Origin of the sequence: Belnapia sp. F-4-1 (genome assembly GCF_000802185.1) — a bacterium.
Taxonomy (GTDB): domain Bacteria; phylum Pseudomonadota; class Alphaproteobacteria; order Acetobacterales; family Acetobacteraceae; genus Belnapia.
In genome coordinates this window covers 3,930,359-3,987,127 of record NZ_KN676113.1, presented here as the reverse complement: position 1 = coordinate 3,987,127, position 56,769 = coordinate 3,930,359, and the positions used below count along the sequence as shown (strand labels likewise).

General features: G+C 70.6%; 49 protein-coding genes (1 of these 49 running past the window's edge). 34 read left to right on the top strand and 15 right to left on the bottom strand.

What is annotated here, in order from left to right; genetic code table 11:
- The 8 genes from LH62_RS31205 to LH62_RS18765 all read left to right on the top strand — a co-directional run.
- The coding region annotated (locus LH62_RS31205) for a hypothetical protein (RefSeq protein WP_201445542.1) crosses the window boundary (this coding region is incomplete at its 5' end): on the top strand, positions 1-59 show 59 of its 351 nt. Its footprint begins 292 nt before the window's first position.
- Entirely contained in the window at positions 59-496 is a 438-nt protein-coding gene (locus LH62_RS18795; protein WP_043363608.1) for a periplasmic heavy metal sensor, read from the top strand. The genes LH62_RS31205 and LH62_RS18795, both read left to right, overlap by 1 nt.
- 2 nt (positions 497-498) lie before the next feature.
- Positions 499-1,935: an efflux transporter outer membrane subunit gene (locus tag LH62_RS18790; protein ID WP_052214683.1), complete on the top strand. Its 1,437-nt coding sequence runs from the start codon at positions 499-501 to the stop codon at positions 1,933-1,935.
- A 90-nt stretch (positions 1,936-2,025) separates the two neighbouring features.
- A complete protein-coding gene (locus tag LH62_RS18785; protein WP_052214682.1) occupies positions 2,026-3,315 on the top strand; it encodes an efflux RND transporter periplasmic adaptor subunit in 1,290 nt (429 codons plus the stop codon).
- A 3-nt stretch (positions 3,316-3,318) separates the two neighbouring features.
- Entirely contained in the window at positions 3,319-6,471 is a 3,153-nt protein-coding gene (locus tag LH62_RS18780; RefSeq protein WP_043363606.1) for an efflux RND transporter permease subunit, read from the top strand.
- 2 nt (positions 6,472-6,473) lie between these two features.
- Positions 6,474-9,569, top strand: coding sequence for an efflux RND transporter permease subunit (locus LH62_RS18775; protein WP_043363605.1), 3,096 nt, complete (start codon positions 6,474-6,476; stop codon positions 9,567-9,569).
- Between the two features lie 55 nt (positions 9,570-9,624).
- Positions 9,625-10,212: a GTP cyclohydrolase I FolE gene (folE, locus tag LH62_RS18770; RefSeq protein ID WP_043363604.1), complete on the top strand. Its 588-nt coding sequence runs from the start codon at positions 9,625-9,627 to the stop codon at positions 10,210-10,212.
- A 63-nt stretch (positions 10,213-10,275) separates the two neighbouring features.
- Entirely contained in the window at positions 10,276-11,250 is a 975-nt protein-coding gene (locus LH62_RS18765; protein ID WP_052214681.1) for a sensor histidine kinase, read from the top strand.
- Here LH62_RS18765 and LH62_RS18760 read toward each other — a convergent pair.
- Both LH62_RS18760 and LH62_RS18755 read right to left on the bottom strand, forming a co-directional pair.
- A complete protein-coding gene (locus tag LH62_RS18760) occupies positions 11,235-11,996 on the bottom strand; it encodes a DUF169 domain-containing protein (RefSeq protein ID WP_201445541.1) in 762 nt (253 codons plus the stop codon). The two genes, LH62_RS18765 and LH62_RS18760, sit on opposite strands and share 16 nt — an antisense overlap.
- A gap of 126 nt (positions 11,997-12,122) precedes the next feature.
- On the bottom strand, positions 12,123-14,207 hold the full coding sequence (locus LH62_RS18755; protein ID WP_052214680.1) for a TonB-dependent receptor: 2,085 nt from the start codon (positions 14,205-14,207) through the stop codon (positions 12,123-12,125).
- A gap of 136 nt (positions 14,208-14,343) precedes the next feature.
- Between LH62_RS18755 and LH62_RS18750 the strand changes: the two genes are divergently transcribed.
- Positions 14,344-15,582, top strand: a complete 1,239-nt coding sequence (locus tag LH62_RS18750) for an amidohydrolase family protein (protein WP_043363602.1) — start codon at positions 14,344-14,346, stop codon at positions 15,580-15,582.
- On the opposite strand, the gene LH62_RS18745 is transcribed toward LH62_RS18750, so the two are convergent.
- Both LH62_RS18745 and LH62_RS18740 read right to left on the bottom strand, forming a co-directional pair.
- A complete protein-coding gene (locus LH62_RS18745; protein ID WP_043363601.1) occupies positions 15,579-16,814 on the bottom strand; it encodes a hypothetical protein in 1,236 nt (411 codons plus the stop codon). The genes LH62_RS18750 and LH62_RS18745 overlap by 4 nt on opposite strands.
- Positions 16,815-16,860: 46 nt before the next feature.
- The gene (locus LH62_RS18740; RefSeq protein WP_043363600.1) at positions 16,861-17,490 is read right to left on the bottom strand and encodes a glutathione S-transferase family protein; all 630 of its coding nucleotides are present in this window, start codon (positions 17,488-17,490) and stop codon (positions 16,861-16,863) included.
- Positions 17,491-17,693: 203 nt separating this feature from the next.
- Here LH62_RS18740 and LH62_RS18735 point away from each other — a divergent pair, with 203 nt between their 5' ends.
- Entirely contained in the window at positions 17,694-17,981 is a 288-nt protein-coding gene (locus LH62_RS18735; protein WP_052214679.1) for an NINE protein, read from the top strand.
- Between the two features lie 67 nt (positions 17,982-18,048).
- On the opposite strand, the gene gatB is transcribed toward LH62_RS18735, so the two are convergent.
- The 4 genes from gatB to gatC are packed head-to-tail and all read right to left on the bottom strand — an operon-like array spanning position 18,049 to position 21,634.
- Positions 18,049-19,497: an Asp-tRNA(Asn)/Glu-tRNA(Gln) amidotransferase subunit GatB gene (gene gatB / locus LH62_RS18730; protein WP_043363599.1), complete on the bottom strand. Its 1,449-nt coding sequence runs from the start codon at positions 19,495-19,497 to the stop codon at positions 18,049-18,051.
- Positions 19,494-19,856: a hypothetical protein gene (locus LH62_RS18725; protein WP_052214678.1), complete on the bottom strand. Its 363-nt coding sequence runs from the start codon at positions 19,854-19,856 to the stop codon at positions 19,494-19,496. Before LH62_RS18725 ends, gatB begins: the two co-directional genes overlap by 4 nt.
- Before the next feature lies 1 nt (position 19,857).
- Positions 19,858-21,345 carry an Asp-tRNA(Asn)/Glu-tRNA(Gln) amidotransferase subunit GatA gene (gatA, locus tag LH62_RS18720; RefSeq protein ID WP_043363598.1) on the bottom strand — a complete coding sequence of 496 codons (1,488 nt, stop codon included), beginning with the start codon at positions 21,343-21,345 and terminating at the stop codon, positions 19,858-19,860.
- A 1-nt stretch (position 21,346) separates the two neighbouring features.
- Positions 21,347-21,634 (bottom strand): Asp-tRNA(Asn)/Glu-tRNA(Gln) amidotransferase subunit GatC, encoded by a 288-nt coding sequence (gene gatC, locus LH62_RS18715; RefSeq protein WP_043363597.1) that lies wholly within the window; start codon positions 21,632-21,634, stop codon positions 21,347-21,349.
- Between the two features lie 44 nt (positions 21,635-21,678).
- On the opposite strand from gatC, the gene ruvX reads away from it, so the two are divergent.
- The 12 genes from ruvX (at position 21,679) to LH62_RS18655 (ending at position 36,328) form a co-directional block, all read left to right on the top strand.
- Positions 21,679-22,161, top strand: a complete 483-nt coding sequence (gene ruvX / locus LH62_RS18710) for a Holliday junction resolvase RuvX (RefSeq protein ID WP_043363596.1) — start codon at positions 21,679-21,681, stop codon at positions 22,159-22,161.
- 16 nt (positions 22,162-22,177) lie between these two features.
- On the top strand, positions 22,178-23,128 hold the full coding sequence (locus LH62_RS18705) for an aspartate carbamoyltransferase catalytic subunit (RefSeq protein ID WP_043363595.1): 951 nt from the start codon (positions 22,178-22,180) through the stop codon (positions 23,126-23,128).
- On the top strand, positions 23,121-24,398 hold the full coding sequence (locus LH62_RS18700) for a dihydroorotase family protein (RefSeq protein WP_043363594.1): 1,278 nt from the start codon (positions 23,121-23,123) through the stop codon (positions 24,396-24,398). The genes LH62_RS18705 and LH62_RS18700 overlap by 8 nt, the downstream gene beginning before the upstream one ends.
- Positions 24,395-24,976, top strand: a complete 582-nt coding sequence (plsY, locus tag LH62_RS18695) for a glycerol-3-phosphate 1-O-acyltransferase PlsY (protein ID WP_043363593.1) — start codon at positions 24,395-24,397, stop codon at positions 24,974-24,976. Before LH62_RS18700 ends, plsY begins: the two co-directional genes overlap by 4 nt.
- Positions 24,977-25,043: 67 nt before the next feature.
- A complete protein-coding gene (gene dprA / locus LH62_RS18690; RefSeq protein ID WP_043366145.1) occupies positions 25,044-26,129 on the top strand; it encodes a DNA-processing protein DprA in 1,086 nt (361 codons plus the stop codon).
- Positions 26,130-26,191: 62 nt separating this feature from the next.
- A complete protein-coding gene (gene topA / locus LH62_RS18685) occupies positions 26,192-28,966 on the top strand; it encodes a type I DNA topoisomerase (protein WP_043363592.1) in 2,775 nt (924 codons plus the stop codon).
- Complete coding sequence (locus LH62_RS18680) at positions 28,966-31,083, top strand: VacB/RNase II family 3'-5' exoribonuclease (protein WP_201445540.1); 2,118 nt, start codon at positions 28,966-28,968, stop codon at positions 31,081-31,083. The genes topA and LH62_RS18680 overlap by 1 nt, the downstream gene beginning before the upstream one ends.
- Positions 31,084-31,151: 68 nt before the next feature.
- On the top strand, positions 31,152-32,597 hold the full coding sequence (locus LH62_RS18675; RefSeq protein ID WP_052214677.1) for a S41 family peptidase: 1,446 nt from the start codon (positions 31,152-31,154) through the stop codon (positions 32,595-32,597).
- Positions 32,598-32,655: 58 nt separating this feature from the next.
- The gene (locus tag LH62_RS28555) at positions 32,656-33,195 is read left to right on the top strand and encodes a thermonuclease family protein (protein ID WP_144404535.1); all 540 of its coding nucleotides are present in this window, start codon (positions 32,656-32,658) and stop codon (positions 33,193-33,195) included.
- Between the two features lie 139 nt (positions 33,196-33,334).
- Entirely contained in the window at positions 33,335-34,654 is a 1,320-nt protein-coding gene (gltA, locus tag LH62_RS18665; protein WP_043363590.1) for a citrate synthase, read from the top strand.
- A gap of 280 nt (positions 34,655-34,934) precedes the next feature.
- Positions 34,935-35,612, top strand: a complete 678-nt coding sequence (locus LH62_RS18660) for a hypothetical protein (RefSeq protein WP_236552577.1) — start codon at positions 34,935-34,937, stop codon at positions 35,610-35,612.
- Positions 35,613-35,629: 17 nt separating this feature from the next.
- Entirely contained in the window at positions 35,630-36,328 is a 699-nt protein-coding gene (locus tag LH62_RS18655) for an aspartate/glutamate racemase family protein (protein WP_052214674.1), read from the top strand.
- Positions 36,329-36,331: 3 nt separating this feature from the next.
- On the opposite strand, the gene LH62_RS18650 is transcribed toward LH62_RS18655, so the two are convergent.
- On the bottom strand, positions 36,332-36,580 hold the full coding sequence (locus LH62_RS18650) for a hypothetical protein (protein WP_369796789.1): 249 nt from the start codon (positions 36,578-36,580) through the stop codon (positions 36,332-36,334).
- 228 nt (positions 36,581-36,808) lie between these two features.
- On the bottom strand, positions 36,809-37,885 hold the full coding sequence (locus LH62_RS18645) for a tartrate dehydrogenase (RefSeq protein WP_043363585.1): 1,077 nt from the start codon (positions 37,883-37,885) through the stop codon (positions 36,809-36,811).
- A gap of 96 nt (positions 37,886-37,981) precedes the next feature.
- On the opposite strand from LH62_RS18645, the gene LH62_RS18640 reads away from it, so the two are divergent.
- Complete coding sequence (locus LH62_RS18640) at positions 37,982-38,965, top strand: phosphoribosylaminoimidazolesuccinocarboxamide synthase (RefSeq protein WP_043363583.1); 984 nt, start codon at positions 37,982-37,984, stop codon at positions 38,963-38,965.
- On the opposite strand, the gene LH62_RS18635 is transcribed toward LH62_RS18640, so the two are convergent.
- On the bottom strand, positions 38,874-39,830 hold the full coding sequence (locus LH62_RS18635; RefSeq protein ID WP_236552576.1) for a sulfite oxidase heme-binding subunit YedZ: 957 nt from the start codon (positions 39,828-39,830) through the stop codon (positions 38,874-38,876). The two genes, LH62_RS18640 and LH62_RS18635, sit on opposite strands and share 92 nt — an antisense overlap.
- A 5-nt stretch (positions 39,831-39,835) precedes the next feature.
- Complete coding sequence (locus tag LH62_RS18630; RefSeq protein ID WP_043363580.1) at positions 39,836-40,789, bottom strand: mitochondrial fission ELM1 family protein; 954 nt, start codon at positions 40,787-40,789, stop codon at positions 39,836-39,838.
- Between the two features lie 60 nt (positions 40,790-40,849).
- Here LH62_RS18630 and LH62_RS18625 point away from each other — a divergent pair, with 60 nt between their 5' ends.
- The 9 genes from LH62_RS18625 (at position 40,850) to LH62_RS18585 (ending at position 49,693) form a co-directional block, all read left to right on the top strand.
- Entirely contained in the window at positions 40,850-41,566 is a 717-nt protein-coding gene (locus LH62_RS18625; protein ID WP_043363578.1) for an orotate phosphoribosyltransferase, read from the top strand.
- Between the two features lie 11 nt (positions 41,567-41,577).
- On the top strand, positions 41,578-43,242 hold the full coding sequence (locus LH62_RS18620; RefSeq protein ID WP_043366137.1) for a peptide ABC transporter substrate-binding protein: 1,665 nt from the start codon (positions 41,578-41,580) through the stop codon (positions 43,240-43,242).
- 86 nt (positions 43,243-43,328) lie between these two features.
- Positions 43,329-45,461 carry a TonB-dependent siderophore receptor gene (locus LH62_RS18615; RefSeq protein WP_082012653.1) on the top strand — a complete coding sequence of 711 codons (2,133 nt, stop codon included), beginning with the start codon at positions 43,329-43,331 and terminating at the stop codon, positions 45,459-45,461.
- A 2-nt stretch (positions 45,462-45,463) separates the two neighbouring features.
- On the top strand, positions 45,464-46,147 hold the full coding sequence (locus LH62_RS18610) for a Fe2+-dependent dioxygenase (RefSeq protein ID WP_043363576.1): 684 nt from the start codon (positions 45,464-45,466) through the stop codon (positions 46,145-46,147).
- The gene (locus LH62_RS18605; protein WP_043363575.1) at positions 46,144-47,259 is read left to right on the top strand and encodes a PepSY domain-containing protein; all 1,116 of its coding nucleotides are present in this window, start codon (positions 46,144-46,146) and stop codon (positions 47,257-47,259) included. Before LH62_RS18610 ends, LH62_RS18605 begins: the two co-directional genes overlap by 4 nt.
- Entirely contained in the window at positions 47,256-47,957 is a 702-nt protein-coding gene (locus LH62_RS18600) for a MotA/TolQ/ExbB proton channel family protein (protein ID WP_052214672.1), read from the top strand. Before LH62_RS18605 ends, LH62_RS18600 begins: the two co-directional genes overlap by 4 nt.
- Positions 47,954-48,415, top strand: a complete 462-nt coding sequence (locus LH62_RS18595; RefSeq protein WP_043363572.1) for a biopolymer transporter ExbD — start codon at positions 47,954-47,956, stop codon at positions 48,413-48,415. The genes LH62_RS18600 and LH62_RS18595 overlap by 4 nt, the downstream gene beginning before the upstream one ends.
- Positions 48,416-48,419: 4 nt before the next feature.
- Positions 48,420-49,220: an energy transducer TonB gene (locus LH62_RS18590; protein WP_052214671.1), complete on the top strand. Its 801-nt coding sequence runs from the start codon at positions 48,420-48,422 to the stop codon at positions 49,218-49,220.
- Between the two features lie 152 nt (positions 49,221-49,372).
- Complete coding sequence (locus tag LH62_RS18585; protein ID WP_144404533.1) at positions 49,373-49,693, top strand: hypothetical protein; 321 nt, start codon at positions 49,373-49,375, stop codon at positions 49,691-49,693.
- Here the strand turns inward: LH62_RS18585 and LH62_RS18580 are convergent, their stop codons facing one another.
- The 3 genes from LH62_RS18580 to LH62_RS18570 all read right to left on the bottom strand — a co-directional run bounded on the left by LH62_RS18580 (position 49,694) and on the right by LH62_RS18570 (position 54,160).
- Complete coding sequence (locus tag LH62_RS18580) at positions 49,694-51,214, bottom strand: PhoX family phosphatase (protein ID WP_052214670.1); 1,521 nt, start codon at positions 51,212-51,214, stop codon at positions 49,694-49,696.
- On the bottom strand, positions 51,211-53,520 hold the full coding sequence (locus LH62_RS18575) for a molybdopterin-dependent oxidoreductase (protein WP_043363570.1): 2,310 nt from the start codon (positions 53,518-53,520) through the stop codon (positions 51,211-51,213). Before LH62_RS18575 ends, LH62_RS18580 begins: the two co-directional genes overlap by 4 nt.
- A gap of 64 nt (positions 53,521-53,584) precedes the next feature.
- On the bottom strand, positions 53,585-54,160 hold the full coding sequence (locus LH62_RS18570; RefSeq protein ID WP_043363569.1) for a cation transporter: 576 nt from the start codon (positions 54,158-54,160) through the stop codon (positions 53,585-53,587).
- Positions 54,161-54,234: 74 nt separating this feature from the next.
- Here LH62_RS18570 and LH62_RS18565 point away from each other — a divergent pair, with 74 nt between their 5' ends.
- Positions 54,235-55,629, top strand: coding sequence for an aspartate aminotransferase family protein (locus tag LH62_RS18565; RefSeq protein ID WP_043363568.1), 1,395 nt, complete (start codon positions 54,235-54,237; stop codon positions 55,627-55,629).
- Positions 55,626-56,769: O-antigen ligase family protein (locus tag LH62_RS31575; RefSeq protein ID WP_201445539.1), on the top strand; the 1,144-nt coding region annotated here is incomplete at its 3' end. The genes LH62_RS18565 and LH62_RS31575, both read left to right, overlap by 4 nt.

Sequence of the window (56,769 nt, the reverse complement as noted above, 5' to 3'; positions counted from 1 at the left end):
CGCCGGAGGACCCCTTCGGCCCCTTGCAGACCTTGCCCCTCGCGGGAGATGCCTTTTGATGCGCCGACCTTCCGGCAGGACCCTTATCACCGCGCTCAGCGGTGCCTCGCTGGTGCTGAACCTCGTTTTCGCCGGGCTGCTCTGGTGGCGGCCCACGCCGGCGCCGCGGGGCGGGCGCGGCTTCGACCGCATGGTGGCCCGGATCGAGGCCGCCCTGCCGGCGCCGGACCGGCCGCGCTTCCAGGCCGTACTGGCGGCCGAGCGCCCCCGCTATGCCGGCAGCCTCGCCGCCATGCGCGCCGCCAGCGCCGAGGTGGATGCGGTGATGCGGCGCGATCCCTATGACCCCGTCGCGCTGCGCGATGCGCTCGCGGTCTGGGCCGAGCGGATGGTCGCCTTCAACCGCGAATTCGGCGAGACCCTGGCCGAGGCGCTGGCCGCCGTCTCGCCCGAGGGCCGTGCCCAGATCGCCGCCGCGCGCCGGCCGGGCGGCTGAGCATGGCCCTGCCCTTCCTCCGCCGCGCGGCGCCGGCCGCCGCGGCGCTGCTGCTCGGTGGCTGTTCCGCGCTCGGCGACTGGCTGACGGCGCCCGGCACCTCGTCCGGCATCCCCCTGCCCGACCGGATGGCGGCGGCTGATGCGGCGCAGCCGGTGCGATGGCCGGACCCGCATTGGTGGCGCGGCTTCGGCTCGCCCGAGCTGGATGCGCTGATGACGGAAGCGATGGCGGCGAACAACGACATCGCCGCCGCCATCGCCCGCATCCGCCAGGCCGATGCGCAGATCCGCATCGCCGGCGCGACCTTGCTTCCGACAATCGACCTGACGACGCGGGCGGTGCGGCAGCAGGTCGGCACCGCCTCCTCCGCCTCCGTCGCGGGGGTTGGGCGGAGCAGCCGCGTGCGGGTGAGCGCCAGCGACCAGCTCAGCCTCGCGGCCAGCTACGAGATCGATTTCTGGGGCAAGAACCGCGGCCAAGTGGAGGCGGCGCAGCAATCCGCCTCCGCCACCCGCTTCGATGCGGGGACGGTGACGATCACCACCCAGGCCTCGGTGGCGAACACCTATTTCGCAATGCTTGCGGCGCAGGAGACGCTGGCGATCCAGCGGCAGAACCTCGACATCGCGCTCCGCGTGGTGCGGGTGATCCGCCAGCGGGTCGCGGTCGGCACGGCGACGGGGCTCGATCTCGCCCAGCAGGAGACGGTGGTCGCGCAGCAGCAGGCGCAGATCCCGCCGCTGGTGCAGTCGCTGGAGCAGAACCGGAATTCGCTCGGCACCCTCGTCGCCCGGCCGCCGGAGACGCTGCGGGTCGAGGGTGGCACTTTCAACCGGCTCGCCGTGCCGGCGGTGACTCCGGGCCTGCCGGCCGAGGTGCTGGCGCGGCGGCCCGACGTGCTGACCGCCGAGGCAACACTGGCGGCAGCCAATGCCAATATCGTCGTCGCGCGGGCGCAGCTGCTGCCCTCCGTCACGCTGACGGGGTCTGGCGGCTTCACCAGCCTGGCGCTCGAGAACCTGCTGCGGCCGGGCTCGGTCGTCTTCAGCCTGGCGGCGGGGCTGACCCAGCCCATCTTCCGTGGCGGGGCGCTGCGCGGGCAGGTGGAACTGAACGAGGGCCGGGCGCAGGAGCTGCTCGCGGCCTATCGTGGCACCATCCTCGCCGCCCTGGTCGATGCCGAGAACGCCCTGGTCGCGCTGCGCCAGACCACGGAGCAGGAAGCCCTGCAGGCCAATGCGGTGCGGATGGCCGAGCGCGCCTATGCAATCGCCGAGGCGCAGCTCCAGGCCGGAACCATCGACCTCGTCACGCTGCTGAACACGCAGCAGACGCTGTTCTCGGCCCGCACCACCCTCGCCGATGCCCGCCTCACGCGGTTGCAGGCCGCAGTCGGGCTGTTCCGGGCGCTCGGCGGGGGGTGGAACGGCATTTGAGGTTGCAGTTCGTCACCTGAACCCCCTCATGGGGATGCGCCGCCGCCGCCGTATCATCGCTATCCTGGACCGAGGTTCCCGACACATCCCATGCGCCGCTTCGCGATCCTTTTGCTGACCCTCGGGCTAATCGGCGGTGCCGGTGCGGGGGCCTGGTATTACTGGCAGCAGCGGCAGGCGCCGGCGGCGCCCGAGGCGCAGGCCGGGCCGCGGCCCGGTGGCGGCCCGGGCCGGCCCGGCGGCCCGCGGGGCGGCGGGCCAGGCGTGCCGGTGACGGTGGCCGCGGCGCAGCGGCAGGACGTGCCGATCATCCTCGACGCCATCGGCACGGTGCAGGCCTACAACACCATCACCGTCCGGGCCCAGGTGGATGGCCAGCTTGTCGAGATCGCCTTTCAGGAAGGCCAGATGGTCAAGCAGGGCGACCTGCTGGCGCGCATCGACCCGCGCAGCTACCAGGCGGCGCTCGACCAGGCGGTGGCCAAGAAGGCGCAGGATGAGGCGCTGCTGGCCAATGCCCGGCTCGACCTGCAACGCTACACGACGCTGGCGCGGAACGAGGGCGTCTCCCGCCAGCAGCAGGACACCCAGCGCTCCACGGTCGCGCAATACGAGGCGCAGGTCGCCGCCGACCAGGCCGCGATCGACAGCGCGCGGACGCAGCTCTCCTTCACCACCATCCGCTCGCCGATCAACGGCCGGGTCGGATTGCGCCTGGTCGACCAGGGCAACCTCGTGCGCTCGGGCGACGCGACGGGCATCGTCACCGTCTCGCAGCTCCAGCCGATCGCCGTGACCTTCACCCTGCCGCAGCAGGAGCTGGGGCGGGTGCTGGAAGCCCTGGAGCGCGGGGCGGTGCCGGTGCAGGCATTGCGCTCGGCGAGCGGGGGCACGCCGCAGACCCAGGGCTCGCCGGCCTCGCCCGGCGCGCGCGGGCCGATCATGGGCGAGTTGCGGACGCTCGACAGCGCGGTCGATGCCTCGACCGGCACCATCAAGCTGAAGGCGGTCTTCGCCAACGAGGACACACGCCTCTGGCCCGGCGCCTTCGTCAACGTGCGGCTGCGGATCGACACCGTGCCGGATGCGGTCACCGTGCCGCTGGTCGCGGTGCAGCGCGGGCCGGACGGCGCCTTCGCCTATGTTTTGAAGGGCGACCAGACGGTGGAGCAGCGCAGCCTCCAGCTCGGCGTGCTGACGCCGACCGAGGCAGTCGTGCGGCGCGGCGTGGAGGTCGGCGAGAAGGTCGTCACCTCCGGCGCGCTGCGGCTGAGCCCGGGCGTGAACGTGGTCGCCACCGACGATGCAGCGCCGGAGAATACGCCCGCGCCGGGCCAGCGGCGCCTCCGCTCCCGGCAGGCGGCCGATGCGAGCCGCTGAGCGGTGAACATCTCCGCCCCCTTCATCGCCCGGCCGATCGCCACCGTGCTGCTGGCGATCGCGGTGCTGCTCTGCGGCGGCTTCGGCTATCTGCGGCTGCCGGTCTCGGCGCTGCCCGAAGTCGACTTCCCGACCATCGAGGTGACGACGAGTCTGCCCGGCGCCTCGCCGGAGACGGTCGCGCTGCTGGTCACCGCCTCGCTCGAGCGGCAGCTGGCGCTGATCGCCGGCCTCACCGACATCGTCTCAACCAGCGGGCCGGGGACGAGCCGCATCACCATGCAGTTCAACCTCGGCCGCAACATCGACGATGCGGCGCAGGACGTGCAGGCGGCGATCAACTCCGCCCGCGGGACGCTGCCCGCAAACCTGCCCTACCCGCCAACCTATGCGAAGGTGAACCCGGCCGACCCGCCGGTCATCACCCTGGCGCTGACCTCCGACACGCTGCCGCTGCAGCGCCTCTCCGACGCGGCGGATACGCTGCTCGGCCAGCGGCTGAGCCAGGTGAGCGGCGTCGGCCGCGTGCTGGTGCAGGGCAACATGCGCCCCGCGGTGCGCATCCAGGCCGATCCGGTGCGGCTGGCGGCCTACGGCCTCTCGCTCGAGGATGTGCGGACAGCCGTGGCGGCGGGCAACGTCAATACGCCGAAGGGCAGCGTCGATGGGCCCCGCCAAGCCAGCACGGTGATGGCGAACGACCAGATCGACCGGCCGGAAGCCTTCGCCAACCTCATCATCGCCTGGCGCAACGGCGCCGCGGTGCGGCTGCGCGATGTCGGCACCGCGGTGCAGGATCTCGAGAACACCCTGACCGGCGCTTGGTACGACGGGGGCCCCGCCGTGCTGATCGACGTGCAGCGCCAGCCGGGGGCGAATATCGTCCAGACGGTGGCCGATATCCGCGAGCAGTTGCCGATGCTGGAGCGGGCGCTGCCGCAGGGGGCGCGGCTCGCCGTCGTCGCCGACCGGACGGGGACGATCAAGGCCTCGGTCCACGACGTGCAGTTCACCCTGGCGCTCGCTGTGGTGCTGGTGGTCGCGGTGATCTTCGTCTTCCTCCGCAGCCTGCGCGCCACCTTCATCCCCGGCGTCGCCCTGCCGCTCTCCATCATCGGCACCTTCGGGGTGATGGCGCTGTACGGCTTCTCGCTCGACAACCTGTCGCTGATGGCGCTGACCATCGCCACGGGCTTCGTCGTGGACGATGCCATCGTGATGATCGAGAACATCGTACGCCTGATCGAGGAGGGGAAGAAGCCGCTCGCCGCCGCCTATGAGGGCGCGCGGCAGATCGGCTTCACCGTGGTCTCGCTGACCGTCTCGCTGATCGCGGTCTTCATCCCGCTGCTCTTCATGCCGGGGGTGGTCGGGCGGCTGTTCCAGGAATTCGCGCTGACGCTGACCATTGCCGTGCTGGTCTCGATGGTGGTCTCGCTCACCCTCACGCCGATGATGTGCGGCTGGCTGCTGAAGCCGCATGAGGAGACGCGGCCGGGCCGGCTCTCCCGCGCGACCGAGCGCGTGCTCGATGCCTGCCGCGACGCCTATGGCCGCAGCCTGCACCGGGCACTGCGGCATGAGGGGCTCATGCTCGTCCTGGCGACGCTGACCGTCGCTGGCACCGTCTGGCTCTACGTCACCATGCCGAAGGGCTTCCTGCCGCAGCAGGATACCGGGCTGCTGGTCGCCAATGTCGAGGCGCCGGACGATGTCTCCTTCAGCCGCATGTCCGCGCTTCAGCAGGAGGTGGCGGCGCTGATCCGGGACGACCCGGACGTGACCGGCGTCGCCTCCGTGGTCGGCGCCGGCATCGTCAATGCGGCGCAGAATACCGGGCGGATCAGCATCGTGCTGCGGCCGCGGGAGGAACGCCAGGCCGATGCGAAGGCGATCATCGCCCGGATGCAGCCACGGCTGGACGCGCTGCCGCAGGTGGTGGTGCATCTCCAGGCGGTGCAGGACATCCAGATCGGCTCCCGGCCGGGCAGCACTGCCTTCCAGTACACCCTGATGGACCCGGATGCGGCGGAGCTCGGCCGCTGGGCGCCGGTGCTGGAGCGGAAGCTCGCCAGCCTGCCGATGCTCCGCGACATCGCCTCCGACCAGCGCGATGGCGGCGTGCGCGTCACTGTCGATGTGGACCGCGACAAGGCGGGGCGGCTTGGCGTCACCATGCAGGCGGTGGACGACGTGCTCTACGACGCCTTCGGCCAGCGCCAGATCAGCACCATCTACGCGCAGAACAACCAGTACCGCGTGGTGCTGGAAGCCGACCCCGCCATCCGCGACGACCCGGACAAGATCGGCCTGCTGCGCGTGCCGGCGACGGCCGGGCAGCAGACCACGGTGCAGGGCACGCCGGCGACCACCGCCGGCACGGTGCAGGTTCCACTCTCCGAACTGGCGCAGATCGGCCGCGCGGCGGGGCCGCTCACGGTGACGAAGCAGGGGCAGTTCCCGGCCGTTACCATCGGCTTCGACCTCGCGCCGGGCGCCTCGCTTGGCGAAGCCATCGCGGCGATCCGCGCGGCCGAGGCCGAGATCGGCATGCCGGACACCATCGTCGGCCGGTTCGCCGGCGATGCGGCGGAGTTCCAGCGGTCGCTGGCCGGCGAACCCTGGCTGATCCTCGCCGCCATCATCGTCATCTATATCGTGCTTGGCGTGCTCTATGAGAGCGTGATCCACCCGGTCACCATCCTCTCGACGTTGCCCTCGGCCGGCATCGGCGCGCTGCTGGCGCTCCGCCTCTGCGGGCTCGACCTTTCCGTGGTCGGGCTGATCGGCATCGTGCTGCTGATGGGCATCGTCAAAAAGAACGCCATCATGATGATCGACTTCGCCCTCGAGGCGCAGCGCGACCATGGCAAGTCGCCGCGCGAGGCGATCATCGAGGCCTCGATCCTGCGCTTCCGCCCGATCATGATGACGACGCTGGCGGCGCTGCTCGGCGCGCTGCCGCTGGTGCTGGAGAGCGGCACAGGGTCGGAGCTGCGGCTGCCGCTCGGCGTCTCGGTGATCGGCGGGCTGCTACTGAGCCAGGTCATCACCCTCTACACCACGCCGGTGATCTACCTGGCGATGGAGACGCTGCGGGACCGGGCGGTGCGGCTGGTGCGGCCGCGCCAGGCCGAGCCGCAGCCGGCGGAATAACCGTGTCGATCTCCGAGCCCTTCATCCGCCGGCCGATCGCGACGGCGCTCCTCGCCATCGGCATCGCGCTGGCGGGCATCGTCTCCTATTTCGCGCTTCCCGTCGCGCCGCTGCCGAGCGTGGACCTCCCGACCATCGTCATCGGCGCCGGCCAGCCGGGGGCTGACCCGGCGACCATGGCCTCCTCCGTCGCGGCGCCGCTGGAGCGGCGGCTCGGCGCCATCGCGGGCGTGACTGAGATGACCTCCACCTCCTCGCTCGGTGCCACCTCCATCATCGTGCAGTTCGACCTTTCACGCAGCGTGGAAGGCGCGGCGCGGGACGTGCAGGCGGCGATCAACGCGGCGGGCAGCGACCTGCCGGCGGGCCTCGCCATCCCGCCCTATTTCCGCAAGGCCAATCCGGGTGATGCGCCGGTGCTCATCATGTCGCTCGCCGCTGACACGGTGACGCCAGGCGCGGTCTATGACGCCGCCGACAGCCTGGTCGGACCTCGCATCGCGCAGGTACCAGGCGTCGCCCAGGTGCTTATCGCGGGCGCCGAGCAGCCGGCGGTGCGCGTCACCGTCGATCCTGCCGCCGCCAGGGCGGCGGGCGTCGGGATGGAGCAGATCCGTCAGGCGATCGCCAACAACAACGTCACCCAGGCGACGGGCGTGATTGACGGCTCTCAACAATCCGCTGCCATCGCCGTCAACGACCGGCTGAACACGCCGGAGGAATTCGGCGCCATCACGCTGAGATCGGCCAATGGCGCCCTCGTCCGCATCTCCTCCGTCGCCCGCGTCGCGCTCGACGTCCGGGATCGGCGGCAGGGCGGCTCGGTCGACGGGCGGCCGGCGGTGCTGATGATCATCTTCAAGCAGCCGGATGCCAATGTCATCGAGGTGGTGAACGGCATCCAGCGCATGCTGCCGGAGGTGGAGCGCTGGCTGCCGGGCGGCGTGCACATCACCACCATCCGCGACCGGTCCGAGACGATCCGCGCCAGCGTGCACGACGTGCAGCAGACGCTGCTGATCTCGATCGCCCTCGTCATCGCCGTCGTGGCGCTCTTCCTCGGCCGCACCTCGGCCGTCGCGGCGGCCGGCGCTTCGGTGCCGCTCTCGCTGCTGGGGACGCTGGTGGTGATGTGGCTGGTCGGCTACTCGCTCGACAACCTTTCCCTCATGGCGCTCACCGTCTCGGTCGGCTTCGTCGTGGACGACGCCATCGTCATGATTGAGAACATGGCGCGGCTGATGGAACGCGGCATGAAGCCGCTGGAGGCGGCGCTCGTGGGCGCGCGGCAGATCGGCTTCACCGTCGTCTCCATCACCGTCTCGCTCGTCGCGGTCTTCATCCCGCTGCTCTTCATGGGCGGCATCGTCGGGCGGCTGTTCCGCGAATTCTCGGCGACGCTCGCCATCGCCGTCGCCATCTCGGGCGTCGTCTCCCTCACTCTCACGCCGATGATGGCGGGGCGGCTGGCGCGGAGCGCGCCGCACCGGCCGGGGCTCGTCATCCGCCTCGTCGATGCGGGGATGGAGCGGATGACGCGCGGCTACCTCTGGTCGCTGCGGCATGTTTTGCGCTTCCGGCGGATCATGCTGGTCTTCACCCTGGCGCTCATCGGCCTCACGGTCTGGCTCTACGTCATCGTCCCCAAGGGCTTCTTCCCCGACCAGGATACCGGCCTCATCATCGGCACGACGCGGGCGCCGCCGGACACCTCCTTCCAGACGATGCAGGTGCTGCAGGAGCGGGTGGTCCAGGTGCTGATGCGTGACCCGGCGGTGGCTAGCATCGCCTCCCAGGTCGGCGGTGGCGGGGGCAACTCCTCGGGCAACCAGGGGCGCATATTCCTCAGCCTGAAGCCGCTGGCTGAGCGGGACAACGTTTCCGCCAATGGCGTCATCGACCGGCTGCGGCGGCCGCTGAACACCATCCCCGGCATGCAGACCTTCCTGCGTTCGGTGCAGGACATCAGCATCGGCGGGCGGGCGGGGAGTGCGCAGTTCCAGTTCGTGCTGCTGTCGCCGGACCTGGAGGGGCTGGAAACCTGGTCGGAGGTGCTGGTGCAGAGGCTGCGCGGCGTCGCCGGCATCACCGATGTCTCCTCCGACCAGCAGCGGGCCGGACTCGTCACCCGGCTGGAGATCGACCGGGATGCGGCGGCGCGGCTCGGCGTCAGCGTCTCCGCCATCGCCTCGGCGCTGAACAGCGGCTTCGCCCAGCGGCAGGTGTCGATCATCTACCGGGCGCGCAACCAATACCGTGTGGTGCTCGAGCTGGAGCCGGGGCTGCAGCAATTCCCCGAGCAGGTGGACGATGTCTACGTGCCCGGCGCGGGCGGGACGCAGGTGCCGCTCTCGAGCCTCGTCCGGCTGTCGCGGACGACGGCGCCGCTGGCGGTGACGCATCAGGGCCAGTATCCGGCCTCGACCATCACCTTCAACCTTGCCGAGGGCATGTCGATCGGCCAGGCGGCGGAGGCGGTGCAGCGGGTGGCGCAGGAGGCCGGGCTGCCGGATGGCATGCGGACGGAATTCGCCGGCAATGCCAAGGCCTTCCAGTCCTTCGCCCGGGACCAGCCGCTGCTGATCCTGGCGGCGCTGCTGACCATCTACATCGTCCTGGGTGTGCTCTACGAGCACCTGCTGCACCCCATTACGATCCTCTCCACCCTGCCGACGGCCGGCATTGGGGCGCTGCTGGCGCTGCTGGTGACGGATACGCCCTTCACCGTCATCGCCCTGATCGGCGTGATCCTGCTGATGGGCATCGTGAAGAAGAATGCCATCATGATGGTGGACTTCGCCCTGGAGCATGAGCGGAGTGAGGGAATCGGCGGCATGGATGCCATCATGGCGGCCTGCCGTGAGCGCTTCCGGCCGATTCTGATGACGACCCTGGCCGCCGTCTTCGGCGCGGTGCCGCTGGCCATGGCCTCCGGCGCCGGGTCGGAGCTGCGGCATCCGCTCGGGATCACCATCATCGGCGGATTGCTGCTGTCGCAGCTGCTGACGCTCTACACCACGCCGGTGGTCTATCTGGCGCTCGACGGGGTGGGTCGGCGGAAGCGGCGGACCGTGGCGGTGGCGGCGCCGGCGGAGTAGGAAAGGTGTTTCGGCGACGGGCCCAGGTCCCCGCTGCAACCGCCGGAGTTACGCCATGTCCCTTTCCCCCGAGCGCCCGAGCCGTGCCGAGGCCGAGGATGCCGTCCGCACCCTGATCCGCTGGGCCTGCGACGACCCGACACGAGAGGGGCTGCTCGATACCCCCGCCCGGGTGGCTCGCGCCTATGAGGAGCTCTTTGCCGGCTACCAGGTGGACCCGGTGGCGCTGCTGGAGCGCACCTTCGACGAGGTCGAGGGGTATGACGAGATCGTCCTGCTCAAAAACATTCGGCTCGAGAGCTACTGCGAACACCACATGGTGCCCATTATCGGCCATTGCCACGTCGCCTACCTGCCGGCCCGCCGCGTGGTCGGCATCAGCAAGCTGGCACGGGTGGTCGAGGCCTATGGCAAGCGCCTGCAGATCCAGGAGAAGCTGACGGCGCAGATCGCCAACACGATCGACCAGGTGCTGCAGCCGCGGGGTGTCGCCGTCATCATCGAGAGCGCGCACCAGTGCATGACGACGCGCGGAGTGCATCAGACGGGCGTGACGATGGTCACCAGCCGGATGCTGGGCGCCTTCCGGGACAATTTCGATACCCGTCGCGAGTTGCTATCCCTGATCCAGTCACCCTCGTAAGGTGACGCCTGCGCCGGGCGGCCAGTGACCTAGGTCCATACGCCCTTGGGAAGGAAGCCTGGAATGCCCGATGGCGACACCCGGTTTCATCTTCTCGCCGACAACGCGCCGGTCATGATCTGGCGCGCGGACCGGAGCAAGGCCTGCGATTTCTTTAACAGGCCTTGGCTCGACTTCACCGGCCGGAGGATGGAGCAGGAGCTCGGCTTCGGCTGGGCCGAAGGGGTCCATCCCGACGATTTCGACCGCTGCCTTGCGATCTACACGGAGGCCTTCGACGCCCGGTGCGCCTTCAGCATGCAATACCGCCTGCGCCGGCATGACGGGGCCTGGCGCTGGCTGCTGGACAATGGCAGGCCCTACGAGGATGGTGGCCACTTCGCCGGCTATTTCGGGTCCTGCATCGATGTCACCGAGATGAAGCAGGCGCTCGACCAGCGGGATGAGCTGGTGGCGGAGCTGACCCATCGCATCAAGAACACCCTCGCCGTGGTGGTCGCCATGGCGGAGCAGACGCGGCGCAACACCCCCAGTGCCGAGGAATTCCATCCGAACTTCCTCGGCCGGCTGCACGCCTTGTCCCGCGCCCATGACGCCCTGTTCCGCCAGGGCTGGATCGGCACCACGCTTGAGCTGGTGGCGCGGGAGGCCTTGGCCCCGTACATGGAGCCGGGGCGCATCACCATCGCCGGGCCAGCCGTCACGCTGCCGGCCAATGGGGCCGTGGCGCTCGGCATCGCCCTGCACGAGCTGGCGACCAATGCGGTGAAGCATGGCGCCCTCTCCATCCCCACGGGACAGGTGAGGCTCTGGTGGGGAGAGGCCGAGGCGGATGACGGGGGCCAAGCCTGGCACCTGCTCCGCTGGGAGGAAAGCGGCGGGCCGCCCGTGCCGGGCCGCCCGGGACGCCGCGGCATGGGGACGCGGTTGCTGGAGGGCGGCCTCGCCGGGCAGATCCGCGGGGCGGTGATGCTCGACTTCGCTCCGGGCGGGCTGCGATGCACCATGCGGCTGCCAACCGCTCAGGGCTTGGCGTAGCTCACGCCCATTCCGGCCGATGGGTCGTTCTGGATGCCGTAGGGCGGGATCGGGTAGCGGAGGCCGTTCTTCGCCAGGGCCTTCATGCCGTCGACGGCGATGCGCAGGTCGGCCGGCGTGAGCGCCATCAGCATCTCCTCGTCGGGGACGCCGCCATAACGGCGCTCGGCATAGCAAGGGAGCGAGAGGCTCGGCTCGCCGGTCTTCAGCGCACGGCCCCAGCTATCGGCACAGGCGCTCTCGCCGGCGACGCTCCACTCGAACTTCCGGTAGTTGCGGTACTGCAACCCGTTGATGAGGATGATCATCTGGCCGGGCGTCGCATAGACCAGGGCGATGTCCGGGTCGGGGATGCGGCCGGAGTCGAGCGGGCTGACGGCCATCGCCTGGTAACGGCCATGCGGGACGACATCCAGCGCTTCCTGCCGCGCCTGTGCGTCTTCCTGTGTGCCGTGCCAGATGCCGACATATTTCTCGCCGCGGCGCCATTCCTCGTCCTGCGGGCCGAGGCCGATGACGGCGCGGCATTGCGAGCCGACCAGGTCGTCGCCGGTGATGCCGACGGTCCAGCCGAGGCGGGAGGCCATGCTGACGATCTGGTCGGTGGCGTGGACGGTCTTCGGGCGGCGGATCCGGGGGATGGCTTCCATCTCGGCCACGGTCCCGTACATCTTCATGCCGATGACGGTGGTCCTGAGGCGCAGCAGCGCATTCAGCTCGGCGACGAGGGCTGGCAAGTCCAGCATCGGCGTTTCTCCCATTTATGTTCGAGAGGATAGCCCGTCACCAGCCCGCCCCCAACTCAGACCGGTCCAGGCCGGGTTCCGGCCTGGCGAGGTGAGCTTGAGGGGAGCAGCGCTCCCCTCGACAGGCTAGATCGCCCGCGACAACCCGGCGAAGAACCCCCGCCGCATCCCGTATTGCGGCGCCCCGACGCCGATGCCGGTCCCGTCGCGCAGCTGGTAGCCGCGGTCGAGGAGGTTGATCACGTCGAAGCGGAGCGTCCAGGCGCCGCCATCCGGCAGGGTCAGGCGCTGCGATATGCCGAGATTGACGGTGAGATAGGGCGTCATGACCTCGCTATTGGCGAAGCCCTTCCGCATCCCGCTGCCATAGACGAGGGAGCCGGACAGGGTGCCACCCTCCCAGGCCTCGTAGGCGGTGCCGGCCGAGCCGGTGAGCAGTTGGTCGTGGTCGGTGCGGACCCATTTCCGGCGGATCTGGGCGAGTTCCGCGGGCGACCAGAAATACTGGTTGGAGACGAGTCCCCTCCCTTCCGAGCGTGAGATGGAGAGGTTGCCGTAGACGCGCCACGGGCCCTGCCGCCAGTCGGCCGTCAGCTCCGTGCCGTAGACCCGGCCGCGACGGTAGTTGTAGGGCGAGAAGACATAGGCGCGGCCGAACTGCCCGAGATCCTGCATGTCCTCGACCGAGCGGCCATAGGCCTCGATGCCGAGGGTCAGGCTTTCGGTGACGCGGCGGCGGATGCCGAGGTTGATGTAATGCGTCCGCTCCGGCTGCACGGGGTCGGCTTGCAGGGTTGATGGTTGCAGGGTCGTCCCACGATAGCGGGTGATATCGATGGCGCCGACCAGCTCGGCCGGCGGCGGGGTGAAGTAGCGGGCATAGCCGAGGGCGACCGTCGTCGCCTCGTCCGGCGTCCAGACCAGGTTGGCGCGCGGGCTGAACTGCGAGGCGTCGACGATGCCGGAGATGGTGTCGAAGCGGCCGCCGGCATTGAGCGTCAGCCGGTCGGTGATGCGCCACTCGTCCTGGAGGTAGAGGCCGAACAGCGTCTGCCGCACGCGGCCGGCTTCCCGCAGGTTGAAGGGCGCGTCGAAGGCATTGCCCGCCACGTCGAGCGGCAGCAGCGTGCTGTCCGTCACGTTGCGGGTCATGTCTCGCGAGAGGAAGAAGCCGCCTCGCAGCGTATGCTCCGGATGCAGGCGCCAGGCCGCGTCGCCCTGCATGCCGTAGGACAGGCTCTCCCGCGCCACGGTGCTCGCCGAGCCGTCGAAGAGCAGGTCGCCGAGCCCGTCCGGCCGGTAGCGGATGGAGGAGCGGCGGACGAAGGCGGAAAGCTGCAGATCGGCATCGCCCAGGCTGTGCTGCCCGGCGAGGATGGCGAAGCTGTTGCGCTGCACCTGCCGTGCGCGGAGGTCGGCGCTGTCGAAGATGGACTGGCCATAGGCGGTGAAATCCGGGCGCAGCCCCGGCGTGTTCGGCACCTGATAGGTCGAGTACATGCTGCCGGCGATCAGCGAGATGCGGCTGCGGTCGCCGACCGGGACGGCGGCATGGACCAGGCCGCGGAGCTGGTCGGTTTCGTTGTGAAGGGCGGTCCGGCCTGGCGTCGGGTTCTCGAAGCCGCGGTCGCTGCGAAGGCCGGAGAGCGTGCCGAAATATTCGACCGGCCCGGCGCTGCCGCCATAGCTGGCGCTCGGCTGGATGGTGCCGAAGCTGCCGCCATAGACGCCGAGGCTGCCGCCCGGATCCTCAAGGCCGGAGCGGAGCTGCATGTCGACGACGCCCGCCGTGCGGTAGCCGAACTGCGCCGGCAGCGCGCCAGTGATGAGCGAGACGCTGCGCAGCGCCCGCGCGTCGAAGAGCTGGTTGAAGCCGCTGATCGCCTCCGGCAGCAGCACGCCGTTGACGCGGTACTGCAGGTTGCGGTGGTCGCCGCGGACATGCAGGTCGCCGAAGGCCTCCTGCACCACGCCCGGCGCCTGGAGCAGCACGTCCGTAAGGCGGGCATTCTCGCCACCGGGCAGCTTCTGGATGGTCTCGCGGTCGATCTCGTAGCGGCTGGCGCCGAGGCTCGGGGCGATGGCGTTGCGCGCCACGTCGAGGCTGCGGGACTGCACGATGAGGTCGGGCAGTTCGAAGGCCGGCTCCTCCGCCCGCGCCGCATCGGCGAGGAGGAGCGAAACAACTGCGACAACTCGATAGCTGTTCATCTCTGCATCATCCACGGCTATTGATATGTTCAGGTATTTGTTGTTTAATTTCAGTGCTTTATACTGATCTGCCGGGGTGGATGGCGCAAGCCGACGCAATGCGCGATGCTTGCCGCCCCGACCGATGAGGCGCCCCATGACCGGCACGCTGTTCCGCAATTTCCGGCTCTTCGATGGGCTTGCCGACGAGCTCGTCGAGGGGATGGAGCTGCTGGTCGAAGGCGACCGGATCAAGGAGTTGGCGGACCGGCCGATCGCCAGCGCCGCGGCGCGCGCCGTCGATTGCGGCGGGCGGACGCTGATGCCGGGGCTGATCGATGCCCATGTCCACGCCTATGGCAGCGAAGCCGATCTCGCCCGGCTGGAGCGGCTGCCGCGCAGCCTGCAGGCCTTGCAGGCGGCGGAGCGGCTGCGGCAATCGCTGCAGCGTGGCTTCACCACCATCCGCGATGCGGGGGGCGCCGATTGGGGCCTCGCCATCGCCTGCGAGACCGGGCTGATCGCGGGGCCGCGGCTGTTCTATCCGGGCCGGGCGCTGTCGCCGACCGGCGGGCATGGCGACATGCGGCCGAACACCATGCTCGACCAGTTCTGCGGCTGCTGCGCGCCGGCCATGGCGCTCGGCGTCATCGCCGATGGCGTCGACGAGGTGCGGAAGGCGGTGCGCGGCGAGCTGAAGCGCGGGGCGCATGCCATCAAGATCATGGCGAGCGGCGGCGTCGCCTCACCCTCCGACCCGATCTACGCCCTGCAATACAGCGACGAGGAGATCGCCTGCGCGGTCTGGGAGGCGAAGGCCTGGCGGAGCTATGTGCTCGCCCATGCCTATACACCGGAGAGCATCCATCGCGCGGTGCGGCTCGGCGTGCGCTCGGTCGAGCATGCCAACCTGATCGACGCACCAACCGCCGCCTTCATGGCGGAGCGCGGCGCCTTCGCCGTGCCGACCCTCGTCACATATGACGCGCTGGAGGAGGAAGGGCCGGCGCTCGGCCTGCCGCCCGAGAGCATGGCGAAGCTCGCCAGCGTGAAGGACGCCGGGCTCGGCAGCCTCGAGATCCTGGCGCGGGCGGGGGTGCGGATGGCGCTCGGCACCGACCTGCTCGGCGCCATGCACCGGCGGCAGTCGGATGAGTTCGTCATCCGCCGCCAAGTGCTGCCGGCGGCGGATGTGCTGCGCAGCGCGACCAGCGTCGCGGCGGCGCTGCTCAACCAGGAGGGCGCGCTCGGCGTGGTGGCGCCGGGGGCGCTGGCCGACCTGATCCTTGTCGATGGCGACCCCATCGCCGATATCGGCGTGCTCACCGGCCAGGGCGAGCGCATCCCCTTCGTTATGAAGGGCGGCGCGGCGATGATCGACCGGCTGGGTACCTAACGGACCAGGCGCAGGGTGCCCGAGGACGGGATCTCCCCCGCCGATTTCTGCAGGTTGAGAAGCTGGGTGGTCAGCGCCAGCACCCGGAGCGTCTGGTCCTCCGCCTCGTCCTGCGGTGCCACATACCAGCGCGCGCCGCGGTAATCGGCGGCGAGGCGCGGCCGAGCGGGCGGTTGCTGCCACAGGCGGAAGAGCCTCGGCCTTGCCTGGCCGCCGTCCGGCCGGGGGATGGAGACGCGGTAGGCGATGCCCTCCTCCTCCCGCCGCTGCACGGCGCCGAGATAGTGCAGGATCTCGTCCACGGAGCGCAGATACCAGGCGAGGCCTTGCGGCGCGGCGCGGCCGGCGTGGATGGCATGGTCCGCGACCTCATCGGCGTTGCAGGGGTCGCCTTCCTGGGTGATGGGGGAGATCTGCGGCGGCTCGTTGTCGAGGGCGAGGGCGGTGAAAGGCGGCGAGGAGCCTGGGCGGCCGGGCACGCAGATCACCAGCTGGTTCACCGCGCGGTAGAGCTGCCACCCCTCTCCGTCCCGGCGCAGCGTGATGCCGGGCTCCTTCAACATGGACAACCGGTCCGGCGCCGTCGCCTCCGCGCGGCTGAGCGGCGGGCCGAGCGGAATCAGCCGCGTATAGCCGTTGAAGCGGAGGCGACCGAAGCGGGTCAGCCGGTCGACCATGGCTTCGAAGGGGTCGCAAGGCGGCCTGGCCTCCATGCCGGCCTCGGTGCAGGCGGCCTCGGTCTGCGGGTCGAGTGCCTGGCGGCGGGCCGGGTCGTTGGCGATGATCCGCCCGCCCGGCCCCTCGTCGAATTTGGAGACGAGCAGATAGAGCAGGATCTGGTCCGGTAGGCCCTGGTCGGAGAGCAGGCGGAGCAGCACTGGGTCGATCGGCCTCAGCAGGCCGCGGGCGAATTCCTGCCGGTCGAGCGGGCCGATATCGAAGCTCGGATTCGTCGACGCCAGCAGCGCTGGCTGGGCGAGGCCGGCCGAATGGCTGAGCTCGTAGCCGAAGCCGGCGGACAGGGTGAAGGCGCCATGGATGGCGCCGATGGTCGAGAAATGCAGCGGCGCCTGGTCCCGCGCGCGGAGCACGTTGACCACCAGCAGCGTATCCGTCGCCACCTGCATAGTGCCGTTATACGCGATGCTGTTCTCGGCGATGCTCCCGCCAAGGGAGCAGGCGGCGAGGCCAGGCAGCAGGGCGAGGGCCAGCAGGCGGAGGCGGAAGCTCATCCGCACAGCATGGCCGAGCCGCCCCGTCTGGCGAGTGAAACCGCGTTCAGCCGAGATGGACCTCGAAGCCCTTGGCGGTTGCCGGCCGGGCCATCATCCGCTCGTACCAAGCGGCGACATTCGGCAGGTCGTCGAAGGGGACCTGATGCCGCTCATGCCGCCAGGCCCAGCCGAGGATGGCAAAGTCGGCGATGCTCGGCTCGCCCTCGGTCGCCACGTAGTCGCGCCCGGCCAGGCGCCGGTCGAGCACGCCATAGAGGCGCTTCGTCTCGTTATGGTAGCGGGTGAAGCCGTATTCCTTGGCCGGCCCGTCCGGCTGCATCAGGAAGTGGTGGACCTGGCCGGGCATCGGGCCGAAACCGCCCATCTGCCACATCAGCCATTCCAGGACCGGCACCCGGGCGCGCAGTTCGCGCGGCATGAATTTCCCCGTTTTCTCGGCGAGATAGAGAAGAATCGCGCCGCTTTCGAAGACGGTGATGGGCTGGCCGCCCGGCCCCTCCGGATCGATGATCGCCGGGATGCGGTTGTTCGGGCTGAAGGCGAGGAAGGCCGGGTCGAATTGCTCGCCCTTGGTGATGTTCACGGTCTTCACCGTGTAGGACAGGCCCATCTCCTCAAGCGCGACGCTGATCTTCCGGCCATTCGGCGTGTTCCAGGTGTGCAACTCGATCATGGTGCTCGTCCCGAATGCGTTGGGCCGAGCCTAGCCGAGGCCGCAGGAGCTGGCGAGCGGCGGCAGGGTGTTGCACCGGCGCCACCTGTGGTCACGAACCCGCGTGCGGAACGTTGTAGTCGCTTCCTATTTTCGGCGCCATGCCGCAACCTGAGCGTGCAGGTCCGGCCAGGGGAAATGGTGGCGGCCCTGCACTTTGGGGGATGGTCTTCATGCTGGGAATGTCGCTTCCGGCCGCGCGCCGTAAGTCGGTGACGCTTGCCTACCTGATCTGGGCCGTGTTCGGCCTGTTTGGCCTGCACCGCCTCTACCTGGGCCGGAATCTCTCGGCCGCGGGCATGGCGGCCATCACCGTGCTCTCCGTCCCGCTGATCTGGAGCGGCCTCGGCCTGCTCGGCTTCGTCGCCACCAGCACCTGGGCGCTGGCTGATGCGGTGCTCATTCCGGGCATGACAAAGGAGCTCAACGGGGCGGTGGCCGCGGCGCCCTGAAGGAGGACGGCGCCCTTTCCCCCCAGGGCGCCGCTCGACTTGAGGTTGAGGAGGGTCGTGTCCCTCCTCAGGCCAGCTTCTGCTTCAGCACCTCGTTGACCAGGGCCGGGTTGCCCTTGCCCTGCATGGCCTTCATCACCTGCCCGACAAAGAAGCCGAACAGCTTGTCCTTGCCGCTGCGGTACTCGGCGACCTTGTCGGCATTGGCCTCCATCACGCGGTCGATCGCCGCCTCGATGGCGCCGGTATCGACCACCTGACGCAGGCCGCGCGCATCGACGATGGCGCCCGGCCGCTCGCCGGTCTCGAACATGATCGCCAGCACGTCCTTGGCGATCTTGCCGTTGATCGTCTTGTCGGCGATCAGGTCCAGCAGCTCGCCAAGGGCGGCGGCGCTCACCGGGCTCTCCTCCACGCCTAGGCCGGTGCGGTTCAGCGCGGCGAAGAAGTCGCCGGTCACCCAATTCGCCACGGTCTTGGCGTCACGGCCCTTGGCTACGGCCTCGAAGAAGGCCGCCGTCTCACGCTCCAACGTCAGCACATGGGCGTCATAGGGCGAGAGGCCCATCGCCACGTAGCGCGCGCGGCGCTCGTCCGGCAGTTCGGGCAGCGAGGCTTTCAGCTGCTCGACCCAATCGGCCTCCAGCACCAGCGGCGGCAGGTCCGGGTCGGGGAAGTAGCGGTAGTCATGCGCATCCTCCTTGGAGCGCATGGAGCGCGTCACGCCGCGGCCGGTGTCGAACAGGCGGGTCTCCTGCTCGACCGTGCCGCCTTCCTCCCAGACCTCGATCTGGCGGCGCGCCTCGGCCTCCACCGCCTGCATGACGAAGCGGATGGAGTTGACGTTCTTCACCTCGCAGCGGGTGCGGAACCCTTCCCCCGCCTTGCGGACAGAGACGTTGACGTCGGCCCGCATGGAGCCCTCGTCCATGTTGCCGTCGCAGGTGCCGAGGTAGCGGAGGATCTGGCGGAGCTTGGTGAGGTATGCCCCCGCCTCCTCCGGCGAGCGCATGTCGGGCTCCGAGACGATCTCCATCAGCGCGACGCCGGAGCGGTTCAGGTCGATGAAGGACTTGCTCGGGTGCTGGTCGTGCAGCGACTTGCCCGCATCCTGCTCGAGATGCAGCCGGGTGATGCCGATCTCCTTGGTGCTGCCGTCCGCCAGCGTGATCTCGACCGTGCCGGTGCCGACGATCGGATGGGCGAACTGGCTGATCTGGTAGCCTTGCGGCAGGTCGGCATAGAAGTAGTTCTTCCGATCGAAGCGCGACCAGAGATGGATCTCCGCCTTCAGCCCAAGCCCGGTGCGCACGGCCTGCGCCACGCATTCCTGGTTGATGACGGGCAGCATGCCGGGGAAGCCGGCATCGACGAAGGAAACCTGGCTGTTCGGCGCGGCGCCAAATTCGGTGGCGGCGCCGCTGAACAGCTTGGCCTGCGAGGTGACCTGGGCGTGGACCTCGAGGCCGATGACGACTTCCCAGGGGCCGGTGCGGCCTTCGATCGTATAGGTCATGCGCTTTCCGTCCTTGCGCCCCAACCGAAGGTCAGGCGCTGCTGTTCACGGAGGAATGCCTCCCGGTCCTCGACGATGCCCAATCCCAGCCGCCTCGCGCAATCGGCGAAGCCAGAGAGGGATTGCGGATCGAGCGCGCCGGTCTGCAGATTGTCCTGGTTGACGACGATGGCCGAGATCATGGCGCCGGCCTCCGTCAGCATGCGGCCGCAGACGCCTTCCAGGTGCGGGCGCATCTGGCTGCGCACCGCCATGCTCCACGGCACGTCGCTTGCCCTGGCGATCTGGCCATAGCTGACGAAGCGCTGCTCGGCCGCCGCGGCGCGGATCGCGTCGATGCTGCGGTCCATGTCGAGCATGCTAGGCGCCCGCCCGCAGCCGCGGCAATGCGGTGAAATTCGCCGCCTGCTCGATCGCCGCACCGACGGCGAAGACCGTTTCCTCGTCGAAGGACTTGCCGATCACCTGCAGGCCGAGCGGCAGCCCCTGGGCGTCGAGCCCGGCCGGGACCGCGAGGCCCGGCAGCCCGGCGAGGTTCGCCGTCACGGTGAAGACGTCGTTCAGGTACATCTTCACCGGGTCGTCCTGCTTCTCATCCATCCCGAACGCCGCCGAGGGCGTGGCCGGGGTGACGATGGCATCGACCTTGCCGAAGGCCTCGTCGAAGTCGCGCTTGATGAGGGCGCGGATCTTCTGCGCCTTCAGGTAGTAGGCGTCGTAGTAGCCGGCGCTCAGCACATAGGTGCCGATCAGGATGCGCCGGCGGACCTCGGCGCCGAAGCCCTGGGCCCGCGTCCGCTCGTAAAGGTCGCGCAGGTCGCTGCCCTGCTCCGTGACGCGCAGGCCGAAGCGCACGCCGTCATAACGGGCGAGGTTGGAGGAGGCCTCGGCCGGGGCGACGATGTAGTAGGTCGGCAGCGCATACTTGGTGTGCGGCAGGCTGATCTCGACCGTCTCGGCCCCCTGCGCGCGCAGCCATTCGAGGCCCTGTTCCCACAAAGCCTCGATCTCGGGCGGCGTGCCCTCCAGCCGGTACTCCTTCGGCACGCCGATCCGCAGCCCCTTCACGCCGCGGGCGCAGGCAGCGGCAAAATCGGGCACCGGGACATCGGCGCTGGTGCTGTCCTTCGGGTCGAAGCCCGCCATGGACTTCAGCAGGATGGCGCAATCCTCGACGGTGCGCGCGACGGGGCCCGCCTGGTCGAGCGAGGAGGCGAAGGCGACGATGCCGAAGCGGCTGCACCGGCCATAGGTCGGCTTGATGCCGGCGATGCCGCAGAAGGCGGCCGGCTGGCGGATGGAGCCGCCGGTATCCGTCGCCGTGGCGCCGAGCGCCAGCCGCGCCGCGACGGCCGCGGCCGAGCCGCCGGAGGAGCCGCCGGGCACCAGCCGCGTATCCGGGTCGTTGGCGCGCGACCAGGGGTTCTCCACCGGCCCGGAGGCGCTGGTGGTGTTGGACGAGCCCATGGCGAATTCGTCGAGATTCGCCTTCCCGAGGAAGACCGCGCCGTCCCGCAGCAGGTTGCCGGAGACTGTGCTTTCATAGGGCGGGGTGAAGCGGCCAAGGATGCGGCTGCCGGCGGTGGTCAACGTCCCCGCCGTGCAGAACAGGTCCTTGATGGCAAGCGGCACGCCCTCGAGCGGGCCGGCCACGCCTTCCTTCCGCCGCGCATCGCTGGCGCGGGCCTGCTCCAGCGCCTGTTCGCCGGTGACGGTGATGTAGGCGTTGAGGCGCGGGTTGAGCGCCGCGATGGCGTCGAGATGCGCAGTCGTCAGCTCGACGGAGCTGATGATGCCCTCGTTCAGCGCGTCGATGGCGCCGCGCAGGGTGAAGTCGGTCGGGTGCATCTTATTCCACCACCTTGGGAACGCCGAAATAGTCGCCCTGACGGTCGGGCGCATTGGCGAGGATCTTGTCGGCGATGCTGCCATCGGTGACCGCATCCGGGCGCGGGCGGAGGGCGACGGCGCCGCCGCCGGCCATCGGCTCCACGCCCTCGGTGTTCACCGCCTGCAGCTGCTCGATCCAGCCGAGGATGCCGTTCAGCTCCGCCTGGGCCTGGGCCAGCTCGCCCTCCTCCAGCCGGATGCGGGCCAAGGCGGCGATGCGGCGGACCGTCGCGATATCGAGGGACATGGGCCATTCCAGTCTGCACGAGAGAGGGGGCTATAAGGCCCCGCATGGCGCTCTTCAACCTGACCGACCTCCGTTCGGCCCTCCCCCGGGGGCAACGCCTGCTGGGGCTCGACCCGGGGAGCAAGCTGGTCGGCCTTGCTCTTTCCGACGCCTCGCTGCTGCTGGCCAGCCCCTATGGCAGCCTGAAGCGGGGCAAGCTCGCGGCCAATGCCGCGGAGCTGCGCGCGATCGTTGCTAAGGAGGCGGTGGGCGGGCTGGTCGCCGGCCTGCCGCTCTCCATGGACGGCAGCTTCGGCCCGGCGGCCCAGGCGTCGAAGGACTGGGCCATGGCGATCGCCGCGGCGGTCGGCCTGCCGGTCGCCATGTGGGACGAACGGCTGTCGAGCGCGGCGGTGAACCGGATGATGGTCGAGGCCGATCTCAGCCGGGCCAAGCGGGCGGCGGCGGTCGATGCGGCGGCGGCGGCCTACATGCTCCAGGCGGCCTTGGATGCCAGCCGCCCGGCGGCTAGTGTCCCGCCGATCTGAGAGTGGCGAGTCCTGGATGTCCTTTTCCTTCCCCATCCTCCCCGATGGCCATCTCCTCGCCATCGAGGGGCTGGAGCCGCCGCATATCGGCGCCCTGCTCGACCTGGCCGAGAGCTATGCCCTGCTCAACCGGCAGGGGAAGACGCAGCGGGACCTGCTGCGCGGCCGGACCCTCATCAACCTCTTCTTCGAGGACAGCACCCGGACGCGCACCAGCTTCGAACTGGCCGGCAAGCGGCTGGGGGCGGATGTGATCAACATGTCCGTCTCCAACTCCTCGGTGAACAAGGGCGAGACGCTGATCGACACGGCGACCACGCTGAACGCCATGCATTGCGACCTGCTGGTGGTCCGCCACGCCCAGTCCGGCGCCCCTGCCCTGCTGTCGCAGAAGGTCTCGGCCAGCGTCATCAATGCCGGCGACGGCACGCATGAGCACCCGACCCAGGCGCTGCTCGACGCGCTGACCATCCGCCGCCGCAAGGGGCGGCTGGAGGGGCTGGTCGTCGCCATCTGCGGCGACGTGCTGCACAGCCGGGTCGCCCGGTCCAACATCCACCTGCTGACGGCGATGAACGCCCGCGTGCGGGTCATCGGCCCGCCGACCCTGATCCCGGCCGAGGCGGCGCGGCTCGGCGTCGAGGTCTTCCACGACATGAAGGCGGGCCTTGCCGGTGCCGATGTGGTCATGATGCTGCGCCTGCAGAAGGAGCGGATGACGGGCGGCCTCGTCCCCTCATCGCGGGAGTTCTTCCGCTTCTTCGGCCTCGACCGGGAGAAGCTCGGTTGGGCGAAGCCGGATGCGATGGTGATGCATCCGGGCCCGATGAACCGCGGCATCGAGATCGACAGTGCCATCGCCGACGACCCGGAGCGCAGCGTCATCGGCGAGCAGGTGGAGATGGGCGTCGCCTGCCGAATGGCGGTGCTGGACGTGCTGGCGCGGGACCTTCGCCGAAATGCGTGACGTGCTGATCGCAGGCGCCCGCCTGCTCGACCCTGCCTCCGGCCTCGACGCGCCGGGCGACCTCCTGGTCCGGGGCGGGCTGATCCTCGACCACGGCCCCAACCTTTCCCGCCCCGAGGGCGCCGAGATCGTCGAGGCCCATGGCGCCTGCCTCGCCCCGGGGCTGGTCGATCTCCGCGCCGCCATCGGCGAGCCGGGGGCGGAGCATCGCGAAACCATCGCCTCCGCAGCAGCTGCCGCGGTGGCGGGCGGCATCACCACGCTCTGCGTCCTGCCGGATACCGATCCGGCGCTGGACGACCCGGCGCTCGTGCAGTTCGTCCTCCGCCGCGGCGAGGCGACGGGCAGCATCACCCTCCTCCCCTATGCCGCCGCGACCAAGCATTGCGAGGGCCGCGAGATTGCGGAATACGGGCTGCTGCTGGAAGCCGGCGCCGTCGCCTTCACCGATGGCAGGCGGGCGATCGGCCACGCGCGGACCATGCGCCTCGCCCTTTCCTATGCCCGCGCCTTCGGGCGGATGGTGGTGCAGCATCCGGAGGAGCCCGGCCTCGCCACGGGCGGCGCAGCGACGGAGGGCGAGCTGGCGACGCGGCTCGGCCTGCCCGGCATCCCGGCGGCGGCGGAGGCGATGATGGTGCAGCGCGACATCGCCCTCGCGCGCCTGACGGGGGGGCATGTGCATTTCGCCCATGTCAGCACCGCGGCGGCGCTCGACCTCATCCGCGCCGCGAAGGCCGAGGGGCTGGCCGTCACCTGCGACACGGCACCGCCCTATTTCGACCTGAACGAGACGGCGATCGGCGACTACCGCACCTATGCCAAGCTCTCCCCGCCGCTACGGCCGGAGGCGGACCGTCTGGCGGTGGTCGCGGCGCTGCAGGACGGCACCATCGATGCCGTCGCTTCTGACCATCAGCCGCATGATGCCGACGACAAGCGCCTGCCCTTCGCCCAGGCCGAGGCGGGCGGCGCGGGCCTCGCCACGCTGCTCGGCGTCACCCTCGCCCGGGTGCATGGCGGAGACCTGCCGCTGCTCCAGGCACTCGGCCTGCTGACGGCGCGGCCGGCGGGGCTGCTCGGCCTGCCGGTCGGGCAGCTGGCCAAGGGCGCGGCGGCCGACCTGGTGCTGTTCGAGTTGGACCGGGGCTGGCAGGTCAAGGCGGGCGCCCTGCCCGGGAAGGCGCAGAACTCGCCCTTCGACGGGCGGGCGCTGGAGGGTCGGGTGATCGGCACCTGGAAGGCTGGCCGGAGGGTCTACACCGCATGAGCCTGCTGCTCGCCCTTCTATTCGGCTATCTGCTGGGCTCCGTCCCTTGGGGGCTGCTGCTAGTGCGGACCGCCGGCCTCGGCGACGTCCGCTCCATCGGCTCCGGCAGCATCGGCGCGACCAATGTGCTGCGGACGGGCAAGAAGTCCCTCGCCGCCGCGACCCTGGCACTCGATATCGCCAAGGGGGCGCTTGCGCTGTGGTTGGCGGGCAGCCTCTGGGGCGAGCAGGCGGGGCTGGCGGCCGGCTTCGGCGCCGTGCTGGGCCATGCCTTCCCCGTCTGGCTCGGCTTCAGGGGCGGCAAGAGCGTGGCGACGGGCGGCGGCGTGCTGCTGGCGGCGGCCTGGTGGCTTGGCCTCGGTGCGGCGCTGGTCTGGCTGGCGACGGCCTTCCTCACCCGCATTTCCTCGGCGAGCGCGCTCGTGGCCTGCGTCGCGGCGCCGGTACTGGCGCTGGTGGCCGGGCGCCACGACCTCGCGCTGTTCAGTGCGGGGATCGCCCTGCTGGTCGTCATTCGGCACAGGCCGAATATCGAGCGGCTGCTGGCGGGGACGGAGCCCCGGATCGGTCGTAAGTAAGTCAAAACGAAATGCTGGACTTCGGCGGAAGGCCATGGTTCCTGACCAGTGAACCATGGCTGTGCCGATGACCGCCGATACGCTCGACCGCCTTCGCCTTGCCCGCACCGAAGGGCTCGGGCCGCAGATCTTCCAACGTCTGCTCGCCCGCTTCGGCACGGCCCGTGCGGCGCTCGAAGCCTTGCCCGACTTCAGCAAGGGCAAGCTGGTCCCGCCGGCGGCGAGCCTCGCGGAACGGGAGATGGCGGCTGTCGCCAAGCTGGGCGGACGCTTCCTCTTCCTCGGCCTGCCCAGCTATCCGCCGCTGCTGGAGACGCTCTACGACCCGCCGCCGGCCATCGCCCTGCTCGGCGACCCGGCGGCGCTCGCCCCGCGCGCAGTGGCCATCGTCGGCGCCCGCAGCGCCTCCACCGCCGGGCGTCGCGTGGCCGATGCGCTCGCCGTGGACCTGGCCAAGGCCGGACTCGTCATCGTCTCCGGCATGGCGCGCGGAATCGATGCGGCCGCCCATCTCGGCGCCATGCGGGAGGGCCGGACGGTGGCGGTGGTCGCCACCGGGCTCGACCGGCCTTACCCAGCCGAACATGCCGCGCTTCAGGCCCGCATCGCCGCCGAGGGCGGCGCGGTGCTGGCCGAGGCGCCGCTCGGCACCGCGCCCCTCGCCCAGCATTTCCCGCGGCGGAACCGGATCGTCGCGGCGCTCGCCATGGGCATCGTCGTGGTCGAGGCGGCGCAGCGCTCCGGCAGCCTCATCACGGCACGGCTGGGGCTGGAGTTGGGGCGGGAGCTCTTCGCCGTCCCCGGCAACCCGCTCGAACTGCGCTGTCGCGGGTCGAACGACCTGATCCGCCAGGGCGCGCACATCACCGAATCGGCCGAGGACGTGCTGCCGAACCTGCCCGAGGCGCCGCATGCCGAACCCCTGTTCACCCCGCGCCCGGAGCACGATGCCTCGCCCGCCCTGGCCCTGCCGCCCGGTGAGGCTGGACAAGTCTTTGAATTGCTTGGAACCGCCGCCATAGCGGTTGACGAGGTGGTGCGGCGCTGCCACCTGTCGCCCTCCGCGGTCCAGGCGATCCTTCTCGATCTCGAACTGGCCGGGCAGATTGAGATGCTCCCAGGCAACCGGGTTGCGCTCACCGGCCAGGCCTAGGGACGGATGCCGCCGGGACCGGAATTCAAGCCCGGCCGCCAGGGCCGGGGGGACTGGAGTCCATGACGGACGTCGTCGTTGTCGAATCGCCCGCCAAGGCCAAGACGATCAATAAGTACCTCGGAGGGGACTACAAGGTCCTTGCCAGCTTCGGCCATGTCCGCGACCTGCCCCCGAAGGACGGCTCCGTCCGTCCCGACGAGGACTTCGCCATGGACTGGGAGTCGGAGGATCGCGGCGAGCGCCAGGTCAACGAGATCGCCCGCGCCCTGAAGGGCGCGCGCCGCCTCTTCCTCGCCACCGACCCGGACCGCGAGGGCGAGGCCATTTCCTGGCATGTCCAGGACATGCTGGCGCGGAAGGGCGCGCTGAAGGGCGTCGAGGTCCGGCGCATCACCTTCAACGAGATCACCAAGCGCGCCATCCAGCACGCCATCGCCCATCCGCGCGACCTCGACGCGCCGCTGATCGATGCCTACCTCGCGCGCCGCGCGCTCGACTACCTCGTCGGCTTCACCCTCTCGCCCGTGCTGTGGCGGAAGCTGCCCGGCAGCCGCTCGGCCGGCCGGGTGCAGTCCGTCGCGCTGCGCCTGATCTGCGAGCGCGAGGCGGAGATCGAGGCCTTCAAGGCCCGCGAGTATTGGACGGTCGAGGGCCGCTTCACCACGCCGCAGGGCGCGCCCTTCACCGCGCGGCTGACGCATCTGGACGGGAAGAAGCTCGACCAGTTCGACCTGCCGGACGAGGCCAGCGCCATGCGCGCCAAGGCGGCCGTCGAAGCCGGCACCTTCTCGGTCGTCTCGGTCGAGAAGCGCCGCGTCCGCCGCAACCCGCCGCCGCCCTTCACCACCTCGACCCTCCAGCAGGAGGCCAGCCGCAAGCTCGGCATGGGCGCGCAGCAGACCATGCGCACTGCCCAACAGCTCTATGAGGGCGTCGACATCCAGGGCGAGACGGTCGGCCTTATCACCTATATGCGGACCGATGGCGTGCAGATGGCCCGTGAGGCGATCACCGCCATCCGCGACCATGTGAAGGAGGGGTTCGGCCCGGACTACTTGCCGGGCGCACCGCGCGAGTACTCCTCCAAGGCAAAAAACGCGCAGGAAGCGCATGAGGCGATCCGTCCAACCGATGTGGGCAACACGCCGGATCGCGTCGCCCGCTTCCTCGACGACCGGCAGCGCAAGCTCTACGAGCTGATCTGGAAGCGCGCCGTCGCCAGCCAGATGCAGTCGGCCGAGCTGGACCAGACCACGGTCGAGATCGCCGACGACAACCGCAGGACCGTCCTGCGCGCGACGGGCTCCGTCATCGCCTTCGACGGCTTCCTCAAGCTCTACCGCGAGGACGAGGACGACCGCGCCGCCGATGCCCGCGCCGGCCTCGTCACCGGCGCGCAGGAGGACGAGGAAAGCCGCACCCTGCCGCCAATGCGCGAGCGGGACCCGCTGAAGCGCGGCGATGTCGCGGCGCTGCAGCACTTCACCCAGCCGCCGCCGCGCTTCTCCGAGGCGACGCTGGTGAAGAAGCTGGAGGAGCTCGGCATCGGCCGGCCCTCGACCTACGCCTCCATCCTGCAGACCCTGCAGGACCGGGACTATGTGAAGCTCGACAAGCGCCGGTTCTTCCCCGAGGACCGCGGGCGCCTCGTCACCACCTTCCTGGTGCATTTTTTCGAGCGCTATGTCGATACGGGCTTCACCGCCGGGCTCGAGGAGCAGCTCGACGACATCTCGGGCGGCAAGATCGACTGGCGCGCGGTGATGCGCGCCTTCTGGGACGATTTCCGCAAGGCGGTCGATGCCACCAAGGACCTCAAGATCAGCGACGTCATCGACACGCTGGACGAGGAGCTGGGGCCGCACTTCTTCCCCGAGCGCGGCGACGGCACCGACCCGCGCGTCTGCCCGGCCTGCTCCGGCGGGCGGCTGGGGCTGCGCCTCGGGCGGACGGGCGCCTTCATCGGCTGCTCCAACTACCCGGAATGCCGTTACACCCGGCCGCTGATCGCCCCGGGCGCCGAGGGCGAGGGCTCGACCGGCCTGACCGAAGGCCCGCGCGAGCTCGGCACGGATCCGGCGACCGGCGAGAAGGTGACGGTCCGCCGTGGCCCCTATGGCGTCTATGTCCAGCTCGGCGAGGGCGGGACGGATGCCAAGGGCAAGCCGACCAAGCCCCGCCGCGCCAGCCTGACGCGCGACATGGATCCCGACACGCTCGACCTGGACCGGGCGTTGAAGCTTTTGTCGCTACCCCGCGTCATCGGGCGCGACCCGGAATCGGGCGAGGAGATCCAGGCCGGGCTCGGCCGCTTCGGGCCCTATATCAAGGTGGGTTCCATCTTCCAGTCGCTGGAGCCGGGGGATGATGTGCTCTCGCTTGGCATGAACCGGGCGATGGAGTTGCTCGCCAAGGCGCGTGCCAAGGTCCGCTTCGTCGGGCCGCATCCGAAGGACGGTTCCCCGGTCGAGATCCGCAAGGGTCGCTTCGGCCCCTATGCCCAGCATGGCAAGATGGTGGCCAACCTGCCGCGCAACCTTGTCATGGAGGATGCGACGCTGGAGGAGACCGTCGCCCTGCTCGCCGAGAAGGGCAAGGAGCTGGTGCCGAAGGGCAAGGGCGCCAAAGGCAAGGCGAAGGCCGCGAAGCCGGCCGCCAAGGCGGAGGCGGCCAAGGCGAACGGCGCCGAGCCGGCGCCCGCCAAGCCCGCCCCGTGCAAGGCGGCCGCCAAGCCGGCGGCGCGGAAGCCGGCCGCTGCGGCGGCGAAAAAGCCCGCTGCCAAGGCCAAGCCCGCCCCCAAGGCCCCGGCCCGGAAGCCGGCCGCCAAGGCCTGATGATGGAGCGCCCCCTCCCCTCCAAGGAGGAGTTGCGCCGCTTCATCGAGGCCGCGCCGGGCAAGGTCGGCAAGAGCGAGATCAGCCGGCATTTCGGCCTCTCCTCCGACCAGCGCCCGGCGCTCCGTGCCCTGCTGAAGGACGTACTGGCGGAGGGCAGCGTCATGCCGGCCGGCCGCCGGGGCCTCGCCGCGCCGGGACGGCTGCCGGAGATGGCGGTGGTCGAGGTCTTCGGTACCGACCCGGATGGCGACCCGCTGGCCCGGCCGCTCGGCTGGAAGGCCGAGCAGGGCGAGATGCCGCTCGTCTATATGCGCCCCGAGCGCGCGGGCCAGCCGGCCCTGGCGCCGGGCGAGCGGGTGCTGGCCCGGCTCAAGCCGGCCGGCCGCGGCCGCTACGACGGCAGCACGGTGAAGCGCATCGGCAGCGCCCCCGCGCGCCTGCTCGGCATCTTCGAGGATGGCCGGGTCAAGCCGGTCGACCGCCGCCACCGCGCCGAGTGGGAGGTGCCGACAGGCGAGGCGGGCGGCGCCGAGCCGGGCGAGCTGGTCCTCGCCGAGCCGCTGCCGGGCCGGCCGATGGGCCTCCGCCCGGCGCGGATCGTCGAGCGGCTTGGGCGGATGGGGGAGCCTCGCTCGGTTTCGCTGCTCTGCATCCATGTTCACGGCATTCCGCATGCCATGCCCGATGCGGCGCTGGCCGAGGCCGCGGCGGCGCGGGCCGTCACGCCCGAGGTGCGGGAGGATCTGCGCGCCATCCCGCTCGTCACCATCGATGGCGAGGACGCGCGCGACTTCGACGATGCGGTCTGGGCCGAGCCACTGGCGGATGGCTGGCGGCTGCTCGTCGCCATCGCCGATGTCGCGCATTACGTCCGCCCCGGCAGCGCCCTCGACCGCGAGGCCTGGCTGCGCGGCAACAGCGTCTACTTCCCCGACCGCGTCGTGCCGATGCTGCCGGAGGCGCTCTCCAACGGCTGGTGCAGCCTGAAGCCGGGCGAGGATCGCGGCTGCCTCTTCGCCGAGATCACCCTCGACGCGGCCGGGACCAAGACCGGCCACCGCTTCGGGCGGGGGATCATGCGGAGCGCCGCGCGCCTCACCTATGAGGGGTTCGAGGCGGGCGGGGACCCGGCGGGGACGCGGGATGCCCTGCTCGGCGCCTATGCCGCCTTGCAGACAGCACGTGACCGACGCGGCACGCTCGATCTCGACCTGCCGGAGCGGCGGGTCCGGCTGGACGAGGCAGGCCGGGTGCTCGCCGTCGAGCCACGCGCCCGCCTCGCCGCGCACCGCCTGATCGAGGAGTTCATGATCGCCGCCAATGTCGCGGCGGCGGAGGAGCTGGAGCGGCTCGGCCAGCCCTGCATGTACCGCGTCCACGACCGGCCCTCAGACGAAAAGCTGGAGGGGCTGCGGACCTTCCTCAGCACCTTCGACATCGCCCTGCCGCCTGGCGACCGGGTGCGGCCGGCGGATCTCGCCCGGGTGCTGGAGCGGGTCCGCGGCACGGCCGAGGAGCGGCTGGTCAATGAGACGCTGCTGCGCGGCCAGTCGCAGGCCGCCTATGCGCCGGACAATATCGGCCATTTCGGCTTGGCGCTGCCGCGCTATGCGCATTTCACCAGCCCCATCCGGCGCTATGCCGACCTCCTGGTGCATCGCGCGCTGATCCGTGGCCTCCGCCTTGGGCCGGATGGGCTGACCGAGGAGGAGGCGGGCCGCTTCCCCGAAACCGGCGAGCACGTCACCGCCACCGAGCGCCGCGCCGCCGCGGCTGAGCGTGACGCCGTCGAGCGCTATCTTGCGGCTTATATGGCACATCGTATCGGGGACGTGTTTCCCGCACACATTTCTGGGGTGACACGCTTCGGCCTGTTCGTCACCCTAGAGGCGACTGGCGCGGCGGGAATTGTTCCTCTCGCGTCCCTGCCGGACGATCGATGGTTGCAGGATTTGCCGCGGCACGCCCTGGCGGGCCAGAGGACCGGGCTGCGCTTTGCCCTGGGGCAGGCGGTGGAGGTTCGTCTGGCCGAGGCCGTGCCGCGTACCGGCGGCCTCACCTTCCACCTGATGCAGGGCATGCCCGCCAGGCCCCGCGGCGTGCGGCGGCGCTGATCCTGCTGCTGCTCGCCGCGCTGGCCGGGCGCGGCGCAGCGGCGCAGGAGGGCTTCCCGCGGGAGCCGGTGCAGGCGGTTCTTTCCACCGCGCTCGGCGCGGTGCTGGAGCGGCATCTGGAAGGTGCGCCGCCGGCCGATCTCGGCCTTTGGACGCTTCGCGGCCTCGAAGTGCTCGACCCCCAGCTCAAGGCGGAGATGCGCTCCGGCACGCTGCTGCTGAATGCCGGCGACCGGTTGCTCGCCGCCCGTCCCCTCCCCCCGCCCCTGCCCAATGCGCCGCCGGATGCCACGGCGCCCGGCCTTGCCCTCGGCCTCTCCGCCCTTTTCGAGGTGGCCTGGCAGCATTCGTCGCTGCTGCGCCGGGCTGGGCCGGAGCGGATGCTGCGCAGCGGCTTCGAGGAACTGTTCAACCATCTCGATCCCTACAGCCGCTACCTGACGCCGGAAGAGGCTGGGGCAGCGCGCGGCCGGCGCGTCGGCCAGGTGGGGCTTGGCCTGCGGCTGGCGGTCGGGCGAGGGCGCGAGGTGGTGCTGGCGACCATCCTGCCCGGCGGGCCGGCGGCCGCGGCAGGGCTCCGGCCTAACGACCGGGTGCTGGCGATCGATGGGGCCTCCGTCTCGGCCGATGACCTGGTCGGTGCCGCCTCACTGCTGGAGGGCCCGGCCGGGACCGAGGTGGTGCTTCGCCTGCAGCGCGGCGGGCGGCGCTTCACCGCCCGGCTGCTGCGCAGCCTGCTGCCGCCGGAGACCGTCCATGCCGAGCGACGGGACGACATACTCTGGATCCGGCTCGACAATTTCTCCAGCGCCACCGACCGGCATGTGCTGGAGGCGCTGGCCGAGGCCTTCCCGCCCGATGGCGCCCGCGCCGCCCGGCCGCGCGGGGTGGTGCTCGACCTCCGCGGCAATCGCGGCGGGCTGCTCGGCCAGGCGGTGGCGGTGGCGGGTGCCTTCCTGCCCGGTGGGGTGGTGGCGCGGACGGCGGGGCGGCACCCGGATGCGGCGCGGGTCTATCTGGCGATGCTCGGCGACCGCACCGGCGGGGCGCCGGTCGTCGTGCTGGTCGATGGGCGGACGGCCTCGGCGGCGGAAATCGTCGCCGCGGCGCTGGCCGATCAGGGCCGGGCCGTGGTCGTCGGCAGCGCGACCACCGGCAAGGGGCTGGTGCAGCTCGTCATGCCGCTGCCGAATGGCGGCGAGCTGCTGGTGACCTGGTCGCGCGTGCTGGCGCCGCTGGGCTGGCCGCTCCAGGGGCTCGGCGTGCTGCCGGCGCTCTGCACCAGCCTCGGCGAGGAGGCGACCGAGGCGGGCCTCGCCCGGTTGCGGCTGGACGATCCTCCCATGATCGCCGCCCTGGCACGGCAACGGGCGGCTCGTGCCCCGGTGCCGGCGAGCGAGGTGGCCGCATTGCGGGAAACCTGCCCGCCAGCCGAGGCCAAGCCGGCGGATGCGGCGGTGGCGCGGGTGCTGCTGACCGAGCCGGCCTCCTACGAGGCGGCGCTGGCTCGCTGATTGATCGCGACATCAAGTTCGATTGCGAGTCGATCACGACAGCGCTAGCTGCCGCATCATGCGGCAGCGCCGCATTTTCCGTCCTGCCCCTCCCCCCCTCCCGCCGCTGGGGGCGCTCGCCGTCGGCTGCGGCCTGATCGGGGCAGTGGCGTTGCTGGCGGTCGCCCTGCCGCGCGAGCTAATGGGCTCCGCGCCGGCGGAGCAGCGTTGGACGGCTGCGGCGCAGGACGTCATGGTGGTCGATGCGGACACGCTCCGCCTCGGCGGGCGGGTCTTGCGGCTGTCTGGCATCGCCGTGCCGGAGCGGGGCGCTGCACGGTGCGGCGCCGAGGATTGCGCCGCCGGTGCGGCGGATGCCTTGGCGCGGCTGGTTCGGAGCCGGGCGGTCGAATGCCTGGTGCGGGGGCGGGACCGGCAAGGCCGGGCGCTCGGACGCTGCGAAGCCGGCGGCGTCATTCTCGACCGGGCGCTGGCTAGGGCCGGCTGGGCGCTGGTTCAGCCTGCCGATGCAAGTCTCGAAGCCGCTGCCCGGAACGCTGGCCGCGGCCTGTTCACCCCCGACGCCACGCCGCCCGAGATCTGGCGCCCCAAGTCCTGAACCGGGAGCGGCGAAACCCGTGCGTTCGCGGCCCGTTCCAGGCCGCGTTGCCAAGCCGCGACACCACCCGATATCTTGCACCGCACCATCCGGACCGCGTCTTCCTGGCACGGCCGCAACATCCGAGGACACAGGCAACATGAGCAGCACGGAATCCGGGGCGGCCAAGCCAACCGTCACCGTCACCTTGGACGGGACCAACCGCAGCACGACCCTGCCGCTGCTGTCCGGCACGCTTGGCCCGGCGGTGGCCGACATCCGCAAGCTCTATGGTGATCTGGGCGTCTTCACCTTCGATCCGGGCTATGGTGCGACGGCCTCCTGCGAGAGCAAGATCACCTATATCGACGGCGATGCCGGGGTGCTGCTCTATCGCGGCTACCCGATCGAGCAGTTGGCCGAGCAGTCCGACTTCACCGAGGTCGCCTACCTGCTGCTTGAAGGCGAACTGCCGAATGCAAGCCAGCTCGCCGAGTTCCGCAAGAACGTCACCTACCACACCATGCTGCATGAGCAGCTGCGGCGCTTCTTCGACGGCTTCCGGCGCGACGCGCACCCGATGGCGATCCTGTGCGGCGTGGTCGGCGCGCTCGCGGCCTTCTACCACGACAACCTCGACATCAACGACGCGCGGCAGCGCGAGGTGGCGGCCTTCCGCCTGATCGCCAAGGTGCCGACCATCGCGGCCTGGGCCTACAAGTACTCGATCGGCCAGCCCTTCATGTATCCGCGCAACGACCTGAGCTATGCGGAGAATTTCCTCTACATGCTCAACGCCGTGCCGGCGGAGCCCTATGTCAGCAACCCGATCCTTTCGCGCGCCATGGACCGCATCCTGGTTTTGCATGCGGATCACGAGCAAAACGCCTCGACCAGCACGGTGCGCCTTGCCGGCTCGACCGGTGCCAACCCCTTCGCCTGCGTCGCCGCCGGCATCGCCGCGCTCTGGGGCCCGGCGCATGGCGGCGCCAACGAAGCCGTGCTGAAGATGCTCGGCGAGATCGGCAAGCCGGAGAACATCCCCGAGTTCATTCGGCAGGTGAAGGACAAGAACGCCCACACCAAGCTCATGGGCTTCGGCCACCGGGTCTACAAGAACTTCGACCCGCGCGCGAAGATCATGAAGGACACCTGCCATGAGGTGCTCGCCGAACTCGGCATCAAGGACGAGCCGCTGCTCGACATGGCGATGGAGATGGAGCGGATCGCGCTTGAGGACGACTACTTCGTCTCCCGCAAGCTCTACCCGAACGTCGATTTCTACTCAGGCATCATCCTGAAGGCGATGGGCATCCCCACCCACATGTTCACCGTGCTCTTCGCCGTTGCCCGCACGGTCGGCTGGGTGAGCCAGTGGAAGGAGCTGATCGAGGATCCGGCGCAGCGCATCGGCCGGCCGCGGCAGATCTACAGTGGCGCCCCGACACGCGACTACGTGCCGGTCAGCCGCCGCGACTGATCCGGCGAGTCCGGAGCGACAACGAGCCGGCCGGGGGCAACCCCGGCCGGTTTTTTCATGCCTGGGGACCGGCACGTCCCATCGAGGGGAGCAAGCTTCGCGTAACGGGACGTCGTGACCGTTTCTCTAAAAGCAAATATTCACAGGCGTTTACTGGAGATTCTGCAAGTAATTTCGAATGTTCGCCCGACTTTTACCAACATCCGCTGAGGAACAAATCAGACACCTCCCGAATTATCGTTGCTAATTCGATTAGTATCACTACATTGTGACGCGCTGGTTGCATGAACGGCTCGGGATACATTCGATGAGCGAGACTTTGAGGTCCGCACCACCCCACTTCCTGGATCGCCAGGTGCGGTCGCAACTCAAGAAGTGGCCGCAACGCCCGCCAGGCGTCGTCGCCAGCCCAAAGCAGCCGGGCACCTGGCTCCGCGGTCGTCCCGGCGATATCGCAGCGACCAATCAACCCTATCTGAAGCTGCCAAGCTCCAATCGCCTGCGTACCCTGCCGGACGGGCTCTGGCTGCACTTCTCCACCGACTCCATCGATCCTTATGTCGACATCCTCTGCATCGAGGCCTGTTCCTCGCTGCAGAACCTGCTCGACAAACGCTCCCGCTTCGCCCCGACCACCTCTTCGCTGATGGCCTACTGCCCTCTCGACTGGCTGCTCGGCCCGGCGCAGCCGAATGACGCGACGCCGCGCTGGCGATTGATCCGCATGCTGAAGGCGGAGCCGGCGCAGCCATTGATCCTGCCGGTGCGCGACGTGCGCGTGGTCTTCGGCCTGAAGAGCCGGCACTACGAAGGCTTCGCCCGTAACCAGGTGGCGCAGCCGCACGAGTTCTATTGCCCGATGGAGGCGCTGACCGCCGAGGGCGGGCATGAGAACCCGGATATGCGCGCGCTGATCGCCCGGGCCAGCGCAACGGCGAACTTCATGCGGCTGCCCTGATCGGGCATGGTGCCGGCATGACCAAGATCCTCGGCGTCCTCGGCGGCATGGGCCCGCTGGCCAGCGCACAGTTCATGCTGCGCCTCACCCTCCTCACGCCGGCGGAGCGCGACCAGGAGCACATCCCTGCCGTGCTCTGGTCCGACCCGCGCGTGCCGGACCGCACCGCGGCCCGCCTCAGCGGTGGGGAGGACCCATTGCCGGCCCTGTTGCGCGGCATTCGCGGGCTGGAGGCGGCGGGGTGCGGCGCCATCGCCATCCCCTGCAACACCGCCCATGGTTGGCATGCGGCGATGCAGGCGGCGACCGCCCTTCCCATTCTGCATATCGTCGAGGCGACGGCGGATGAGCTGGTGCGGCTCGGCGTAACGGAAGGCCCGGTCGGGGTGATGGGGACGGCAGCGACGCTCGCAATGCGGCTTTACCAGCAGGGGCTGGAGCAGCGCGGCTGGCAATGCCTGGTGCCGGAGGTGGCGGAGATGGAGGAACGGGTCACGCCCGGCATCGCGCTGGTGAAGGCGAACCGGGTGGCGGAGGCCTATGCGCCCCTGGCGGAGGTCGCGCGCAGCCTTGTGGCGCGCGGAGCGCGGGCGGTGGTGCTGGGTTGCACGGAGATTCCGCTCGGCATCGCGGCGGGCCCCGCCCTGCCTTTCCCGGTCGCGGACAGCATCGATGCGCTGGCCCGGGCGGCGATCACCTGGGCCCGGGCGGAATAACGATCAGTCGCATTCGCATCCGTCGGTCGGGCCGGTGTCGCCGCGGACGACATGGTGGTCGATCCATTCGGCGACGAGGCGGCGAGCCTCCTGCACCGAGGCCTCAGGGTGATGCACGCGATAGAGGGTCGTGCAGGCGCGGAAGGCCGAAAGGTCGTCATTCCCCGTTTCGCGCAACTCTCGATAGGCCGTAACCACGGCACGCTCGCAACGGCGGCCTATGACGGCGGTCTCGGCGGCCAGGTGACCCATCAACCAACTCCTCCGGTCGCAAGCGAGTTGAGAATCACTCGCAACAGAAGAGCATGCTAGCGATGCGTGTTCGATCCTTCAAGGGCCGATCGGGCGGCTCACCGGGTTCGATCGAATTCCTCGATCCCATGCGGGTCGAGGTTTTTCCCCCGTAGCCTCATCCCGGCCCGTATCCCGGGACCAGGATTCCGCGAGGCTCAGCGGCCGGCGCGGGGCGCCTGTTGGCCATCAGGCCCGCGCCACCGCCTCCGCCAGCGCCTTGCCGACATCCACCGTGCCGGCCTGGCCGCCCATGTCGCGCGTACGTGGCCCGCCCTCGGCCAGCATCCGCTCGATGGTCTGCACGATGGCATCGGCGGCGGCCTTCTCGCCCAGATGCTCCAGCATCATCGCGCCCGACCAGATCTGGCCAATGGGGTTGGCGATCCATTTGCCGGCGATGTCGGGGGCCGAGCCATGCACCGGCTCGAACATCGAGGGATGCGCCTTCTCCGGGTTGATATTGGCCGAGGCGGCGATGCCGATGGAGCCCGCGACGGCCGGGCCGAGGTCGGAAAGGATATCGCCGAACAGGTTGGAGCCGACCACCACGTCGAACCAGTCGGGGTGCTGCACGAAATGCGCGCAGAGGATGTCGATGTGGAACTGGTCGGTCGTCACCTCCGGGTAGTTCTTCGCCATCTCGGCGAAGCGCTCGTCCCAGTAGGGCATGGTGAAGGTGATGCCGTTCGACTTGGTGGCGCTCGTCACCTTCCGGCGCTTCCGCGTCATCGCCAGCTCGAAGGCATACTTGATGATGCGGTCGGTGCCGATCCGGGTCAGGACACTCTGCTGCGAGACGAATTCGCGGTCCGTCCCCGGAAACATGCGGCCGCCGATCGAGCTGTACTCGCCCTCGGTGTTCTCCCGCACCACGTAGAAATCGATATCCTCCGGCCCGCGACCCGCGAGCGGCGACTTCGACCCCGGCAGCAGCTTGCAGGGGCGGAGCGAGACATACTGGTCGAAGCCCCGGCGAATCGGGATCAGCAGGCCCCAGAGCGAGACATGGTCCGGCACCCCCGGCCAGCCGACCGCGCCGAGGAAGACGCTGTCGGACCGGCCGAGCTGCTCCAGCCCATCATCCGGCATCATCTTGCCGGTCTGGGCATAGGTCTCACAGGACCAGTCGTAATGGGTCAGCTCGAGGTCGAAGCCGAAGCGGCGAGCGGCGGCATCCAGCACGCGCAGCCCCTCGGGCGTCGTCTCCTTGCCGATGCCGTCGCCGGGAATGACGGCGATGCGGTATGTCTTGCGGGTGCTCATGGGCTGTCTCCTCGCCGGCACCATGGCGCAGAGGGCGGCGCGGCTCAACCGGATGGGCTATAGGATCGCGCGCCTGCTGCAAGGACCACCCGCCGGATGACCAGCCCTGCCGACCTCGCCCCCTATGCCGGCCTCGTCCTGCGCGACGCGGCCATCCCCGAGCTGCCGAACCATTATCGCGGCAAGGTGCGGGAGAATTACGACCTGCCGGATGGGCGGCGCCTGATCATCGCCACCGACCGCCTCTCCGCCTTCGACCGCATCATCACCGCCGTGCCGCTGAAGGGCCAGGTCCTGACGCAGATCGCGCGCTACTGGTTCGACCATACGCGGGACATCTGCCCGAACCACGTCATCGCCTATCCGGACCCGAACGTGCTGCTCTGCCAGGGCCTCCGGATCATGCCGGTCGAGGTGGTGGTGCGCGACTACCTCGCGGGCACCACCTCCACCTCCATCCTGTCGATGTACCAGGCGGGGCGGCGGGAGATGTACGGCCACCGCTTCCCCGACGGCCTCAGGGCCAACCAGAAGCTGCCGCAGACCATCCTGACGCCGACCACCAAGGCCTTCGATGCCGGGCACGACGAGGAGCTGACGCCGGAGCGCATCATCGAGGGCGGGCTGCTGACCGAGGCGCAATGGGCCGAGGTTTCGGCGCTGGCCCTCGACCTCTTCGCCCGAGGGCGGGAGATGGCGGCGCGGCAAGGCCTCATCCTGGTCGACACCAAGTACGAGTTCGGCTTCGACGCCGAGGGCCGGATCATCCTCGCCGATGAGATCCACACGCCGGATTCGAGCCGCTACTGGTTCTCCGGGAGCTATCCCGAGCGCTTCGAGGCCGGCGAGGCGCCGCAAAGCTTCGACAAGGACTTCATCCGCCGCTGGGTGACCGCGCGCTGCGACCCATACAAGGACGATCTGCCGGAAATCCCGGCCGAGATCGTGCTCGAGGCGGCGCGGCTCTATGTCGAGGCCTTCGAGACCATCACCGGCCAGGACTTCCCGCTGCCGCCGGCGGGCGAGCCGGTGCTGGAGCGGGTGCGGCGGAACCTGGCGGGGTATTTCGGCGCGCCCTGATCCAGGCCGGCAGGGCAAGCAGCGGCGGCGCCACCGCCGCCACCGCGGCCCAGACCGCCGGCCGCAGGCCGAAGCTCACGTCGAGATTGGCAGCGAGGATGCGGTCCGCCGGCAGATTGGTCGCCAGCGCGTACCAGGCATATTCCACCCCCGCCGCCGCCAAGCCGGCAGCCGGGGCGAGCAGCAGCAGGGCGATGGGGTGCAGCCGCGCCCCCGCCGGCAGCAGGCGCCAGAAGACCAGCCAGGCGACCAGCCCCGCCGCCAGCACCGCCTCCCAGAGCTGCGACTTCGACTGCAGGAAGAAGTGGAAGACGCCGAGCGCCGCGATCGGGAAGATCAGGCTGTGCAGCCGCCTCCAGCGCCGACCGAGCTGGCGCATCCAACCATCCGTCGAGGTCCAGCCAAGCGCTGCGAGTCCGAGCAGCGCGACAAAGCCGATCGTCAGGTAGAAGCGCAGCGCGATCTCGGAGGCGATCCGCGGCAGCACGAAGTCCTGGTAGGCCGCGTAGAGCAGCAGGTGCAACAGCGCATAGGCGAGCGTCGCCAGCCCCAGCATCCGCCGCAGGCTCAGCAGCCGCGGCGAAGCGAGGATGCGCCCGAGCGGCGTCACCGCCAGCGTCACCAGCAGCAGGCGGATGGCCCAGAGGCCGATCTCCCGCAGCGCCGCCTTGGCTGGCTCCGGCCCCAGCCCCTCGGCGAGGAAGGTCGCCAGCAGCCAGCCGGCCGGCGCCAGCAGCAGCGCGAGCGTTGCGGCCCGCAGCCAGGAGAAGCCTCCAGCCCGGTCGCGCCAGGGCAAGGGAAAGAGGCGCGCCCCCCGGCTCGGCAATGCGGGCGGGAAGGCGGTGCGGAAGATGGCCTGCATCATACCCACTACTTCGTCGCATCCCCCGCCGCGGTAACCCCCCAGGGGTGTGCGCGGATCGCCGCCGCTACCCGGGCGCTCTCGTCCAGTGTCTGGCGGGTGAACCACCCTTCCCCCAGCGCCCGGGCCTGACCTGCGGCGACCAGGCTCTCCCGCAGCCGCTGGTGCCGGGGGCCGAGCCCGCCCGGATCGGCGACGAAGACGGGTGCCGCCGTCGCCAAGGCCTCGGAGAGCATGGAAACGCTGTCGCCCGTCACCACCACCGCATCCGCCCATGCAAGGAACCCGGCAAAGGGATTGGCGCCGCCCTCCCCCCAGCGGAAGAGGCGATGCGGCCGCTCGGCGAGCGCCGCGGAGAGCGCCTCGGTCGCCGGCGCCCCGGTACGGCGGCTGGTCGTCGCCAGCACGCTGCCGGCCATGCGCGCAACCTGCCCGCCGATCGCCGCCGCCGCCTCCGGCCGCATCCCCTCGCCCCGCACCGGCCCGCCGACCAGCAACGCGATACGCGGCGACGGCAAGGCGGCGAGCGCCGCCCATTCCCCCCGCGCCGCGGCCAGCCGGCCGGGCGACATGCGGTGGCAGGCACCGAGAATCTGCATCAGGTTCGGCGCCGGCTGCGGGCGGTCATGCGCGCCGATCACCAGCAGGTCGAAATCCGCCGCGCCGGCACCGGGGCGCATGCAATGCACCGTCCGCGCCCCGCGCCGCCTGAGCCAGCGCGCGACCGGGCCCGAGCGCCGGCCGGCGGAGAGGGTCAGACTCGGCCATGGATCTATGACCCTCGACCGGGCTTCCGTCGTCAACCCGGCGAGGCTCGGCCAGGGGATCGGCCAGCGCGCCAGCCGTCCCCATTGCAGTTCGATCACCCGGAAAGGCACCCCCAGCCGCTCGGCGATGCCCAAGGCCTGCGCCGCCGTGCCCGCCCGCGGATCGGCCAGCACCCAGACCGCCGGCTGGGTCATGGACGCCGCCCCGCGCCGCGTCTACGGATGGGCCGAACGCCGCCGGCAGGGGAATGCGCCATGGCCATGCAACATGCTTCCGACTGGGACCGGGATGCCGCGCTGACGACGGCGCGCATCCTGCTCGAGATCAAGGCGGTGAATTTCCGCCCGGAGGAGCCCTACACCTTCACCTCGGGCTGGAAGAGCCCCGTCTATATCGATTGCCGCAAGATCATCTACTTCCCCCGCGCGCGGAACCGCATCTGCGACCTGGCGGTGGAGAAGATCGGCCGCCACATCGGCTACGAGTCGATCGATGCCGTGGCGGGCGGCGAGACCGCCGGCATCCCCTTCGCCGCCTGGATCGCCGACCGGATGATGGCGCCCATGGCCTATGTGCGAAAGAAGCCGAAGGGCTTCGGCCGCAACGCCCAGATCGAGGGCGACGTGCCGGAGGGCAAGAACACCCTCCTCGTCGAGGACCTAACCACCGACGGCGCCTCCAAGATCCGCTTCGCCCAGGCGCTGCGGGATGCGGGCGCGGTCTGCGACCACACCTTCGTCGTCTTCTTCTACGGCGTCTTCCCCGGCAGCTTCGAGACGATGAAGGGGATGAACCTCTCGCTCCACCACCTCTGCACCTGGTGGGACGTGCTGGAGGTCTGCCGCGAGCGGCCCTATTTCGGCGAAGGGGCGCTGAAGGAAGTGCGGAAGTTCCTCGAGGACCCGGTCGGCTGGTCGAAGGCGCATGGCGGCATCGGCTCGGCGGCGGAAGCCCGCGCGAAGGAGGACTGAGGCGGATGCCGATGCGTCGCGCCGCCGCGGCAGCCGCGGCCGGGCTGCTGGCCCTGGCCACGCCCGCCCTCGCCCAGCCACGCGAGACGCTGACCATCGGCATCATCCAGTACCCTTCGACCTTCCACCCCAATATCGACGCCATGGCGGCGAAGTCCTACGTGCTGGGCTTCGCCCGGCGGCCGCTGACCGCCCATGGCGCGGACTGGCAGCCGCTCTGCATGGCCTGCGAAAGCTTGCCGACCCTCGAGAATGGCGGCGCCCGGCGCGAGACGACGCCGGACGGCAAGCCCGGCATCCGCGTCACCTACCGTCTCCGCGCCGATGCCCGCTGGGGCGACGGCCGGCCCGTCTCGGCCGAGGATCTGCGCTTCGCCTGGGAGGCGGGGCGGGACGGCGCGACCGGCTTCGGCGGGGCGGAGTTCTATCGCTCGGCCTATGAGCTGATCGTCGAGGACGAGCGCACCGTGACGCTCCGCTACGACAAGGTCACCTTCGACTACAACGTCGCCGGCGACTTCCAGCCGCTGCCCGCGCATATCGAGCGCGCCCGCTGGCAGCAGGAGCCGCGGAGCTACCGCAACCGCACGGCCTACGACACGGAGACGACCAATCCCGGCCTCTGGTCCGGGCCCTGGCGCATCACGGCGGTGCAGCCCGGCGCCGGCGTCACGCTGGAGCGGAACGAGGCCTGGACCGGGCCGGCCCCCGCCTTTCGCCGCATCCAGATCCGCACCGTCGAGAACACCGCGGCGATGGAGGCGCAGCTGCTGGCCGGGCAGATCGACATGATCGCCGGTGAGCTTGGCCTGCCGGTGGAGCAGGCGGCGGCGCTGGAGCGGCGGACCGGCGGACGCTTTCGCATCGAGTACAAGCCAGGGCTGGTCTACGAGCATCTCGACCTCCGCCTCGACGCGCCGCCGCTCGACGACCGCCGCGTCCGCCAGGCGCTGCTGATGGCCATCGACCGGGCGCAGATCGTGGCGAGGCTCTTCGAGGGGCGACAGGTGGTGGCGGAGACGGGCGTCAACCCGCTCGACCCGATGCATGACCCGAACGCGCCGCACTGGCCCCATGACCCGGCCCGCGCCGCCGCCCTGCTGGAGGCCGCCGGCTGGCGCCCAGGGCCGGACGGCATCCGCCGCAATGCCGCCGGCGAGCGCCTCACGATCGAGCTGATGACCACCGCCGGCAACCGCGCCCGCGAGTCGGTCCAGCAGGTGGTGCAGGGCATGTGGCGGCAGGTGGGGGTGGAGGCACGCATCCGCAACGAGCCGCCGCGGGTGCTGTTCGGCGAGACGCTGTCTCGCCGCCGCTTCACCGGCGCCGCCCTTTTCGCCTGGATCTCCTCTCCTGAGAACGTCCCGCGCACGACGCTGCACTCCGAGGAGATCCCAACCGAGTCGCGCAATTGGTCCGGGCAGAACTACGGCGGCTACCGCAACCCGGAGATGGATGCGCTGCTGGAGGCGCTGCCGCAGGAGCTGGACCGGGAGCGGCGCCGCGCCCTCTGGTCCCGCTTCCAGGCAATCTTCGCCGAGGATCTGCCGGAGCTGCCGCTCTGGTTCCGCGCGGATGCACATGTCTGGCCGCGCTGGCTGGATGGCGTGCAGCCGACCGGCCACCTGAACCCGAGTTCCCTCTGGGCCGAGCGCTGGCGTGTGAAGCAACCCTGACCTGCAATATCGCGTTGCGATTTGGGATTGCGAGTCATTCTCAGTAGCGCTACGCCATGCCCGGCCTACGCTGGGAACTCGTCTAGATGTCGTCGCTGCGCGCTCCGCTTCCTCGCCTTCAACCAAGCCTCGGCCTCGCCGGGATGGGCCTGCTCGCCGCTGGCCCCACGGCGATGGCGCAGGATGCCCCGCCCGCCGGAGCCGTCGCGCTGCCCGAGATGAACGTCCAGGGCGCCAACCCGCCCCGCTACCGCGCCGACGACACCCCTGTGGTCCGCATGCCGACCTCGGTGCGCGAGGCGCCGCAGTCCATCACCGTTGTCCCGCGCGAGCTGATCGAGGAGCGCGGCGCGACGACGCTGCGCGAGGCGCTGCGCAACGTCACCGGCATCAGCCTGGCCGCTGGCGAGGGCGGCTTCTCCGGCGACAACCTCACGCTGCGCGGCTTCAGCGCCCGCAACGACTTCTTCATCGACGGCATCCGCGACAGTGCGCAGTACACCCGCGATCCCTTCTTCCTCGACAGCGTCGAGGTGCTGAAGGGTCCCTCCTCCGTCATGTTCGGCCGCGGCTCCACCGGCGGCGCGATCAACCTCTCGACCCGCATGCCGCAGCAGCGGAATTTCGGCGAGTTGACGCTGACCGGCTTCTCGCCCTTCGGCCTGCGCGCCACCTCCGATATCGGGATGTATTCCGGTACGGTCGGCGTGCGGCTGAACGCCATGGCGACGCGGCAGGACATCGCCCGGCGCGACCACGTCACGAACGAGCGCTGGGGCGTCGCCCCCTCCGTCACCTGGGGCCTCGGTACCAACACCCAGGTCTCCCTCCACTTCCTGCACCAGTCGGAGGACAACGTCCCCGATTTCGGCATCCCCATCGTGCGTGGCCGCCCGGCGCCCGTCTCCTACAGCACCTTCTACGGCCTGGCCGGCGTCGACCGCGAGCGGACCGAGACCAATGTGATGACGCTGACGGCGCAGCACCGCTTCGCCGACGGCGTCAGCCTGCGCAACACCTTCCGCTACGGCAACTACGACCGCGACCTCAACGCGACGGCGCCGCGGCTGATCACCGCCATCACTCCGACCACCAATCTCGCCAACGTGCTGGTCAACCGCCAGCCCCAGGTCCGGCGCGGCACCGACACCATCCTGCAGAACCAGACGGAGCTGCGCGCCACTGCCAATACCGGCCCGCTGCGGCACCAGATCGTCGCCGGGCTCGAGCTCGGGCGCGAGACCTCGCAGCTCACCCGCTTCACCAGCAACAACCGGCCGGCCGCGACGCTGTTCAACCCGAATTTCTACCAGGCCTTCGACCAGACCCTCTCGGTCAACACCGACGCGGACACCACCGCTTATACCCTCGGCCTCTTCGCCTCCGACCAGATCCGCATCGGCGAGTATTTCGAAGTGCTGGTCGGTGGCCGCTACGACCGCTTCGACGCCCGCTTCAACAGCCTCGCCGGCGCCACCGGCGCGACCACGCGCTTCGACCGCGTAGACGACATGTTCAGCTGGCGCGGCGCGCTGGTCTTCAAGCCGACCAGCACGGTGCGCACCTACTTCTCGGCCGGCACCTCCTTCAACCCGAGCGCCGAGGCGCTGACCCTCGCGCCCAACACCGCCAGCCTGGCGCCCGAGAAGAACCGCTCCTTCGAGGTCGGCGCGAGCTGGGACATCACGCCCGACCTCGCCATCCGCGGCGCCGTTTTCCGCATCGAGAAGACGAATGCCCGCACGCCGGATCCGGCAAACGGCACGCTCAACGTGCTGGCCGGCGAGCAACGCTCGGACGGCTTCGAGATCTCGGCGGCCGGCCGCATCACGCGCAACTGGAACGTCATCGCAGGCTATACCTATATCGACTCGCAGATCACTCGCTCCAACACCGCGGCCGAGGTCGGCAAGGAGCTGCTGAACACGCCGCGTAACACCGCGACGCTCTGGACCAGCTACGACCTGCCCTATGGCGTGCAGCTCGGCGGCGGACTCAGCTATATCGACAAGCGCTACGGCAACAACGCCAACACCGTCATCGCGCCCGCCTATGTACGCTATGACGCCGCCATCGCCTGGGCGATCACCGACCAGCTCGGTATCCGGGTCAATGCGCTGAACCTCACTGACAAGCGGTTCTACGAAGGCGTCTATGCGGGGAACATCACGCCGGGCGCCGGGCGCACCATCATCGCCAGCCTCACGGCGCGGTACTAGGCATGCTCCTCCACATCGCCGAGGTGCTGGATGCGGCAAGGCTCGCGGAAACGCGGGCTTTGCTGGCGCGTGCGCCCTGGGTGGATGGGCGCGTCACCGCCGGCCATCAATCGGCGCAGGTAAAGGATAATCTGCAAATTCCCGAGGCCTCCGCGGAACATCGCGCCCTCGGCGAGATCGTGCTCGCCGCGCTGGAGCGCAACCCGCTCTTCATCTCATCGGTGTTGCCGCTGCGCGTCTTCCCGCCGCTATTCAACCGCTATGACCCGGGCATGACCTTCGGCGCGCATGTGGACAACGCCATCCGCCAGATCACCGGCACGCCGCACCGCATCCGCACGGATGTCTCCTGCACCCTGTTCCTCAGCGACCCGGCGGGCTATGAGGGCGGCGAGCTGATCGTCGAGGATACCTATGGCGAGAAGCGGGTGAAGCTGCCGGCCGGCGATGCGGTGGTCTATCCGGCGACCAGCCTGCACCGCGTCGCACCGGTGACGAGCGGCTCGCGGCTGGCGAGCTTCTTCTGGATTCAGAGCATGGTGCGCGATGATGGCCAACGCGCATTGCTCTTCGATCTCGACATGGCCATCAACCGCGCCCGCGGCGACTTGCCGGCGGGCCACAGCGCGCCGACGGAGCTGACCGCCGTGTACCACAACCTGCTCCGCCGCTGGGCCGACGCGTGACCGTCCGCCGCGCCCTGCTTTTCGGTCATCGCTGGCTCGGGCTGGTCCTCGGCCTTGTCATGCTGCTGCTCGGCGTGACAGGCAGCATCCTCTCCTTCCAGCGCGAGATCGACGCGGCGCTGAACCCGCAGCTCTTCCGCCCGAGCGGGCCGCCGAACCCTGATCTCAACTACGCAGCCATTCTGACGTCGGCCGAGGCAGCGACGGGCCGCCCGGCCGGCAGTATCCGCCCGCCCGATGCGGTCTGGCCGGTCTGGATCGTCAGCCCGCCCCGCCAGCGTGGCACTCCGCCTGGCCCCTCCGCCTTCATCGACCCGGCGACCGGCCAGCTGCTTGGCGAGCGCGCCGGCCGCACCGGCTTCGTCGCCACGGTGCGGGAGCTGCACGACACGCTGCTGCTGCGCGACTGGGGCGGGCGCGAGGCGGTGGGCTGGTTCGGCGTGCTGCTGTTGCTCTTCTCGCTATCGGGCATCTGGCTGTGGTGGCCGAAGCAGGGTTCGCTCGGCGCCGCCCTCGTCACCATCCGCAGCCGGCCGAGCGTGATCTTGAACCTCGACCTGCACCGGGTCATCGGCATCTGGATGGCGGTGGTGCTCACCGTCGTCGCCGTCTCCGGCATCGCCATCATCTTCCCCGCCTGGTTTCGCCCCGCGCTCGGCATCGCGGAGCCCGCGTCGCCCGCGCCCGTGCCGCCGCGGCGCGATCCGATGGTGCTCGATGCCGATGCCGCCGTCGCCGCCGCCCTTGCCCATCTACCGGGTCAGGTGGCGACCGGCGTCACGCTGCCCAGCCGGCAGCGCCAGGCCTGGCAGGTTTCGCTCCGCCCCGCCGACGGCAGCGCCGAGGTCCGCGTTCGCAGCTTCCTCGCCGTCGATCCCTGGTCCGGCGCGGTAACGGAGGAGCGCGGCCCCCGCACCCGCAGCCTCGGCGAGGAAGTGCTTGCCATGCAGCGCTGGCTGCATGGCGGCGCGCTGCTCGGTTGGCCGGGACGCATCCTCGTCTCCCTCTCGGGCATTGCCATGCCCGTTCTTTTCGTCACCGGCCTCGCTGCCTGGCTGCTGCGTCGCCGCAACCGCCGACGCATTGCCGTCCTGCAAGGGAAACCCGCATGAACCCGGCGCCCGCCCCCGATTTCACCATCCAGAGCCTCATCCTCAATGCCGACCCTGTCGTGCAGGGGGTGATGGCGCTGCTGCTGCTGGCCTCGCTCGCCTGCTGGGCCATCATCATCGAGAAGGCTGTCCTGTTCCACCGGCTGAAGCGGGAGGCCGCGAGCCTCGCCGCCCTCGCCGCCTCCGGCGCCATCCTTCCCCCCGAGGGGGATGCCGCGAAAGACGGCCTGGCCGGCGCCGTGCTGCGCGCCGGGCTGCCCGAATGGCGCGAGGGGCGAGACCCGCATGAGAGCGCCGGCGAGTTCCGCGACCGGCTGGAGCGCGCCATGCGCGGCGCCGTCACCGCAACGCTCCGCCGCGCCGAGCCGGGCCTGCCGCTGCTGGCGACCATCGGCTCGGTCAGCCCCTTCGTCGGGTTGTTCGGCACGGTCTGGGGCATCATGCACAGCTTCTTCGACATCGCGGCGAAGCAGGATACCGGCCTCGCCACCGTCGCCCCCGGTATCGCCGAGGCGCTCTTCGCCACGGCGATCGGCCTCGTGGCCGCCATCCCCGCGGTGATCGCCTACAACCGCAACAGCATCCGCCTTTCCCGCATCCGGGCCGAGGCGATGGGCGCGGCGGCGAGCCTCGCCGGGCGCCTGGCACGCCGCCCGGCGGTGCTGGAGGGCCGGCGCAAGGTGGGTGAGCCGGCATGAGCATGCAGCTTCCCTCCGGCATGGGCGACGAGGACGACGCCCAGCCCGTGTCCGAGATCAACGTCACGCCCCTGGTCGACGTGATGCTGGTGCTGCTCGTCATCTTCATGGTGACGGCGCCGATGATGACGGCCGGCATCGCCCTCGACCTGCCGAAGACTGCCGCTGCCCCGCTCAGCCCGCCGGCGCCGCCGCTGGAGCTGAGCCTGACCAAGGAGGGCGGCCTCTTCCTCGACAAGGAGGCGGTGCCGCAGGAGGCGCTGGAGCCGCGGCTCGTCGCCATCCATGCCGAGACGCCAGACAGGGCGCTGCATCTTCGCGCCGACCGCGGCCTCGACTATGGCGAGGTGCTGCGGGTGATGGGCCTCGTCCAGCGTGCCGGCATCACCAAGGTGGCGCTGGTTTCCCTGCCCGGCGGCGACCCGCCGGCGGCGCCCGCGGCCGCGCCGGTGCGCTGAGCCCATGCCCCGCGCCCGCCATATCGCCTGGGGCCTTTCCCTCGGCCTGCATGCCGCGGGCGCCGCCGTGCTGCTGCACGGCCTGCCCGCCGAGCAGCAGCCGGTGATGCCGGTGATGCTGATCGAGATGCCGGCTCCCGCCGCGCCCGAGCCGGAGGCCGAGCCGCCGCCTGAACCGGTGGCCGAGGCGCCGCTGCCGCAGCCCGCCCCGCCGCCGGAGCCGCCGCCCCCGGTGCCCGTCGTCATGGCCGAGCCGCCCCCGCCGGAGCCACCGCCGCCCGAGCCGCCGCCGCCCCAGGTCGAGCCACCGCCGCCCGAGCCGCCGCCCCCCGCCGAGGTGGCGGAGCTGCCCCTGCCGCCGCCGCCCCCGCCGCCGGAGCCGAAGCCGGTCACCACCCCGCGCCGGCCGGCCCCGCCGCCGCGCCCGGCGACGCCCACCGTCGCCGAGGCCCCGCCCGCGCCGGTGCAGCCCGTTGCCGCCCCGCCGGCCCCGGTCGCCGCACCGGTCGCCGCCGCGCCGCCGCCGAGCTACACGGCGCTGCTGATGCGCGCCCTCGAGCGCCATCGCCGCTACCCGGACGAGGCACGCTGGCGCCGGGCCCAGGGCGTCGCCTTGTTGCGCTTCCGCATGCGGCGCGACGGCACGGTTGTCGGCTACCGGATCGAGCGCAGCGCCGGCGACCCGTCCCTCGACCAGGCGGTGCAGACCATGATCCAGAGCGCCTCCCCCCTCCCCGCTCCGCCGGCGGAAATGGCGGGCGACCCGGTCGAGCTGACCGTGCCGGTGCGCTTCTCGTTACGGTAGGCGGATATCAACTTGAAGTTGGACATTCCGGACGCTTACCCGGTAAGGTAGCGGGAATGTCATCGTCCGGGTGAAACGCGGCGAGGCAGCCGGTGGGTCGGCAGGACGTTGGACGGACGACCCGGCCTACGCACGAAAAGGTGCCTCCCGTCATGTCTCACCGCAGCCGCCCCGACCCGCGGATGGAGCCGCTGCACGGCACGGCCCGCCCCGGCTTCGATATCGCCCCGGCGCTCGATGCGCTCATCTCGGTCGGCACGGAACTGGCGCAGAACAAGGCCGATGCGGCCCGGATGGAGCTGGACCGGGCCGAGCAGGAGCTGGGCATGCGCACGGGCGGCCTCGCGCCCCGGGCGGAGGTGCTGCAATCCCTGCTCGCCCTGCGGCAAGCCCGGGCCCAGCTGACGCAAGGCCGGGTCGACCGCGCCGCGACCGAGATCGACCGGGCGGTCGCCGCGCTGACGCGGGCCTGATCAGCCGCCGACCGGTCCGCCTCCGACCCGGGTGAGCCCTGCCAGCACGCTGCGTGGCGGCACCCCCGCCTCGAATTCCGGCCAGCGCGTGCCGGGCCGGTCGAAGCTGGCCCCTGGTTCGGCTCCGGGATGGCGGATGCCGAAGAACAGCGTCTCCCCATCCGGCGTCAGCGCCGCACCGCCGATCGAGGCGCCGCGCGGCGCCCCATAGGCAGGCAGCGGCACCCCACGCCCAGGCCCCGCCAGGTCGCAGGCATAGAGGCCCTCCGCCCGCAGGCCGATGCGGCCGAGGCGGTCGGTGCCGATCCAGGCCCGGCCACGCGCATCGACGGTGACGGTATCGGGGTTTTCGGGCCAGGCGCTGCCCGGCGGCAGCCCGGCTTCGCCATAGCGCGCCTGTGGCCCGCGCGGATCGCCGGCGGCGAAGAGCAGCCGCGCCGCGGCCCCCGCCGCCCCGTCATCCCCCCCATCGGCGGAAAGCTCGATCACATGGCCTGAGGGGCGGGCGGGGCTGCCATGGCAAGCCAGCAGCAGCCGCGGCCCCATCGGATCGAGGCCGAGGCCGGAGGGCGTGTCGAAGGTCGTCCCGCCCGCCGCTTGCGCCGCCTCGGGCAGCGGGGCGCCCTCGGGCAGCGGAATCCAGTTCAGCCGGCCGCCCTCCAGCCGGGCGACGAAGAGCGTGCCTGCATCGAGCGCCCGGTCTCCCGAAGCCGGCCCGGCGGAGACGAAGCGGAGGAGGAAGCCGGCGGCCCGCCGGTCGGTCATGTAGACCACCGCGCGACCGTCCCGGCTCAACGCCGCCGCCACGTCGCCATGGGCGAAGCGGCTGAGTGCCCGGCGCTTCACCGGCACGGACTGCGGGTCGAAGGGATTCAGCTCGACGACGAAGCCGTAGCCGGCGCCATCGGCGATGGCCGGGTCCAGCCCGCCAAGCCGCCCCTGCCAGAAGCCCGGATCGCCCTCGGCCAGCAGCAGCGTGCCCCAGGGGGTGACGCAGCCGCCGCGGATGCCGAGCACCCCGCGCACCGCCCCGCCGCCCGAGACCCGGCAGAGGGTGGATATGCCGAGCCGCCGGTTCTGGTAGCCTCCATCCACCACCACCCAGCGCCCCGCCTGCCGCTCGACGTTGAGCAGCGAGGCGCCCTGCATGGCCGCCGCCGCCGCCGGCTGGTCCTGCCCGCCCGGAAAGGCCATCGCCGGATCGACGGTTGGATGGGCGACGGCGAGGATGGCGCGCGGCACGCCATCGGCCGCCGGCTGCTGCGGCACGGCGATGCCGAGCACCCGTGCATCCCAGCCGAACTGGGCGGCGACGGCATCCGGGTCCGGCGTGCGCGGCGTCCAGCGCGGCGCGTCGAAGGTGACGCGGTCGCCCCAGCGCATCAGCACGTCGCGGCGATGGCCGGGCGCCACCGTGTCGTCCTGTTTCACCGGCAGGGCGAGCGGGCCGAGGTCGAGGGCAAGCGCCGGGGCGGCCAGCGCCGCGGTTCCCGCCGCCAGCAGGGTGCGCCGGCCGATCATGCCGCGACGATCGGCGGCGGCCGGTGCACGGTCACCGGCGGCAGCGCCCCCTCCCAGCGCTCCACCTGCACGAGGCAGGACTGCGCCGAAGGCCCCTGGCCGAGCCTCGAGGTCCCGATATCCGCTGTCACAACATTCGGGTTGCCATGGACGCAGAGGGCATCCGGATCGCCGGGGATGAGCGGGTCGTACCAGGCGCCGGTCGCCATGGCAGCGACGCCCGGAAGCATCCCCTCCTTGATCCTGACGCCGCCGAGGCAGGCGCCGCGATCGTTGAAGATGCGGACGATGTCGCCCTCCTTCAGGCCGCGCGCCGCAGCGTCCTCCGGGCTCAAATGGACGGGTTCCCGCCCCTGGATCTTGCCGGCCGCCGCGACGCGGCCGGGGTCGAGCTGCCCATGCAGCCGCGTCGCCGGCTGGAAGGACAGCAGATGCAGCGGAAAGCGCGCGGCGGCCGGGGCGCCGAGCCACTCCCGCGGCTCCCGCCAGACCGGGTGGCCGGGGCAGTCGTCATAGCCGAAGCTGGCGACCGTCTCGCTGAACAGCTCCACCTTGCCCGAGGGCGTGTTGAGCGGCTCGCCCTCCGGGTCGGCGCGGAACTCGGCGAACTGGGTGTATTCCTCGCCCGGCGCGACGGGCGGCGCCTCGACATGCCCCTCGGCCCAGAAGCGCTCGAAATCCGGCGCCTCGAAGCCGAGCCGCCCGCAGGCAACCCGCCACTGGCCATAGAGATGGCGCAGCCAGGCGCCCTCGTCCCGCTGCTCGGTGAAGCGGTCGCGGTAGCCGAGCGCATCGGCGACATCGGCCAGCATGTCGGCATCGTTCCGTGCCTGGCCCTGGGGCGGAACCGCCTGGTGCATGGCGCGGACGAAGCGGTCCCGGTTGCTGGAAGCGATGTCGTTCCGCTCCAGCGTCGTCGTCGCCGGCAGCACGATATCGGCCTGCCGGGCGAGCGCCGTCCACCAGGGCTCCTGCACGACGACGGTCTCGGCCCGCGCCCAGGCGCGCTGCAGCCGCGGCAGGTCCTGGTGGTGGTGGAAGGGGTTGCCGCCGGCCCACCAGATCATGCGGATATCCGGCAAGGTGATGCGCTGACCGTTGAACTCCAGCACCTCGCCGGGCCGCTCCAGCAGCTCCGTCACCCGCGCGACGGGGATGGCGAGCCCGGCCGGGTTGCGGATGCCGGGCGAGGAGACCGCGGGCAGCTCCCGCCGCGGCACGCCCATGCCGCCGATGCTGCCATAGCCGAAGGCGACGCCCTGGCCTGGCCTGCCGATGGTCCCGAGCATGGCGGCGAGCGCCACCAGCATCCAATAGGGCTGCTCGCCGTAATCCGCCCGCTGGAGCGACCAGGCGGCGGTCAGCATGGCTGGCTGCGCCGCGCAGTCGAGGGCGAGGCGGCGGATCGTCCCGACCGGGATGCCGGTGATCGGCGCGGCCCAGTCCGGCGTCTTCGCCTGGCCGTCGCTCTCGCCAAGGATATAGGCCCGCAGCCGGTCCCAGCCGGTGCAATGGGTGGCGAGGAAGGCACGGTCCTCCCGCCCTTCCGCCAGCAGCACATGCGCCATGGCCAGCAGCAGCGCGGTGTCCGTCCCCGGACGGATCGGGATCCACTCCGCGCCGATCTCCGCCTCGGTATCGCCGCGGAAGGGCGACACGTTGATGAAGCGCACCCCGGCGGCGGCCGCCTGTCGCATCAACGGCATGTATTCGTGCCGCCCCTGCCCGCCCGAGGCGACGAGCCCGTTCTTCGCCGCCAGCCCGCCGAAGCAGAGCATCAGCCGGGCATGCCGGGCGATCGCCTGCCAGTCGGTGACGCGGCCGAGCAGCACCTCGTTGGTGCCGAGCACATGCGGGATCAGCGCCTGCGCCGCCGCATAGGAATAGGCATTCACCGAGGAGGTGAAGCCGCCGCCGAGGCCGAGGAAGCGCTGCAACTGCGTCTTCGCATGATGGTAGCGTCCGGCCGAGGACCAGCCGTAGGAGCCGCCGAAGATCGAGGTCGCGCCATGCTCGGCCCTGACCCGCGCCGTCTCCTCGGCGAGGATGCGCGTCACTTCGTCCCAGGACACGGGCACGAAGGGGTCGCCGCCGCGCAGATGCCCGCGCCGCCGTCCCTCGATCCAGCCGCGGCGGATATAGGGCCGATCGATGCGGCAGGCCGCATGGACCACATCCGGCACCGCCTCGATCAGGCTGCCGGGAAAAGGGTCCGGCCCGAAGGGGCGCACTCCGGTGACGCGGCCATTCTCGACCACGGCATCGAAATAGCCCCAATGGGAGGCATGCGGCTTGATTTCGGTCATGGTTCGAACCCGTCCTTGGCGGCGGACCTTGCCATCCACCGCACGGTGCCGTCCACAGCGCGGCTCAGGCCTTCGCGGCCTGGTGTTCCGCCCGCGCCGCCTCCCAGACCTCCCAGGCCGCATCGGCGTTGATCGCCGCGATCGCGAGCCCGACCAGGAGGTCCGGCCAGACCGAGTCCCACAGGAAGGCGGTGACGAGCCCAGCGCCGATGACCGCAAGATTTGCCAGGACGTCGTTGCGGGCGGAAAGGAAGGCCGCGCGGGTCAGGCTGCCGCCCCGCTGCCGCACCCGGGCGAGCATCAGCGCGCAGCAGCCATTGACCAGCAGGGCACCGGCGCCCGCCAGGGTGAGCGGCAGCGGCGCCGGCGGCAGGGGCGCGCCGAATTTGTTCCAGGCGGTCCAGAGCGTCGCCAGGGCCGGTACCAGCAGCAGCAGCGCCAGCAGCATGCCGAGCCGTGCCCGCGCCGCCGCACCCCAGCCCAGCCCTATCAGGATCAGCAGGTTGATCGCCGCGTCCTCGAGGAAATCGATGCTGTCGGCAAAGAGCGCGACCGAGCCGATCGCCAGTGCGACCGCAAATTCCACGCCGAAATAGCCGAGGTTGAGCGCCGCGACGCGGCCAACCACGCTACGAAGCACCGGCTCACCGCCGGGTCTTGGGTTCTCTGCCATTCCGCGCCTACACTCCCCCATCCGTCAGGAAGGCCGCTGCCATGAATCCGCCCCGCAATTCGAATGCCGCCCGCGACATCGCCTATGCGCTGCATCCTTATACCGACCACAAGGCGCATCTGCAGAACGGCCCGCTGGTGATCAGCCGCGGCAAGGGCGTCCGCGTCTTCGACGAGCAGGGGAAGGAGTATATCGAGAGCGTCGCCGGCCTCTGGTGCGCGAGCCTCGGCTTCGACAACGAGCGGCTGGTGCAGGCCGCCACCGACCAGATGCGGAAGCTCCCCTTCTACCACGCCTTCACCGCCAAGTCGCACGAGCCGCTGATCGACCTCAGCGAGATGCTGATCGAGCGCGCCCCCTCGCCGATGAGCAAGGTGTTCTTCGCCAATTCCGGGTCGGAGGCGAATGACAGCGCGATCAAGATGATCTGGTACATGAACAACGCCATCGGGCGGCCGGAGAAGAAGAAGATCATCGCCCGGCTGAAGGGCTATCACGGCATCACCCTCGCCGCCGCTTCGCTGACGGGCCTGCCGGCCAACCACAAGCTTTTCGACCTGCCGATCGCCGGCTTCCACCATGTCTCGACGCCGCACCACTACCACAACGCCCTGCCCGGCGAGTCCGAAGAGGATTTCGCCACCCGCCTCGCCGAGGAACTGGAGCAGAAGATCCTGGCCGAGGGCCCGGAAACCGTCGCCGCCTTCTGGGCCGAGCCGATCATGGGCGCCGGCGGCGTGATCCTGCCGCCCGCGGGCTACTTCCCGAAGATCCAGGCTGTCCTGAAGAAGTACGACGTGCTTTTCGTCGCCGATGAGGTGATCTGCGGCTTCTGGCGCACGGGCAGCTACTGGGGCTCGCAGACCCTCGACATCCAGCCCGACATCCTGGTCTGCGCCAAGGCACTCTCCGCCTCCTACCTGCCGATCTCGGCGGTGCTGGTGAACGAGAAGGTGTTCCAGGGCATCGCCGAGGGTTCCTCCTCGGTCGGCACCTGGGGCCATGGCTTCACCTATTCCGGCCATCCGGTGCCGGCCGCCGTCGCCATCGAGACGCTGAAGATCTACGACGAGATGGATATCGGCGGCCATGTAAAGCGGGTCGGCGCGCATATGCAGGCGCAGCTCCGCGCCCGCTTCGCCGACCACCCCATGGTGGGCGAGGTGCGCGGCACCGGCCTCATCGCTGCCATCGAGCTGGTGGCCGACAAGGCGGCGAAGCGGAACTTCGACCCGGCGCAGAAGGTCGGCGGACGTCTGACCAAGCTCGGCGAGGAGAATGGCGTCATCATGCGCGCCATGACCAACGACAGCATCGGCTTCTCCCCGCCCCTCATCATCTCCGAGGAGGAGGTGGACGAGATGCTGAACCGCGTGGCGAAGTCGCTGGACGAGGTCATGGTGCAGGTGCGCCGCGAGAGCATCGCCGCCGTTTGACCCGGCCCGCCTGGTCTCCTTCGCTGCCGGTCGCCGCAGCCCTCGCGGTCGGCCCGGTGGCAGGGGTGCTGCAGTCGAAGGCCCTCGCCCCCATCGCGGTGGTGGGGCTGCTGCTCGCGGTGCTCGCCCACTGGCGGCAGCGCGGCGCCTGGCCCTGGCCACGCGGTGCGGCGTCCTGGCTTGCAATCGGCCTGTTCGCCTGGGGCGCCGTGACGGCGCTCTGGGCGATCGAGCCGCTGCGGGCGCTCGGCACCTCGCTGCAGCTTGGCGGCTTCGTCGCCCTCGGCGCGGCGGCGGCGCGTGCGGTCGCGGCGGATGACGCCGCGGCGCATCGGCGCCTGTTGCTGGCGGCGACGGGCGGCCTGGCCGCCGGCATCCTGCTCGCCGGACTGGATGCGGCGACGGGCAACGCCATCCGTGCCGCCGTGCGCGGCCTCAAGGAGATCCCGCCGACGCTCGCCTTCGGACTGAAGCCGGCTGCCTCCGCCATGGCGCTCTGGCTGCCGCTGGTGGCGGCGGCGCCGCTGCCGCGCCTGTTGCGCGCCGGGGTGATCGGCGCCGGCGCCATCGTCCTGGTGCTGCTGCCGGGCGAGGCGGCGAAGCTCGCCGTGCTGGCCGGGCTGCTGGTCGGTGGGCTGGCGCTGCTGCTGCCACGGCTGGCGCGGCCGGGGCTCGGCGCGGCGCTGGCGGTGGCGGTCGTCGCCATGCCGATGCTGCTCGGGCCGGTCCTCGCGCGCGGCGTGCCGGCGGCCGACATTCCGCCCTCGGCGGCGCACCGGCTGCTGATCTGGGACTTCGTGATCGGACGCATCGCGGACCGCCCGCTGCTCGGCTGGGGGATGGAGGCGAGCCGAACCGTCCCCGGCCACCGCGACCATCCGAGCCCGGAGGCCATGGCCCGCTTCGGGCTCAGCGCGACGGAACGCACCGCCTGGCTGTCCGGCACCGAGCTGCTGCCGCTGCACCCGCATAACGGCGCATTGCAATTGCGGCTGGAGCTCGGCTGGCCCGGGGTGCTGGTGGCGGCGGCGTTGGCTGTCGCTCTGGCGATGGCTTGCGGCTCGTCCGTCGCCCTGGCGATGCTGGCCGCGGGCGCCGTCACCGCCATGCTGAGCTTCGGGGCTTGGCAGGAATGGTGGG

What these genes read in the sequence shown, in the direction of transcription:
- LH62_RS18635 (WP_236552576.1), bottom strand. Translation starts at nt 39,830, where the DNA reads ATGATGCAGGCCATCTTCCGCACCGCCTTCCCGCCCGCATTGCCGAGC.
- gatC (WP_043363597.1), bottom strand. Translation starts at nt 21,634, where the DNA reads ATGTCCCTCGATATCGCGACGGTCCGCCGCATCGCCGCCTTGGCCCGC.
- LH62_RS18700 (WP_043363594.1), top strand. Translation starts at nt 23,121, where the DNA reads ATGCGTGACGTGCTGATCGCAGGCGCCCGCCTGCTCGACCCTGCCTCC.
- gatA (WP_043363598.1), bottom strand. Translation starts at nt 21,345, where the DNA reads ATGCACCCGACCGACTTCACCCTGCGCGGCGCCATCGACGCGCTGAAC.
- LH62_RS18575 (WP_043363570.1), bottom strand. Translation starts at nt 53,520, where the DNA reads ATGACCGAAATCAAGCCGCATGCCTCCCATTGGGGCTATTTCGATGCC.
- LH62_RS18610 (WP_043363576.1), top strand. Translation starts at nt 45,464, where the DNA reads ATGCTCCTCCACATCGCCGAGGTGCTGGATGCGGCAAGGCTCGCGGAA.
- folE (WP_043363604.1), top strand. Translation starts at nt 9,625, where the DNA reads ATGTCCCTTTCCCCCGAGCGCCCGAGCCGTGCCGAGGCCGAGGATGCC.
- gltA (WP_043363590.1), top strand. Translation starts at nt 33,335, where the DNA reads ATGAGCAGCACGGAATCCGGGGCGGCCAAGCCAACCGTCACCGTCACC.
- topA (WP_043363592.1), top strand. Translation starts at nt 26,192, where the DNA reads ATGACGGACGTCGTCGTTGTCGAATCGCCCGCCAAGGCCAAGACGATC.
- LH62_RS18655 (WP_052214674.1), top strand. Translation starts at nt 35,630, where the DNA reads ATGACCAAGATCCTCGGCGTCCTCGGCGGCATGGGCCCGCTGGCCAGC.
- LH62_RS18625 (WP_043363578.1), top strand. Translation starts at nt 40,850, where the DNA reads ATGGCCATGCAACATGCTTCCGACTGGGACCGGGATGCCGCGCTGACG.
- LH62_RS18595 (WP_043363572.1), top strand. Translation starts at nt 47,954, where the DNA reads ATGAGCATGCAGCTTCCCTCCGGCATGGGCGACGAGGACGACGCCCAG.
- LH62_RS18785 (WP_052214682.1), top strand. Translation starts at nt 2,026, where the DNA reads ATGCGCCGCTTCGCGATCCTTTTGCTGACCCTCGGGCTAATCGGCGGT.
- LH62_RS18725 (WP_052214678.1), bottom strand. Translation starts at nt 19,856, where the DNA reads ATGCTCGACATGGACCGCAGCATCGACGCGATCCGCGCCGCGGCGGCC.
- LH62_RS18680 (WP_201445540.1), top strand. Translation starts at nt 28,966, where the DNA reads ATGATGGAGCGCCCCCTCCCCTCCAAGGAGGAGTTGCGCCGCTTCATC.
- LH62_RS18620 (WP_043366137.1), top strand. Translation starts at nt 41,578, where the DNA reads ATGCGTCGCGCCGCCGCGGCAGCCGCGGCCGGGCTGCTGGCCCTGGCC.
- LH62_RS18565 (WP_043363568.1), top strand. Translation starts at nt 54,235, where the DNA reads ATGAATCCGCCCCGCAATTCGAATGCCGCCCGCGACATCGCCTATGCG.
- LH62_RS18615 (WP_082012653.1), top strand. Translation starts at nt 43,329, where the DNA reads ATGTCGTCGCTGCGCGCTCCGCTTCCTCGCCTTCAACCAAGCCTCGGC.
- LH62_RS18640 (WP_043363583.1), top strand. Translation starts at nt 37,982, where the DNA reads ATGACCAGCCCTGCCGACCTCGCCCCCTATGCCGGCCTCGTCCTGCGC.
- LH62_RS18750 (WP_043363602.1), top strand. Translation starts at nt 14,344, where the DNA reads ATGACCGGCACGCTGTTCCGCAATTTCCGGCTCTTCGATGGGCTTGCC.
- LH62_RS18650 (WP_369796789.1), bottom strand. Translation starts at nt 36,580, where the DNA reads ATGGGTCACCTGGCCGCCGAGACCGCCGTCATAGGCCGCCGTTGCGAG.
- plsY (WP_043363593.1), top strand. Translation starts at nt 24,395, where the DNA reads ATGAGCCTGCTGCTCGCCCTTCTATTCGGCTATCTGCTGGGCTCCGTC.
- LH62_RS28555 (WP_144404535.1), top strand. Translation starts at nt 32,656, where the DNA reads ATGCGGCAGCGCCGCATTTTCCGTCCTGCCCCTCCCCCCCTCCCGCCG.
- LH62_RS18740 (WP_043363600.1), bottom strand. Translation starts at nt 17,490, where the DNA reads ATGATCGAGTTGCACACCTGGAACACGCCGAATGGCCGGAAGATCAGC.
- LH62_RS18580 (WP_052214670.1), bottom strand. Translation starts at nt 51,214, where the DNA reads ATGATCGGCCGGCGCACCCTGCTGGCGGCGGGAACCGCGGCGCTGGCC.
- LH62_RS18765 (WP_052214681.1), top strand. Translation starts at nt 10,276, where the DNA reads ATGCCCGATGGCGACACCCGGTTTCATCTTCTCGCCGACAACGCGCCG.
- ruvX (WP_043363596.1), top strand. Translation starts at nt 21,679, where the DNA reads ATGGCGCTCTTCAACCTGACCGACCTCCGTTCGGCCCTCCCCCGGGGG.
- gatB (WP_043363599.1), bottom strand. Translation starts at nt 19,497, where the DNA reads ATGACCTATACGATCGAAGGCCGCACCGGCCCCTGGGAAGTCGTCATC.
- LH62_RS18735 (WP_052214679.1), top strand. Translation starts at nt 17,694, where the DNA reads ATGGTCTTCATGCTGGGAATGTCGCTTCCGGCCGCGCGCCGTAAGTCG.
- LH62_RS18590 (WP_052214671.1), top strand. Translation starts at nt 48,420, where the DNA reads ATGCCCCGCGCCCGCCATATCGCCTGGGGCCTTTCCCTCGGCCTGCAT.
- LH62_RS18600 (WP_052214672.1), top strand. Translation starts at nt 47,256, where the DNA reads ATGAACCCGGCGCCCGCCCCCGATTTCACCATCCAGAGCCTCATCCTC.
- LH62_RS18790 (WP_052214683.1), top strand. Translation starts at nt 499, where the DNA reads ATGGCCCTGCCCTTCCTCCGCCGCGCGGCGCCGGCCGCCGCGGCGCTG.
- LH62_RS18760 (WP_201445541.1), bottom strand. Translation starts at nt 11,996, where the DNA reads ATGCTGGACTTGCCAGCCCTCGTCGCCGAGCTGAATGCGCTGCTGCGC.
- LH62_RS18585 (WP_144404533.1), top strand. Translation starts at nt 49,373, where the DNA reads ATGTCTCACCGCAGCCGCCCCGACCCGCGGATGGAGCCGCTGCACGGC.
- LH62_RS18645 (WP_043363585.1), bottom strand. Translation starts at nt 37,885, where the DNA reads ATGAGCACCCGCAAGACATACCGCATCGCCGTCATTCCCGGCGACGGC.
- LH62_RS18795 (WP_043363608.1), top strand. Translation starts at nt 59, where the DNA reads ATGCGCCGACCTTCCGGCAGGACCCTTATCACCGCGCTCAGCGGTGCC.
- LH62_RS18755 (WP_052214680.1), bottom strand. Translation starts at nt 14,207, where the DNA reads ATGAACAGCTATCGAGTTGTCGCAGTTGTTTCGCTCCTCCTCGCCGAT.
- LH62_RS18630 (WP_043363580.1), bottom strand. Translation starts at nt 40,789, where the DNA reads ATGACCCAGCCGGCGGTCTGGGTGCTGGCCGATCCGCGGGCGGGCACG.
- LH62_RS18705 (WP_043363595.1), top strand. Translation starts at nt 22,178, where the DNA reads ATGTCCTTTTCCTTCCCCATCCTCCCCGATGGCCATCTCCTCGCCATC.
- dprA (WP_043366145.1), top strand. Translation starts at nt 25,044, where the DNA reads ATGACCGCCGATACGCTCGACCGCCTTCGCCTTGCCCGCACCGAAGGG.
- LH62_RS18745 (WP_043363601.1), bottom strand. Translation starts at nt 16,814, where the DNA reads ATGAGCTTCCGCCTCCGCCTGCTGGCCCTCGCCCTGCTGCCTGGCCTC.